This window comes from Janthinobacterium woesei (assembly GCF_051380875.1).
Lineage (GTDB): Bacteria > Pseudomonadota > Gammaproteobacteria > Burkholderiales > Burkholderiaceae_D > Janthinobacterium.
Genome location: NZ_JBNYXW010000001.1, coordinates 171,085 through 227,959, shown reverse-complemented (window position 1 = coordinate 227,959; position 56,875 = coordinate 171,085). Strand labels below are relative to the sequence as shown.

The 56,875-nt window shown below is 61.0% G+C and carries 51 protein-coding genes, 1 tRNA gene and 1 pseudogene; 14 read left to right on the top strand and 39 right to left on the bottom strand.

Going from position 1 to position 56,875, the window contains the following annotated elements; all coding sequences use genetic code 11:
• The first annotated feature begins 104 nt into the window (after positions 1-104).
• From queF to rapZ, 4 genes are all read left to right on the top strand, one after another.
• Complete coding sequence (queF, locus tag ACQ4W6_RS01060; protein ID WP_436565326.1) at positions 105-947, top strand: NADPH-dependent 7-cyano-7-deazaguanine reductase QueF; 843 nt, start codon at positions 105-107, stop codon at positions 945-947.
• 344 nt (positions 948-1,291) lie between these two features.
• Positions 1,292-1,774 (top strand): PTS sugar transporter subunit IIA, encoded by a 483-nt coding sequence (locus ACQ4W6_RS01055; RefSeq protein ID WP_436565325.1) that lies wholly within the window; start codon positions 1,292-1,294, stop codon positions 1,772-1,774.
• A 36-nt stretch (positions 1,775-1,810) separates the two neighbouring features.
• Positions 1,811-2,746 (top strand): HPr(Ser) kinase/phosphatase, encoded by a 936-nt coding sequence (gene hprK, locus ACQ4W6_RS01050; RefSeq protein ID WP_034753337.1) that lies wholly within the window; start codon positions 1,811-1,813, stop codon positions 2,744-2,746.
• A 325-nt stretch (positions 2,747-3,071) separates the two neighbouring features.
• Positions 3,072-3,935 carry an RNase adapter RapZ gene (gene rapZ, locus ACQ4W6_RS01045; protein ID WP_436565324.1) on the top strand — a complete coding sequence of 288 codons (864 nt, stop codon included), beginning with the start codon at positions 3,072-3,074 and terminating at the stop codon, positions 3,933-3,935.
• On the opposite strand, the gene ACQ4W6_RS01040 is transcribed toward rapZ, so the two are convergent.
• The 8 genes from ACQ4W6_RS01040 to ACQ4W6_RS01005 form a co-directional block, all read right to left on the bottom strand.
• The gene (locus ACQ4W6_RS01040; protein ID WP_436565323.1) at positions 3,936-4,133 is read right to left on the bottom strand and encodes a hypothetical protein; all 198 of its coding nucleotides are present in this window, start codon (positions 4,131-4,133) and stop codon (positions 3,936-3,938) included.
• Between the two features lie 141 nt (positions 4,134-4,274).
• Positions 4,275-4,634, bottom strand: coding sequence for a ribosome hibernation-promoting factor, HPF/YfiA family (gene hpf / locus ACQ4W6_RS01035; protein WP_436565322.1), 360 nt, complete (start codon positions 4,632-4,634; stop codon positions 4,275-4,277).
• Between the two features lie 69 nt (positions 4,635-4,703).
• Positions 4,704-6,182 carry an RNA polymerase factor sigma-54 gene (locus ACQ4W6_RS01030; protein WP_436565321.1) on the bottom strand — a complete coding sequence of 493 codons (1,479 nt, stop codon included), beginning with the start codon at positions 6,180-6,182 and terminating at the stop codon, positions 4,704-4,706.
• Positions 6,183-6,186: 4 nt separating this feature from the next.
• A complete protein-coding gene (lptB, locus tag ACQ4W6_RS01025; RefSeq protein WP_436565320.1) occupies positions 6,187-6,942 on the bottom strand; it encodes an LPS export ABC transporter ATP-binding protein in 756 nt (251 codons plus the stop codon).
• Positions 6,942-7,535 (bottom strand): lipopolysaccharide transport periplasmic protein LptA, encoded by a 594-nt coding sequence (gene lptA / locus ACQ4W6_RS01020; protein WP_436565319.1) that lies wholly within the window; start codon positions 7,533-7,535, stop codon positions 6,942-6,944. The genes lptB and lptA overlap by 1 nt, the downstream gene beginning before the upstream one ends.
• Before the next feature lie 25 nt (positions 7,536-7,560).
• Positions 7,561-8,172, bottom strand: a complete 612-nt coding sequence (lptC, locus tag ACQ4W6_RS01015; protein WP_436565318.1) for an LPS export ABC transporter periplasmic protein LptC — start codon at positions 8,170-8,172, stop codon at positions 7,561-7,563.
• Positions 8,173-8,215: 43 nt separating this feature from the next.
• Positions 8,216-8,749, bottom strand: a complete 534-nt coding sequence (locus ACQ4W6_RS01010) for a KdsC family phosphatase (RefSeq protein WP_436565317.1) — start codon at positions 8,747-8,749, stop codon at positions 8,216-8,218.
• Positions 8,749-9,783 (bottom strand): KpsF/GutQ family sugar-phosphate isomerase, encoded by a 1,035-nt coding sequence (locus ACQ4W6_RS01005; protein WP_436565316.1) that lies wholly within the window; start codon positions 9,781-9,783, stop codon positions 8,749-8,751. Before ACQ4W6_RS01005 ends, ACQ4W6_RS01010 begins: the two co-directional genes overlap by 1 nt.
• An 84-nt stretch (positions 9,784-9,867) precedes the next feature.
• Here ACQ4W6_RS01005 and ACQ4W6_RS01000 point away from each other — a divergent pair, with 84 nt between their 5' ends.
• On the top strand, positions 9,868-11,847 hold the full coding sequence (locus tag ACQ4W6_RS01000) for a monovalent cation:proton antiporter family protein (RefSeq protein ID WP_436565315.1): 1,980 nt from the start codon (positions 9,868-9,870) through the stop codon (positions 11,845-11,847).
• Here the strand turns inward: ACQ4W6_RS01000 and ACQ4W6_RS00995 are convergent, their stop codons facing one another.
• The 3 genes from ACQ4W6_RS00995 to ACQ4W6_RS00985 form a co-directional block, all read right to left on the bottom strand.
• Positions 11,848-13,044 carry a GGDEF domain-containing protein gene (locus tag ACQ4W6_RS00995; protein WP_436565314.1) on the bottom strand — a complete coding sequence of 399 codons (1,197 nt, stop codon included), beginning with the start codon at positions 13,042-13,044 and terminating at the stop codon, positions 11,848-11,850.
• A gap of 34 nt (positions 13,045-13,078) precedes the next feature.
• A complete protein-coding gene (locus tag ACQ4W6_RS00990) occupies positions 13,079-13,930 on the bottom strand; it encodes an MOSC domain-containing protein (protein ID WP_436565467.1) in 852 nt (283 codons plus the stop codon).
• A 120-nt stretch (positions 13,931-14,050) separates the two neighbouring features.
• On the bottom strand, positions 14,051-15,091 hold the full coding sequence (locus ACQ4W6_RS00985; RefSeq protein WP_436565466.1) for a type II asparaginase: 1,041 nt from the start codon (positions 15,089-15,091) through the stop codon (positions 14,051-14,053).
• Positions 15,092-15,481: 390 nt separating this feature from the next.
• Here ACQ4W6_RS00985 and ACQ4W6_RS00980 point away from each other — a divergent pair, with 390 nt between their 5' ends.
• Positions 15,482-15,919: a DUF2057 domain-containing protein gene (locus tag ACQ4W6_RS00980; protein ID WP_436565313.1), complete on the top strand. Its 438-nt coding sequence runs from the start codon at positions 15,482-15,484 to the stop codon at positions 15,917-15,919.
• 77 nt (positions 15,920-15,996) lie between these two features.
• On the opposite strand, the gene ychF is transcribed toward ACQ4W6_RS00980, so the two are convergent.
• The 3 genes from ychF to ACQ4W6_RS00965 form a co-directional block, all read right to left on the bottom strand.
• On the bottom strand, positions 15,997-17,088 hold the full coding sequence (gene ychF, locus ACQ4W6_RS00975) for a redox-regulated ATPase YchF (protein ID WP_436565312.1): 1,092 nt from the start codon (positions 17,086-17,088) through the stop codon (positions 15,997-15,999).
• 153 nt (positions 17,089-17,241) lie between these two features.
• Positions 17,242-17,475, bottom strand: a complete 234-nt coding sequence (locus ACQ4W6_RS00970) for a helix-turn-helix domain-containing protein (protein WP_436565311.1) — start codon at positions 17,473-17,475, stop codon at positions 17,242-17,244.
• Positions 17,475-18,050 carry a hypothetical protein gene (locus ACQ4W6_RS00965; protein ID WP_436565310.1) on the bottom strand — a complete coding sequence of 192 codons (576 nt, stop codon included), beginning with the start codon at positions 18,048-18,050 and terminating at the stop codon, positions 17,475-17,477. The genes ACQ4W6_RS00970 and ACQ4W6_RS00965 overlap by 1 nt, the downstream gene beginning before the upstream one ends.
• Positions 18,051-18,166: 116 nt before the next feature.
• Between ACQ4W6_RS00965 and ACQ4W6_RS00960 the strand changes: the two genes are divergently transcribed.
• On the top strand, positions 18,167-19,264 hold the full coding sequence (locus ACQ4W6_RS00960; protein WP_436565309.1) for a serine hydrolase domain-containing protein: 1,098 nt from the start codon (positions 18,167-18,169) through the stop codon (positions 19,262-19,264).
• 2 nt (positions 19,265-19,266) lie between these two features.
• Here the strand turns inward: ACQ4W6_RS00960 and pth are convergent, their stop codons facing one another.
• From pth to ACQ4W6_RS00925, 7 genes are all read right to left on the bottom strand, one after another.
• Positions 19,267-19,851, bottom strand: coding sequence for an aminoacyl-tRNA hydrolase (gene pth / locus ACQ4W6_RS00955; protein ID WP_436565308.1), 585 nt, complete (start codon positions 19,849-19,851; stop codon positions 19,267-19,269).
• A 115-nt stretch (positions 19,852-19,966) separates the two neighbouring features.
• Positions 19,967-20,575 (bottom strand): 50S ribosomal protein L25/general stress protein Ctc, encoded by a 609-nt coding sequence (locus tag ACQ4W6_RS00950; protein ID WP_436565307.1) that lies wholly within the window; start codon positions 20,573-20,575, stop codon positions 19,967-19,969.
• Between the two features lie 166 nt (positions 20,576-20,741).
• Entirely contained in the window at positions 20,742-21,692 is a 951-nt protein-coding gene (locus ACQ4W6_RS00945) for a ribose-phosphate pyrophosphokinase (protein WP_436565306.1), read from the bottom strand.
• A 151-nt stretch (positions 21,693-21,843) separates the two neighbouring features.
• A tRNA-Gln gene (locus tag ACQ4W6_RS00940) sits at positions 21,844-21,920 on the bottom strand.
• Between the two features lie 87 nt (positions 21,921-22,007).
• On the bottom strand, positions 22,008-22,892 hold the full coding sequence (gene ispE / locus ACQ4W6_RS00935) for a 4-(cytidine 5'-diphospho)-2-C-methyl-D-erythritol kinase (RefSeq protein ID WP_436565305.1): 885 nt from the start codon (positions 22,890-22,892) through the stop codon (positions 22,008-22,010).
• The gene (locus ACQ4W6_RS00930) at positions 22,889-23,527 is read right to left on the bottom strand and encodes an outer membrane lipoprotein LolB (protein ID WP_436565304.1); all 639 of its coding nucleotides are present in this window, start codon (positions 23,525-23,527) and stop codon (positions 22,889-22,891) included. Before ACQ4W6_RS00930 ends, ispE begins: the two co-directional genes overlap by 4 nt.
• 60 nt (positions 23,528-23,587) lie before the next feature.
• Positions 23,588-25,357: a tetratricopeptide repeat protein gene (locus ACQ4W6_RS00925; RefSeq protein ID WP_436565303.1), complete on the bottom strand. Its 1,770-nt coding sequence runs from the start codon at positions 25,355-25,357 to the stop codon at positions 23,588-23,590.
• A 167-nt stretch (positions 25,358-25,524) separates the two neighbouring features.
• Between ACQ4W6_RS00925 and mutM the strand changes: the two genes are divergently transcribed.
• Genes mutM through mutY form a run of 3 tightly spaced genes read left to right on the top strand, consistent with a single transcriptional unit; the run spans position 25,525 to position 29,527 of the window.
• On the top strand, positions 25,525-26,361 hold the full coding sequence (mutM, locus tag ACQ4W6_RS00920; protein ID WP_436565302.1) for a bifunctional DNA-formamidopyrimidine glycosylase/DNA-(apurinic or apyrimidinic site) lyase: 837 nt from the start codon (positions 25,525-25,527) through the stop codon (positions 26,359-26,361).
• Positions 26,362-26,395: 34 nt separating this feature from the next.
• Complete coding sequence (locus tag ACQ4W6_RS00915) at positions 26,396-28,297, top strand: dynamin family protein (protein WP_436565301.1); 1,902 nt, start codon at positions 26,396-26,398, stop codon at positions 28,295-28,297.
• Positions 28,298-28,351: 54 nt separating this feature from the next.
• Positions 28,352-29,527 carry an A/G-specific adenine glycosylase gene (mutY, locus tag ACQ4W6_RS00910; protein WP_436565300.1) on the top strand — a complete coding sequence of 392 codons (1,176 nt, stop codon included), beginning with the start codon at positions 28,352-28,354 and terminating at the stop codon, positions 29,525-29,527.
• A 16-nt stretch (positions 29,528-29,543) separates the two neighbouring features.
• Here mutY and ACQ4W6_RS00905 read toward each other — a convergent pair whose 3' ends face one another.
• The 7 genes and pseudogenes from ACQ4W6_RS00905 to pilM all read right to left on the bottom strand — a co-directional run bounded on the left by ACQ4W6_RS00905 (position 29,544) and on the right by pilM (position 38,351).
• Positions 29,544-30,695: a deoxyguanosinetriphosphate triphosphohydrolase gene (locus ACQ4W6_RS00905; protein ID WP_436565299.1), complete on the bottom strand. Its 1,152-nt coding sequence runs from the start codon at positions 30,693-30,695 to the stop codon at positions 29,544-29,546.
• Complete coding sequence (gene aroKB, locus ACQ4W6_RS00900) at positions 30,696-32,315, bottom strand: bifunctional shikimate kinase/3-dehydroquinate synthase AroKB (RefSeq protein ID WP_436565298.1); 1,620 nt, start codon at positions 32,313-32,315, stop codon at positions 30,696-30,698.
• Between the two features lie 39 nt (positions 32,316-32,354).
• Positions 32,355-34,589, bottom strand: coding sequence for an Ig-like domain-containing protein (locus tag ACQ4W6_RS00895; protein WP_436565297.1), 2,235 nt, complete (start codon positions 34,587-34,589; stop codon positions 32,355-32,357).
• A 55-nt stretch (positions 34,590-34,644) separates the two neighbouring features.
• Positions 34,645-35,970, bottom strand: a pseudogene (locus ACQ4W6_RS00890) (type IV pilus secretin PilQ); the annotation flags it as partial.
• A gap of 92 nt (positions 35,971-36,062) precedes the next feature.
• Positions 36,063-37,121, bottom strand: a complete 1,059-nt coding sequence (locus tag ACQ4W6_RS00885) for a pilus assembly protein PilP (protein WP_436565296.1) — start codon at positions 37,119-37,121, stop codon at positions 36,063-36,065.
• 25 nt (positions 37,122-37,146) lie between these two features.
• Positions 37,147-37,644 (bottom strand): PilN domain-containing protein, encoded by a 498-nt coding sequence (locus ACQ4W6_RS00880; RefSeq protein ID WP_436565295.1) that lies wholly within the window; start codon positions 37,642-37,644, stop codon positions 37,147-37,149.
• A 65-nt stretch (positions 37,645-37,709) separates the two neighbouring features.
• Positions 37,710-38,351: a pilus assembly protein PilM gene (gene pilM, locus ACQ4W6_RS00875; RefSeq protein WP_436565294.1), complete on the bottom strand. Its 642-nt coding sequence runs from the start codon at positions 38,349-38,351 to the stop codon at positions 37,710-37,712.
• A 290-nt stretch (positions 38,352-38,641) separates the two neighbouring features.
• Here pilM and ACQ4W6_RS00870 point away from each other — a divergent pair, with 290 nt between their 5' ends.
• Positions 38,642-40,987 (top strand): penicillin-binding protein 1A, encoded by a 2,346-nt coding sequence (locus ACQ4W6_RS00870; RefSeq protein ID WP_436565293.1) that lies wholly within the window; start codon positions 38,642-38,644, stop codon positions 40,985-40,987.
• A gap of 66 nt (positions 40,988-41,053) precedes the next feature.
• Here the strand turns inward: ACQ4W6_RS00870 and cyaY are convergent, their stop codons facing one another.
• Positions 41,054-41,383, bottom strand: a complete 330-nt coding sequence (cyaY, locus tag ACQ4W6_RS00865; protein WP_436565292.1) for an iron donor protein CyaY — start codon at positions 41,381-41,383, stop codon at positions 41,054-41,056.
• Between the two features lie 40 nt (positions 41,384-41,423).
• Between cyaY and lptM the strand changes: the two genes are divergently transcribed.
• Positions 41,424-41,606 carry an LPS translocon maturation chaperone LptM gene (gene lptM / locus ACQ4W6_RS00860; protein WP_436565291.1) on the top strand — a complete coding sequence of 61 codons (183 nt, stop codon included), beginning with the start codon at positions 41,424-41,426 and terminating at the stop codon, positions 41,604-41,606.
• Here lptM and msrQ read toward each other — a convergent pair.
• The 5 genes from msrQ to ACQ4W6_RS00835 form a co-directional block, all read right to left on the bottom strand.
• A complete protein-coding gene (gene msrQ / locus ACQ4W6_RS00855; RefSeq protein ID WP_436565290.1) occupies positions 41,603-42,256 on the bottom strand; it encodes a protein-methionine-sulfoxide reductase heme-binding subunit MsrQ in 654 nt (217 codons plus the stop codon). The two genes, lptM and msrQ, sit on opposite strands and share 4 nt — an antisense overlap.
• A 9-nt stretch (positions 42,257-42,265) precedes the next feature.
• Positions 42,266-43,243, bottom strand: a complete 978-nt coding sequence (gene msrP / locus ACQ4W6_RS00850) for a protein-methionine-sulfoxide reductase catalytic subunit MsrP (protein WP_436565289.1) — start codon at positions 43,241-43,243, stop codon at positions 42,266-42,268.
• An 85-nt stretch (positions 43,244-43,328) separates the two neighbouring features.
• Positions 43,329-44,480, bottom strand: a complete 1,152-nt coding sequence (gene ccsB, locus ACQ4W6_RS00845) for a c-type cytochrome biogenesis protein CcsB (protein ID WP_436565465.1) — start codon at positions 44,478-44,480, stop codon at positions 43,329-43,331.
• A gap of 59 nt (positions 44,481-44,539) precedes the next feature.
• Positions 44,540-46,648, bottom strand: coding sequence for a cytochrome c biogenesis protein ResB (locus ACQ4W6_RS00840; protein WP_436565288.1), 2,109 nt, complete (start codon positions 46,646-46,648; stop codon positions 44,540-44,542).
• 181 nt (positions 46,649-46,829) lie between these two features.
• Positions 46,830-47,519 carry a c-type cytochrome gene (locus ACQ4W6_RS00835; RefSeq protein WP_436565287.1) on the bottom strand — a complete coding sequence of 230 codons (690 nt, stop codon included), beginning with the start codon at positions 47,517-47,519 and terminating at the stop codon, positions 46,830-46,832.
• 186 nt (positions 47,520-47,705) lie between these two features.
• Here ACQ4W6_RS00835 and yihA point away from each other — a divergent pair, with 186 nt between their 5' ends.
• The gene (yihA, locus tag ACQ4W6_RS00830; protein ID WP_436565286.1) at positions 47,706-48,455 is read left to right on the top strand and encodes a ribosome biogenesis GTP-binding protein YihA/YsxC; all 750 of its coding nucleotides are present in this window, start codon (positions 47,706-47,708) and stop codon (positions 48,453-48,455) included.
• A gap of 79 nt (positions 48,456-48,534) precedes the next feature.
• Here yihA and ACQ4W6_RS00825 read toward each other — a convergent pair whose 3' ends face one another.
• From ACQ4W6_RS00825 to ACQ4W6_RS00805, 5 genes are all read right to left on the bottom strand, one after another.
• The gene (locus ACQ4W6_RS00825) at positions 48,535-49,443 is read right to left on the bottom strand and encodes a hypothetical protein (protein WP_436565285.1); all 909 of its coding nucleotides are present in this window, start codon (positions 49,441-49,443) and stop codon (positions 48,535-48,537) included.
• 250 nt (positions 49,444-49,693) lie between these two features.
• Positions 49,694-52,804 carry an efflux RND transporter permease subunit gene (locus ACQ4W6_RS00820; RefSeq protein ID WP_436565284.1) on the bottom strand — a complete coding sequence of 1,037 codons (3,111 nt, stop codon included), beginning with the start codon at positions 52,802-52,804 and terminating at the stop codon, positions 49,694-49,696.
• Entirely contained in the window at positions 52,801-53,967 is a 1,167-nt protein-coding gene (locus ACQ4W6_RS00815; protein ID WP_436565283.1) for an efflux RND transporter periplasmic adaptor subunit, read from the bottom strand. Before ACQ4W6_RS00815 ends, ACQ4W6_RS00820 begins: the two co-directional genes overlap by 4 nt.
• An 87-nt stretch (positions 53,968-54,054) precedes the next feature.
• Positions 54,055-55,413, bottom strand: coding sequence for an ATP-binding protein (locus ACQ4W6_RS00810; protein WP_436565282.1), 1,359 nt, complete (start codon positions 55,411-55,413; stop codon positions 54,055-54,057).
• Complete coding sequence (locus ACQ4W6_RS00805; protein ID WP_436565281.1) at positions 55,410-56,138, bottom strand: response regulator; 729 nt, start codon at positions 56,136-56,138, stop codon at positions 55,410-55,412. Before ACQ4W6_RS00805 ends, ACQ4W6_RS00810 begins: the two co-directional genes overlap by 4 nt.
• 188 nt (positions 56,139-56,326) lie before the next feature.
• Between ACQ4W6_RS00805 and ACQ4W6_RS00800 the strand changes: the two genes are divergently transcribed.
• Positions 56,327-56,860 (top strand): Spy/CpxP family protein refolding chaperone, encoded by a 534-nt coding sequence (locus tag ACQ4W6_RS00800; protein ID WP_436565280.1) that lies wholly within the window; start codon positions 56,327-56,329, stop codon positions 56,858-56,860.
• The last annotated feature ends 15 nt before the right edge of the window (positions 56,861-56,875 follow it).

Here is a 56,875-nt window from a genome sequence, read left to right as displayed (position 1 = left end):
ATACGCTCCATTGGGCCGTATTCCCCCTCAGGGTCTGACCCCGGCACTCGCCGTTGGGTGAAATTAAGCTACCATGCGTGCTTGACTGAATTTACGCCACGACCATGACCACCACCAACGACCTTGCCGAACTATCCCCCCTGGGCAAAAGCTCCGCCTACCGCACCGATTACGCGCCGGAGCTGCTGTTTCCCATTCCGCGCCAGGGCAAGCGCGACGAACTGGAACTGCACGGTACACTGCCGTTCTTTGGCCTCGACATCTGGAATGCCTACGAACTGTCATGGCTGAACCAGCGCGGCAAGCCGCAAGTGGCGATCGCAAAGGTCAGTGCCCCGGCCGACTCGCCCAACATCATCGAATCGAAATCGTTCAAGCTGTACCTGAACTCGTTCAACCAGACCAGGCTGGACAGCCCGGAAGCACTGTTGACCTTGCTCAAACAGGATTTATCCAACGGCTTTGGTGCCCCCGTGCAAGTGGAACTGACCTTGCAGGAAGACTTTGGCAAGCTGAAAATGGGCGAGTTCGACGGCGTGCTGCTTGACCGCCTGGACCTGGAAATCACGCAATACACGCCTTCGCCACTGTTGCTCAAAGCGGCCCTGGACGAAGCGCCGGTGGCAGAAAAACTGGTGTCGCACCTGCTCAAATCGAATTGCCTGGTCACGGGCCAGCCTGACTGGGGTAGCGTGCAGATCACCTACGCAGGACCGCAAATCGACCAGGAAAGCCTGCTGCGCTACCTGATCGGTTTCCGTGAGCACAATGAATTCCACGAGCAATGCGTTGAGCGTATCTTTGTCGATATCTTGCGCCAGTGCAAGCCGCAAAAGCTGTCCGTGTATGCGCGCTACACGCGCCGCGGCGGCCTCGACATCAATCCCTGGCGCAGCAACTACAGCAGCGGAGCGATGCCGGGCAATCTGCGCAACGCGCGCCAATAAGGCGCGTCAGCAACATCGGCGGTGTGGCAAAACGATGTCAACAGGAATGTTGACTGTGTTTTAAAACAACATTACAAACGCAGGCAGGGTAGGTAAAAAACACTGAAAAGTCGGAAAATTGGCATTCAGCGACGCAAAAACCGGCCTACCCTGCATTTTTAACGCAGAAATAGCTAGAATGCTTCAACGTTATTTTTTTGTTAAAATGAGACGCCGCCATGCCGTAGCATCCACTGCGCCCGCAGCGGGCGTATTCTGTTGAGAATTGGCGTTACAGGCCGCGGAAACAGGCCTATAATTCGGCTCGCAAGCCCTCTGCGCATTGCACCATTTCATTGAGTGTCATGACTAATCTTAGCAAAATACTATCCCTCGAAAACGTCCTCCTGGACCTGGAAGTCTCCAGCAAAAAGCGCGCTTTCGAGCAAGCCGGCCTGATCTTCGAAAACAACTACGGCATCGCCCGCTCCACCGTCTCGGACAATCTGTTTGCCCGCGAACGCCTGGGCTCGACGGGCCTGGGCCATGGCGTAGCCGTGCCGCACGGCCGCGTCAAGGGCATGAAGACGCTGAAAGCGCCGCTGGGCGCCTTCGTGCGCCTGGCCGAGCCAATTCCTTTCGAGTCGCCGGACGGCAAGCCCGTCAATCTGCTGTTTTTCCTGCTGATTCCCGATCATGTCACCCAGCAACACCTGGAAATCCTGTCGGAAATTGCCGAAATGTTTTCCGACGATGCCTTCCGCACGGCGCTGACCACCGATCCGGATCCGAAATCCGTGCATGCACGCATTGTCAATTGGCAACCCAGTCTGCAAGCGACGGGTTAAACTTCAGATATTGATCCACTCCTGAAGAAGACTGCCATGTTGCAAACGCCGCTGACGATACAACGCCTGTACGACGATAATCGTGAAAGTCTGCAACTGGGCTGGTTCGCCGGTTTTCCCGGCGGCGAACGCCTGATCTCGGGCGATGTCTCGTCGGCCGCCGACCAGGTGGGCCACTTGAACCTGATCCATCCGGGCCGCATCCAGGTGTTCGGCCACCAGGAAATCAATTATTACCAGCGCCTGAAGGTCAACACGCGCACCCACGTGATTGGTGAGCTGATCGCCGGCGGTCCGCCCGCGCTGATCATCGCGCAAGGCCTAGAAACGCCGCCCGACATCCTCGCCATCTGCGACGAACAAAACATTCCCCTGTTCTCGACCCCGCTGCCGGCCGCGCAGGTGATCGACTTCCTGCGCGTCTACCTGTCGAAAAAGTTGGCGCAGCGCATCATCATGCATGGCGTCTTCATGGACGTGCTTGGCGTGGGCGTTCTGATCACGGGCGACTCGGGCCTGGGTAAGAGCGAACTGGGGCTGGAATTGATCTCGCGCAGCCACGGTCTGGTGGCCGACGACGCCGTCGAATTCTCGCGCATTGCGCCCAACATGATCGAAGGGCGCTGCCCGCCCCTGCTGCAAAACCTGCTCGAAGTGCGGGGCCTGGGTTTGCTCGACATCAAGGCCATCTTTGGCGAAACGGCCGTGCGCCGCAAGATGCGTTTGAAGCTCATCGTGCACCTGGTGCGCCGCAATGCGCTGGAAGAAGAAGTTGAGCGCCTGCCCTTCCTGTTCCCCACGGAAGACGTGCTGGGCTTGCCCGTGCGCAAGGTCGTCATCCCCGTCGCCGCCGGCCGCAACATCGCCGTACTGCTGGAAGCGGCCGTACGCAACACCATCTTGCAACTGCGCGGCATCGATACCTTGCAGGAGTTTATGGAACGGCAACGTTTGGCGATGAGCGGTGACTAGCGTTGCAAGGAGTTCGCCCTTGCAAGGGCGAACCGTTGCGCAGGCACGAAGCAATGCTTCGTGAATCCCCTGCTACACCAACGATTAGCAATGAGCGGGGACTAGTCTGCAATGGAGTCCTCGCTTGCAAGCGAGGACCGTTGCGCAGGTGGAGAGCCATGCTCTCCGAAGTCCCTGCTACACCAACGACTCGCCATGAGTGGCGACTAGTTACTGGCGCCAATATCATAATTTTTCATAACCAACACTACAGCCTCAATTGCAATAATCTGTAAAGATAATTGCCGCAGGGGCAGAACGTCGATCTTTATTGTATGATCGGCGTATGCATATCGTCCTTATTACCGGAATATCCGGCTCCGGCAAATCCGTCGCGCTCAATGTGCTGGAAGATGCCGGCTACTATTGTGTCGACAACCTGCCGCCAGCCTTGCTGCCCAGCCTAGTGCAAACCTTGCTCGACGAAGGCACGCCACAGCTAGCCGTGGCCGTCGATGCGCGCAGCGCCGAATCGCTGGCCAGCCTGCCACACAACGTGGCCCTGCTGCGCGACCAGGGGCATGACGTGAAAGTCATGTTCCTCACAGCCACCACGCATTCGCTGGTGGCGCGTTTCTCGGAAACGCGGCGCAGCCATCCCCTGTCGCACGAATTGCGGCCAAACCAGAATCCGGCCAGCCGCCGCACCCTGATCGAGTGCATTTCGGAAGAGCGCGAGCGCCTGTCGACCATCGAACAGCTGGGCCATGTGATCGATACGTCGGAACTGAGCGCCAACAAGCTGCGTGGCTGGATCAAGGAAATCATCGCCACCGAGCGCGCGCCGCTGACCCTGTTCTTCGAATCGTTCGCCTTCAAGCTGGGCGTGCCGCTCGACGCCGATTTCGTCTTCGATGTGCGGGCCTTGCCAAATCCGTATTACGACCTGGCCCTGCGGCCACTCGACGGGCGCGACGCTCCCGTGATCGCCTTTCTCGACTCACAGCCCAGTGCACTGGAACTGCTAGCCGACATCCGCGCCTTCATCGAAAAATGGTTGCCATCGTTCAAGTCCGACAACCGCAGCTACCTGACGGTGGCCCTGGGCTGCACGGGCGGCCAGCATCGCTCGGTGTACATGGCGGAACGGCTGGCGCAGTATTTCGGCGCGAACGAAAGAGTCGTCCTTCGCCACCGCGAACGCTCCTGATTAATCGAGGTGGCGCACCAGGGTGCATTCCATGCGCAGGCAATCAGCCAGGCCCAGATGCGCACCCCGCTGCAGCAATTCCAGGGTCACCGACATCATCAGCGGCGAGCGTAGGCGCATGGCCGCCACGGAACCGGCGCCGGCGCCGAAGTGGCGGTCCAGCGCCACGCGCGCCATCTCCAGCGACAGGCAATTCAAGGCTTTCGGAGGCAGGAAAGAAGTGAGAGTGACAACATACTAGCGCCTTCGCCGCCCAGATTGCGTTCCGCAGGGCGCAAAAAAGGGCGCAGTATGTATGCGCCCTTAGTTGATCACAACTGGTTGGAAGCGGCAGGCCGTTTACACGGCGGCGACTTCGTCTTCCGAGTTGTCTGGCAGATGCTTGATCGCCTCTTTACCGTGCCCTTGCACTTTGCTTTTGTACTTCATCACTTGCCGGTCCAGCTTGTCGATCAGGGTATCGATCGCGGCGTACAGGTCTTGCGACAGGCTTTCCACGTACACAGTTTTACCACTAAGGCGCAGGTTGACTTCAGCCTTTTGGCGTTTCTCTTTCTCTTTGAGGTTGTCGACGGTCAGAATCACGGCAATATCGATGACTTGATCGAAATGACGTTTCACGCGTTCCAGTTTCGTTTGTACGTATTCACGGATGGCTGGTGTCACTTCAAGATGATGTCCGCTGATGGTGAGATTCATACACACTCCTAAAGATGATCGGGTTCGTGCGGTATCCATCGTATCCGGCCCGCAGAGGAACCGAAAAAACTACAAGCACTTACGCAGACTCACTGGCGGAATTTTCAACGCTTCCCGGTATTTGGCAACAGTCCGTCGCGCAATCACCATGCCTTGTTCTCCCAGCATGTCCGCAATCTTACTGTCGGATAAAGGATTTTTAGGGTCTTCTGCTCCTGTCAGTTGCACGATCAATGCCCGTATCGCCGTCGATGACGCCTCGCCCCCCGCTTCGGTCGCGACGTGGCTACCAAAGAAATATTTCAACTCAAACATGCCATGCGGGGTCAGCATGTACTTTTGGGTTGTTACCCGCGAGATAGTACTCTCGTGTAAACCCAGTGTATCAGCTATTTCACGGAGCACAAGGGGACGCATGGCAACGGCGCCATGCGAGAAAAAATTCTTTTGTCGTTCTACTATCGCCTGCGCCACGCGCAAGATCGTGTCGAAGCGCTGGCGCATGTTCTTGATCAGCCACTTGGCTTCCTGCAACTGTGCACCCATGGCAATTTCGCCCTTGCCCTGCTTCAACAAATTGGCATACATGGCATTCACGCGCAGGCGCGGCATGACGTCGTTGTTCAGGGTCACCTGCCAGCCATTGCGGGCGCGCTTGACGACGACGTCGGGTACCACGTAATCGGACACGTCCGAGGCGAACACGGCGCCCGGATGCGGATTGCACAGGCGAATGACCGTCTGCGCCTCGCGCAAGTCTTCATCGTCGCAATCGAGGGCTTTTTTCAGCTTGTTGAAATCGCGCTGGGCAAACCAGGCCAGGTGCTTTTCCACGATGACGAGGGCCATGCGCCGCGTCACCATGGCGATGTGCGGAAAACGCTTGATTTGCAGCGCCAGGCATTCGGATGCATTGCGCGCGCCCACGCCGGACGGATCGAAACTTTGCAGCAGGGACAGCGCCGTGCGCAGCTCGTCGACGTCGATTTCCAGCTCTTCGGGCAGGCGCGCCAGGATGTCGTCAAGCGACTCTTCCAGGTAGCCATTGTCGTCGAGCGCGTCGATGATCAGCTCGACCAGCGCGCGGTCGCGCAATTCCAGCACCGTCACGCGCATCTGCTCCATCAAGTGCTCGCGCAGGGTGCAGTGGTGGGCTTCGAGTTGCGGGCGGGAATCTTCGTCGTCGGGCGCCTTGCCGCGGCTCGCTTCGCTCCAGTCGTTGTCGCCGCCCTCCATGGCAGCCGGACTATCGCCCGCCTCGCCGTCAAACGGTTCCGCTTCGGCCGCTGCGGCAGGCGCTTCCTGGCCGGGCGGTAATGGCGGCGCTTCCGCTGGCGCGGCCGTGGAACTCAAGGCGCCATCGGACAGCAGGCGCAGCGAGCGGTCGAGCGGATCGTCGAGGCGTTCGAGCAGGGGATTGTCCGTCAACAGTTGCTCAAGCTCCTGATGCAATTCTAGGGTAGATAATTGCAACAGGCGTATCGATTGCTGCAACTGCGGCGTCAGTGCCAGGTGCTGCGAAGTGCGCAGCTGCAATGATTGTTTCATTGGCTCACATGCGGAAGTGTTCGCCCAGATAGACCCGGCGTACCGACTCGTTCGCGATGATGTCGTCGGGGCGTCCCGACGCCAGCACCGAGCCCTGGTTGATGATGTAGGCACGGTCGCAAATACCCAGCGTCTCGCGTACATTATGATCGGTGATGAGCACGCCGATATTGCGCTCCTTCAAGAAACGCACGATACGCTGGATTTCGATCACGGCGATCGGGTCGACACCGGCGAATGGTTCGTCGAGCAGCACGAAACGCGGGTCGGTGGCCAGCGCGCGGGCGATTTCCACACGGCGGCGCTCGCCACCGGACAGCGACAGTGCCTGGTTCTCGCGCAGCTTTTCAATCTGCAGGTCGGCAAGCAGCTTGTCCAGACGCTCCTCGATCTCGGCCTTCGTCAAAAGGCGGCCTTCGAAGGTCTGGATTTCCAGCACGGCGCGGATATTGTCTTCCACCGTCAGCTTGCGGAACACGGACGCTTCCTGCGGCAGGTAGGACAGGCCCATCTGCGCGCGGCGGTGGATCGGCAGGCGGGAAATATCCACGCCGCTGATATCGATGGTGCCGCCATCGGACGGCACCAGGCCAACGATCATGTAGAACGAGGTGGTCTTGCCGGCGCCGTTCGGTCCCAGCAAGCCCACCACTTCGCCGCATTCGACTTGCAGCGAGACATCATGTACGACTTGCCGCTTGCCATAGGTTTTCTGCAGCCCGCGAACGATCAGGGTGCTGCCGCAACGTGTATTGTCCATTATTTCTTTCCTGGCGCGGGCGCCGCAGGCGCTTTCTCCGCTGCGGGTGCCTTGGGCTTCGGCTGGATCACCATGCGCACGCTGCCGGCGCCCGGGGTGCTGGTGCCGCTGTCCGAATTTTCCATCTTGAACACTTCATTGCGGCTGTCATACGAAATGAAGGCGCCATTGGCCACATCGGTCACTTTCGTGCCTTCCAGGCGCGTCAGCTTGGCCTTGGAAAACAATTTGACCACTTCCGTCTTGTTGTCGTACTCCACGCGCTCCGCTTCGCCCTCGACCCACAGGTCGCCGGCGCCGTCGCGCTTCTGGCGGAACGTGGCCAGCTTGCCGGGATCGGCCCAGAAGGTGATGAACTGGTAGCCCTGCGGATCTTCCGTGATCAGGGCCCGGCCCGCCTTCATGGTCAGCGTGCCCTTGACCAGCACCACGTCGCCCGTCAGGGTCTTCGTCTGCTTGATGTCGTCGACCAGGCCGCTACGCGCCGTGACGACAGCTTCCTTCTCGGAATCGGCCTTCTCGGCATGCGCCGTGCCCATCACGCCCAGCGAGCAAACGGTCGAGAATAGGGTCAACAGCAAGATGTTCTTCATAGTATGGTTTCCTTGTTTCATTCTGTCATTTTGCCGCTGCGGCCGGGCGCGTTTTCGGCGGCAGGACGATGCGCAGCGCATTCTGTACTTCCACCACGCCGGTGGCGTTATTGGCCTTCATGCCCACACCGTTGATGCGCGAGGCACCCGTCAAGATATCGACGGGCACATCCGTTTCCATGCGCTCTTCGTCCGGAAACACCGTCAGTGCTTCCGTTTTCAAGGTCAGGCTCTGTGACTTGGGACTGGCCACGCGGTCGATCACGACCTTGCGGTGCAGTTGCAGCCGGGTATTGCCCTGGTCGATATGCGCCAGTTCCGCATTCATGTTCAGCGGCGGCATGCCGGGCGTCAGCTTGCGCACGAAAGGCTGGTCGATATCGGATGAATCGTCAGCCGGGTAATGCGTGAGCTTGGTCCCCGAGACGATATAGCTGGGCTTACCCGTCAAATCCATGCGCACCAGGCTGAAATTGGTGATGAAATAATCGGGTTCGTCCAGATTCTTGCTGGCATTGATATTCTGGTTATTCTTGTTCATCACTTCGAGCAGCCAAAAGCTGCCCAGCGCGACGACGATAGCGCCCAGCACGGTAAAAATGATGCGCCAGCGATGGGCGCCTCCTGGCTTTTGCATAGTGCGACACTCTTTCAAATAGCCTGGCGGCAAGGCTCGCGCCTCACTCCAGGAACGGCGCCATGACGCGCGCATAGTTGTCCTGTGCGCGCAGCAGGAATTCACAAATCTCGCGCACCGCGCCGCGGCCACCGCCGGCCTGCGTCACATGGTGCGCAAGGCCCTGCACTTCCGCACGCCCGCCCGGCACGCTGACGGCAAAGCCGACGCGGCGCAAGATGGGCGCATCGATGACATCGTCGCCGATATAGCCGCATTGTTCTTCCGTCAAGCCCGTCAGCGCCAGCAATTCACGGAACGGCGTCAGCTTGTCGTGGCCGCCCTGATGCACATGGGTAATGCCCAGGTCTTGCGCGCGGCGCGCCGTAATGGCCGAGCGGCGCGCGCTGATGATAGCCGTTTGTACGCCCGATTCCTGCAGCAGCTTGATGCCCAGGCCATCATACACATTAAACGTTTTCATCATCTCGCCGTCGGGGCCGAAATGCAGGCTGCCGTCGGTGAGCACGCCGTCGACATCAAAAATCATCAGTTTGACCCTGGCGGCGCGCGCCAGGTTGTCCGCGATACTGTCCATCAGATTACCTTTGCTTGCGTCAGATCATGGATATGCAGGGCGCCGACCAGCTTGCCGTCGGCGTCGACCACCAGCATCTGGTTGATGCGGTACTGCTCCATTACAGCCACGGCGTCGACAGCCAGGCGCTCGGGCGCGATGCTGTGCGGATGCGCATGCATGACGTCGCGGATCGCCACCTTCGTGAAATCCTGCACACGCTCGAACATGCGGCGCAAGTCGCCATCGGTAAACACGCCCACGGGGCGGTTGTCGGCATCAACCACGGCCGTCATGCCCATGCCCTTGCGGGTCATTTCTTCGAGTGCCTGCAGCAAGCTTGCCTCCACGGCAACTTTCGGCACCTGCTCGCCGCTGCGCATGACGTCATGCACATGCGTCAGCAGGCGGCGGCCCAGGGCGCCGCCTGGATGCGAGCGGGCAAAATCTTCTTCCTTGAAGCCGCGCAAGTCGAGCAGGGCCACGGCAATCGCGTCACCCAGCGCCAGCGTAACGGTGGTGCTGGCTGTCGGCGCCAGGTTCAGCGGGCAGGCTTCTTTCTCAACGGAAATATCGAGATGCACATCGGCCAACTGGGCCAGGCTGGAGTTTGGTTTCCCCGTCATGGCGATCAGCACGCCGCCCATGCGCTTGACGACGGGCATGATGGCCATCAATTCCGACGATTCGCCGGAATACGATATGGCAATAAAAGCATCGTCCGAAGTGACCATGCCCAAGTCGCCATGGGCCGCTTCGGCCGGATGCACGAACAGGGCCGGCGTGCCGGTGGACGCCAGGGTGGCGGCAATCTTGCGCGCGATATGGCCGGACTTGCCCATGCCGGAGACCACGACTCGTCCCTTGCATTGCAGCAACATCGCCACGGCGCGGCCGACGCTGTCGTCCGTGGCCAGGCGCGCATGCAGCGCAACGATGGCGTCGGACTCGATCTGCAAGGTGGTACGGGCCAGCGCGACGGCGCGCTCGGTTGTCGCTTGCATGTCAATTCGATCAAAAGCTTTCAGCATTGTTTTTTCATGGGTTACACTCATGCCCAAAGTATAAACGAATTAGGAAAGCAAAAAACTTGCCAGTCGCAACAAACAACGATTTCCACTGAGCTCCCCGGGCAACCCATGTTTTCCTCGCTTGAACTGACCCTGATGTTACTCGGCAGCGCCGTGCTGGGCGTGGTCGCTTTCAGAATGTTGCACTTACCGCCCATGCTGGGCTACCTGGCCGTTGGCATCGTCATCGGCCCACACGCATTGGGCCTAGCGGCAGAAAACGAAGCGAGCCATACGCTGGCCGAATTCGGCGTCGTCTTCCTGATGTTTTCCATCGGGCTTGAATTTTCCCTCCCCAAGTTTCTCGCCATGCGGCGCATCGTCTTCGGCCTTGGCATGGCGCAAGTGGTCACCACCGTCGTCGCCACCGTCGTCTTTGGCTGGTTCGTCGGACGCTACCTGTCCGCGTATCTCCACCTGAGCTGGCAAGCCGCGTTTGCCCTGGGCGGCGCGCTGGCCATGTCGTCGACGGCCATCGTCTCGAAAATGCTCACGGAGCGGCTGGAACTGGAAAGCGAACACGGGCGCAAGATCATCGGCATCCTGCTGTTCCAGGACCTGGCCGTGGTGCCGCTGCTGATCCTGATCCCGGCCCTGACGAAGGATTCCGAGAACCTGGCCATCACCCTGGCCTGGGCCGGCGGCAAGGCCCTGGTCGTGCTGATCTTGCTGCTGTTCATCGGCCAAAAGCTGGTGCGCGGCTGGCTGACCATCGTCGTCAAGCGACGCTCGCAAGAGTTGTTCATGCTCAACCTGCTGTTGATTACCCTGGGCGCGGCCTGGATCACCGAGCGGGCCGGGCTGTCGCTGGCCTTGGGGGCGTTTGTCGCCGGCATGCTCATTTCCGAGACGGAATTCAAGCACCAGGTGGAAGAAGATATCAAGCCGTTCCGCGACGTGCTGCTGGGCCTGTTCTTCATCACTGTCGGCATGCTGCTCAATATTCGCGTGGTGCTCGACAACTGGTGGCTGGTGCTGCTGCTGCTGTGCGGCCCCGTGCTGCTGAAGTTTGCCCTGATCGCGGGACTGGCCCGGCTGTTTGGCTCATCGACGGGCGTATCCCTGCGCACAGGTCTGGCGCTAGCCCAGGCGGGCGAATTCGGCTTCGTGCTGCTGAACCTGGCCGGCGGCATCAAGCTGATGGACCCCTTCGTGGTGCAGGTAGTGCTGGCCGCTATGGTGCTGTCGATGCTGGTGGCGCCTTTCCTCATCGCCAAGTCCGACGCCATCGTCATGAAACTGGCCGCCAATGACTGGATGATGCAATCCTTGGCCCTGACCAGGATCGCCACGCGCACCATGGCCTCGCAAAAACACGTGCTGATTGCCGGCTTTGGCCGCAGCGGACAGAGCCTGGCCACCCTGCTGACGGAAGAAAAAATCGAATACCACGCGCTGGACCTGGACCCGGAACGGGTGCAGGAAGCGCAACTGGCCGGCGCGCATGTCTCGTATGGCGACGCGGGCCGGCGCGAAAGCCTGGTGGCGGCCGGCATTTACCGGGCCAGCGCCGTCGTGATTACCTATGCCAACACGCCGTCGGCCTTGCGTTTGTTGCATTTGGTGAATGAACTGGCGCCCACCCTGCCCGTCATCGTGCGCAGCCATGACGATAGCGACCTCGACCAGCTAAAAAGCGCAGGCGCGGCCGAAGTGGTGCCGGAACTGATGGAAGGCAGCCTGATGCTGGCCTCGCATGCGCTGATCATGATGGGCGTACCCCTGCGCCGCGTGGTGCACCGCGTGCAAGCGGCGCGCGAAGAACGCTATGCCTCGCTGCGCGGCTATTTCCACGGCAGCAGCGACGCGGGCGACGATGCCGAGCTGGAACGCCTGCATTCGGTCACCGTGGGCGGCGGCGCCCAATGCGTGGGCATGCCCTTGAGTACGCTCGACGTGGCCAGCTGCGGCGCAGCCGTGACGGCCATCCGCCGTGGCCGTGGCCGCCTTGAAGTCACACCCGAGACGCAGCTGGCCAGCGGCGACGTGGTCGTGCTGCGCGGCAGCGCCGACGCCGTGGAAAAGGCAGAAACATTGTTACTGAAATAATTATTCGAGCTGTGCTTGCCAGCTGACAACCTTGTTGCGTCCGGCTGCCTTGGCCTGGTACAGGGCTTGGTCGGCATGCGCCACCAGTTGCTGCGCCACCGCTTCGATGGGTAGCAGCGCCGCGTCCGCCGCAAGGCTGGCCACGCCGATCGACACGCTGACCCAGCTTTGCGCGCCGCCCGGCAAGTCAAACATGCTGTCGGCGATGCTGGCGCGGATGCGTTCGGCCACGAAAGTGGCGCTGTCCTGGTCGGCATCGATCAGCAGCACGACGAATTCCTCGCCGCCAAAGCGCCCCAGCGCATCGGAGCAGCGCAATTCCTTGCGGATGCGCAAGGCCACTTCGCGCAGCACTTCATCGCCGCCCTGGTGCCCATGCGTATCATTGACCAGCTTGAAATGGTCGATGTCGATATACATGCATGAAATGCAATAATTCTGGCGCCGCGCGCGGGCGATTTCTTCCAGCAGGCGCCGGTCGATATAGCGCCGGTTGTAGACGCCCGTCAAGGAATCGGTCAAGCCGATGTATTTGAGCATTTCATTGCTGATCACGTTTTCCAGGCAAATGGCGATGATGGAGGCCATGTGCTTGATGAAGTCCGTCCCCAGCGCCGGCGTAAAGCGCATCATGTCGCTGCTGGCCAGGTTCAGGCTGCCAATCAGGCGCTTGTTGCGCAGCAAGGGCACCAGCGCCAAGCTGCGCAGGGGCGCGTCGATCCCGGGAAAGCGCGGGCCATGCACGGCAGCATCGAACTGGCCCAGCAAGGGCATGGGCGGCAAGGCAACCTCGCCTTCGGCCATGGGCGCCGGTGGCGCAAAGCCCAGCTCTGCCACGGCATGCACAAACAGCAATTGCGGAAAGGCACTGAAATCGACGCCCAGTTTCTCCATCACCAGCACGATATCGTCGTCCTCGTCGAGCAGGCTCAGGGTGACGCCGTCGAGGTCGGAAATCACCGGCAAGGTGCGAAAGATGGTGCCGATCAACTCGGGAAAGGTGGACGCGCCGACGATTTCCAGGTCAAACGCTTGGTGGCGGCCCATGATGTCGTGGTTGCGCTCGACCTGCTCCAGCAGGAAGTCCATGCGCGCACGCAAGGCCTGGTTCTCGGCTTCGAGGCTGGCAATGCGCTGGGCCGGCGAAGCGGCATCGCTCCCCGGCTGGCCGGGTTCTGGCGGTATTGCTTGATTCATAGAAACCTTAACCCCTTCTGTGCGGGCACTGCGCTTAAAATGCCAGTTCGAAACCGATTTCCTGACCCACGACAATGCGCTCATCGCCGCCTTCGGTGACGATGGCATTCATGCCGAAGCAGATGGCGCCGTCGAGTTCGGGCTTGGCACGATAGCCTTGCATGACGTCGAGCGGATCCGGCCCCTGCACGCCAGTGGCCTGATCCACCGAGGGAATCGGGCAGCGCGAGCACGGCTTGACAGGTTTTAATGTGGTCGCGCCCAATTGCAGGAAGTCGGCGTAGTCTTCCTCGAAGGCGCCAATGCCGGCGATGACCAGGTTGGGCCGGAATCGGTTCATCGGCAGCGCTTCGCGGCCGGCGGCGTGCAGCTTGTCATTGACGTCGTCGAGCGAGGCGGCGCCGGCGATCAGCACGGGGTAGCCATCGGCAAACATGGTCGAGGCGGCAACGCCATCGGTCCACTTGGTGCTGGTGGCGCGCACCACGTCCGGGTGAAAGCGCACCAGGCGGCATGGCACGCCAATGGCGTTGGAAAACCAGGTGGCCGTGACGGCGTCGCAATCATAGGCGCGCAGCGTGTCGTCCCACACTTGCACCTCTAGCATCGGCGCCAGTTGCGGATGCGGCAAGCCCAGCTCGACTTCCAGGCACAGCATGCCCGGCGCGCGCAGCTCCAGGGTCGTGGCCTTGATGCGCGGCACGATCAGCGCCATGCGCGGGTGCTCGCGCTGGGTCAGGAAGCGGCCCTGCTGGTCTACCACCATCCATTCCCGGTCGAACACATGCTCGCTCATCAGCCCCGAACGCGTCAGGACCGCCTCGCGCAAGTGGATGCCGGCGCAGGATTTAATGGGATACAGAATGATGTCGGACAGGATAGCCATGGGCCGGGGCAGCATTGCAGCTTCTGCCAGGAAATTATTCAGAAGCGAAGTATGGCAGCAAAGCAGGCATGCGTAAATCCGCCAGGTCAGGCACGCAGCCGTGACCTGGCGCAATGTCGATCAATACGTGTAGAAAATGCGCTGGATTTCCTGTGTGCTATTGGTCTTCGTCAAGGCCAGCATCAGCAGGATGCGAGCCTTTTGCGGGTTCAGGGTGTCGGACACGACACTATCGAGTTCATCGTCGTTGGCTTCGCCATTGCGCGCCACGATGCCCTGGCCGACGCGGCTGGCACGCACGATCAGCACGCCCTTCTGGCGCGCTTCCACCAGGGCCGGCTTCATTTGCGCGGCCACGCTGCCGTCGCCCACGCCCGCGTGGATGATGCCCTTGGCGCCAGCGGCAATGAAGGCGTCGATGCCGACGCGGTTCATGTTGGCGTAGCCATAGACAATGTCCACTTGCGGCAAGGCATCGAGCTTGCTGATGTCAAATTCCGATTCCAGGGTGTGCTTGCGCGTCGACTGGCGGTAGAAGAAGGCCTTACTACCCTGGATGTAGCCCAGCATGCCCAGTTCGGGCGACTTGAAAGTGTCTGTCGTCGAGGTGTTCGTTTTTGTGACTTCGCGCGCGGCGTTGATCTGGTCGTTCAAGGCCACCAGCACGCCCTTGCCCACGGCTTCCTTGCTGCCCGCCAACATCACGGCGTTATACAAATTGATCGGGCCGTCAGCAGAAATGGCCGTCGATGGACGCATGGCGCCCACCACCACCACCGGTTTGTGGCTTTTCACCGTCAGGTTCAGGAAATAGGCCGTCTCTTCGATGGTATCGGTGCCGTGCGTCACGACCACGCCATCGACTTTTGGCGAGGCCAGCAGCACGTTGATGCGCTTGGCCAGGGTCAGCCAGTGTTCATTGCCCATGCTTTCGCTGGCGATCTGGAACACTTGCTCGCCTTTTACGTTGGCCACTTTTTTCAGTTCCGGCACGGCGGCGATCAGGCGCTCGACGCCCACGGTGGCCGAGGTGTAGCCGACGGTGGTGGTGCTGTCGGCGCCGCTGCCGGCGATGGTGCCGCCCGTGGCCAGGATCACCACATTCGGCAATTTGACGGCTGCTTGCTGCGCGCGCGCAGGCGAAGTGGCAATAAAGCCCATCAGCACGGTGGCCAGCATCAGCTGTGCACAAGAATGGAATTGACGTGAAAACATGGTGCTCCTGTGAGGTGTACGGTCAAAGATGACAAAGTCGTGTGCAAATTATATGTCATCACCGCCCGGACAAATCCCCAATCCAAGCCTGCCGTGCAAACCTGCGCCCCACCTGTCCGCTACAGTGGCGCCATGTCCACATTCCTGGTTCCTGGTCCCTTGTCTTGCTGATGCCCGGTGCCGGCTCCGGCCAGGGTGAAGGTGAAATCGCTGCCTGCCGGCAAACCCTGTAGCAAATCCCTCCAAGACTGCATAAAACAATTGCATCAAAGCAAAAGTTATAGATAATGGCTAGCCTGGCCGGTGCAGCGCCCGCCGCACGCCAGACCATCGTCCATGATTGCCCGCAAACTACTACCGCTCACCTTGCTCGCCGCGCTGTTGCCGGCCTGCCACAGCATGCCGCCCTACGCCGGACCGCGCGGCCCCGGCACGCCCGCCATCATCGAAGCCTATGTGTCGCCACTGAGTTTTTGCGGCTTGCTCACGCCTGGCGTCTGCCATGCCGATATTTTGCTGATCGACAAAAGCAAACTGACAAAAGACCCACCCGAAATCGCCCTCGACGCTGGCCAGCACCGGCTGGTGGTGCGTTGCCTTAGCAACATGACCCTGGCCACGGGCGGCAACGAAACCTCGATCCACACGTTCCGCATGGATTTCCGGCCAGGCGCACGCTACCGCTTCGACGCCAAGGTCATCGACAACCACTGCCAGCTGGCCATCGCCGACAAGAGCAGCGGCCAACGTAGCGAAGCGGTGGAAACGTACTGAGAATGGAAGTGGCTTGGCCAGCGGACATGAAAAAACCCGCCGAAGCGGGTTTTTTCATGTAGCAGCAGCGCCCGGGTTCAGACGTTGAACAGGAAATTCAGCACGTCGCCATCCTTGACGATGTATTCCTTGCCCTCGGCGCGCATCTTGCCCGCTTCCTTGGTGCCCGCTTCGCCCTTGTAGGCGATGAAGTCATCATAGGCAATGGTTTGCGCGCGGATGAAGCCGCGTTCGAAGTCGGTGTGGATCACGCCAGCCGCTTGCGGTGCCGTGGCACCCACGGGGACGGTCCAGGCGCGCACTTCTTTCACGCCAGCCGTGAAGTAGGTTTGCAGGCCCAGCAGTTTGTAGGCGGCGCGGATCAGACGGTCCAGGCCTGGCTCTTGCATGCCCATGTCGGCCAGGAAGGCGCCCTTGTCGGCGTCGTCCAGGTCGGCGATTTCCGCTTCCAGCGCGGCGCAGATGGCAACGATAGGCGCGTTTTGCGACTGCGCATACGCGGTCAGCTGGTCCAGCAGCGGGTTATTGGTGAAGCCCGTGTCCGACACGTTGGCCACGAACATGGCCGGCTTGGCCGTGATCAGGCACAAAGGCTTGATCAATTCCATTTCGTCGGCGTCCAGGCCCATGGCGCGCACTGGCTTGGCGTCGTTCAGGTAAGGCATCATGCGTTCCATGATGGCCAGCAGCTTGGCTGCATCCTTGTCGCCCGAGCGGGCTTTCTTGTTTTCGCGGTGGATGGCTTTTTCCACGGTACCCATGTCGGCCAGCGCCAGTTCGGTCTGAATGACTTCGATATCGTCGAGCGGGTTGATTTTGCCAGCCACGTGGATCACATTGTCATCTTCGAAGCAGCGCACGACGTTGACGATGGCGTCCGTTTCGCGGATGTGCGACAGGAACTGGTTGCCCAGGCCCTCGCCCTTCGATGCACCAGCCACCAGGCCGGCGATGTCAACGAATTCCACGATGGCGTTGACCATGCGTTCCGGCTTGACGATGGCGGCCAGCGCATCCATGCGTGGATCCGGCACTTCGACGACGCCGACGTTCGGCTCGATGGTGCAGAACGGATAGTTTTCAGCCGGGATGCCGGCTTTCGTCAGTGCATTGAACAGGGTGGACTTGCCGACGTTCGGCAAGCCGACGATACCGCATTGGAGACTCATGGAAAACCTTTAAATAATCAATTTTGCCGGCAAGCGGCTGGTGCAAAAACGGCCTGTACAGGCGTTTTCTGGATAATCTTGCTGTATTAAATCTGGTAAGGATCAATTGTACCTCTATGCACCCGACTCTTCAAAAAAACCGGGTGGCTACGGCTACGGCGCGCCGTCTTCCTCGGCGGCTTGCGAGGGATCAAATTCCAGGATGTCGCCGGGCTGGCATTCGAGCATCTCGCAGATTTTCGACAAGGTATCGAAACGCACACCGCGCACCTTGCCCGATTTCAAGAGGGACAAATTCTGTTCCGTGATGCCGATAAAGGCGGCCAGCTCCTTGGATTTCACTTTTTTCCTGGCCAATACCAGGTCGAGCCGTACGACGATTCCCATCAGATAAACCCGCTGTTTTCATCGGCCAGGCGCTGGCCTTCATGGACAATTTGCGCCAGCGCAAAGAAAACCGTGCACAGCAGCAAGGTCCACAGGTCGCCGCCCGTGATATCGAGGACCAGGCGCAACTGGCTCGTCCCGTCTTCCAGCAAGCCGAACAGCATGCCACGCACGCTCGGCTCGAACAGGGTCAAGAGCGTCCCCAGCAGCAAGCCGCCGGCGAAACGACGAAAGTGCCGCGCCACCGTCACCGTAAAAAATACGCCCAGCTCGAACTGGCGCAAGACCAGGGCCAGTTGCCGCACAGCGTCGCCCAGCACCAGCAAGGCCGGCAAGGCCAGCGCCAGGCCCAGTCCTCGCTGCCACCAGGGCATGGCCGCCAGCGAAGCGAATGGCTGGCCCTGCAACTGCAATGCCAGTTCATACATGCCACTGCCGCCCAGGCTTCCGTGTGCGGCCGGCGCAGGCGCGAGCCAGCCCAGTACGGTCAACAGCAGGTACAACACGAAGAAGCCCGTCACGCCATAGCGCACGCGTCGGCTCAGTGCGGCAGGCCCGGCATTGTTATTTTTCATTTAAAAGTATACGAAAGCCTAAAGTGTCGTTAGAATAAATTATCGTAAAACAATAATTAAATCATGTTTTGCGAACATTTTAGCATATTCCTCTTACGAAATTAACTGGAGACACCATGAAAACCTTGCTTGCCACACTCGCTTGCAGCGCCACCCTCCTGCTGGGCAGCACAGCCCGCGCCGATGACCTCAATGCCATGCTGCAGCAGGCGCTGGCCGACAAGAGCGTGCCGGCCATGGCGATTCTCGTCATCCGCGACGGCAAGGTCCATGCGCAGGCGCAGGCGGGCGTGCGCGCCACTGACGGGCAAGATGCCGTGCGCGCAGACGATGTGTGGAATATCGGTTCCGACGGCAAGGCCATGACCGTCACCCTGATCGCGCGCCTGGTGGAACGGGGCGTGCTGTCGTGGGATGCGCCGCTGTCAAGCATGCTGCCCGCGCTGAGTGAGGGCATGCGCGCCGAGTACCGCGACGTCAATTTGGCTGATTTACTGGCTCACCGCACCGGCTTGCCGGCCAACCCCGATGAAGCGTGGATCAACTCCACCTACACGGATACGCGCGCGCTGCCCCTGCTGCGCCAGGAATACGCGCGGCGCGCGCTGGCTGATGCGCCCGTGGCCACGCCGCGCGGCGAATCGCATTATTCCAACAGCGGCGCCATGATCGCCGCCGCCATTGCCGAGCGCGTCACGGGCAAGACGTATGAAGCACTGATGCAGGCGGAAGTGTTCGGCCCGCTGGGCATGCAGGCCGCTTTCGGCCCCACCGTGCGCGGGCAGAACCTGGGCCACAAGGAAGGCAAGCCGATTGCCGGCTTGATGGCAAGCAACCCGTTGATGATGGCGCCCGATGGCGAAATCCACCTGAGCATGGGCGACTGGGCCAAGTTTGCGCTGGATCAACTGCAAGGTGAACAGGGCAAGGGGAAACTGCTCAAGCAGGAAACGTATGTTTTCCTGCACACGGCGCAGGGCGACACGAATGCGGCGCTGGGCTGGGGCGTAATGCACTTCCCGCCGCAGGCACCGCAGCGCGTACTGACGCACCTGGGCTCGAACGGCTACTGGCACGCGCTGATCGCGCTGGCGCCCGGCAGCGGCGACGGCTTGCTGATCGCCGCCAACGCGGGCGAAGGCAGCAGCGCCCAGGCGAGCCAGCAGCAAATGGCGAAAACCATCATGACCAGCTTCGGCAAGGCGGGCAAATAGGTTTAAGCCGTATGCAGTTTCATGGTGGCCGCTTCAAACTTGCCTTCGACGATCAGCGGCATCACTTGCAAGGATTTTTCAATCGCTTGCTCGATCAGCTCCTGGTCTTCGCGGCGCGGGCGGTGCAGCACGAAATCGGCCACCTGCTGCTGCAGGCTCAGGGTGCGCGGATGGCCGATACCCAGGCGCAAGCGCCAGTAATCCTGCGTGCCCAGCGCGGCCGTGATGTCTTTCAAGCCATTGTGGCCGCCGGCCGAGCCGCCCTTCTTCAGGCGCGCGATGCCCGGCATCAGGTCGAGCTCATCGTGCACCACCAGCACTTCGTCGGCAGCAATCTTGAAAAAGCGCGCCAGCGCGCCCACGGACTGGCCCGAGCGGTTCATGAATGTCAGCGGTTCGAGCAGCCAGACTTCATTGCCAGCTATCGACGTTTTCGCCAGCATGGCGTTGTAGCGCGAATCGCGCTGCAAACGTGCGCCAGGCACGCTGTTGGCGAGATTGTCCACCAGCCAGAAGCCGGCATTGTGGCGCGTTTGTGCGTATTCGGGCCCCGGGTTGCCGAGGCCGACGATCAGGCGTATGGGCATGGCTGTGTCTGTAATAAAAGTAGGTATTATCGGTGAAAACAGGCAGAAAAAAACCCGTCCGGAGCGAACCGAACGGGCTTTTCCTTGCAACTACCGCATGACTGCGGCGGCAAAATTACTTCTTGTCAGCAGCAACTTCAACAGCAGCGGCTTCAGCAGCAACGTGGCCAGCCGGTACCGAAGCGGTAGCGATGGTCAGGTTGGCGCCGTGGGTGACAGCGGTCACGCCAGCTGGCAACACCAGATCGCCGACGTGCAGCGAGTGACCAACGTCGATGTTCGACAGGTCAACGTTGATGAATTCTGGCAGTTGGCCTGGCAGGCACGATACTTCGATTTCGTTGGCAACGTGGTTGATGGTCGCGCCGTGCAGTTTGACTGCTGGGGAAACGTCAGCGTTCGTGAAGTGCAGAGCAACTTTCACGTGGATAGCTTGGCTAGCGTCAACGCGTTGGAAGTCAGCGTGCAGAACCAGTTGTTTGTATGCGTGGACTTGGAAGTCGCGCAACAGAACTTGCTGGGAAACGCCGTCGATTTCCAGGTCCAGGATGGACGAGTGGAAAACTTCTTTTTTCAGCGCGTGGTACAGGGCGTTATGATCCAGCGAGATCATGACTGGGGCGTCAGCGCCGCCGTAAACGATACCAGGGGTTTGGCCGGAAATGCGCAGGCGGCGGCTCGCTCCGGAACCTTGCAATTCGCGTTTAAATGCGATAACTTTCATGTGAAACTCCAAGAAGAACAAGGCTTGCGCCTTGTGTTATGAAGACTCCCGCGACCAGGAATCTTCGAAAATGGGCGCATCTGCGCCCCGAAAACTAAAACACTACGGCGCAACAGGCAAAAAGCCGGTCGCGCCGCAGGCATTACGTCTGTTGTTACTACGCTATTTAATCAATAAAGAGCGAAATAACCGAATCACCCTTGATGATCCGCTTGAACGTCTCGGCCAGCAAAGGCGCGCACGTCAATTGACGGATCTTGCCGCAGGCCAGGGCCGCTTCGGACAGGGGAATCGTGTCGGTGACGACCAGTTCATCCAGTGGCGAGGCCGAAATACGCTCGATCGCCGGGCCGGACAGTACCGCGTGCGTGCAATACGCCACAACTTTTTTCGCGCCGCGCTCTTTGAGCACTTCAGCAGCTTTGGTCAGCGTGCCTGCGGTATCGACCATGTCATCCATGATCACGCAGTTGCGGCCTTCGACTTCGCCGATGATGTTCATCACTTCGGACACGTTCGCTTTTGGACGGCGCTTGTCGATGATGGCCAGGTCGCAGCCCAGGCGTTTTGCCAGGGCGCGCGCACGTACCACACCGCCGACGTCGGGCGACACCACCAGCAGATCCTGGTAGTTTTTCTTTTGCAAGTCACCCAGCAAAATTGGCGAAGCGTAGATGTTGTCGACTGGGATATCGAAGAAACCTTGAATTTGGTCAGCGTGCAGATCCATGATCAGGACGCGCTCGACACCGGCTTTTTCCAGCATGTTCGCCACCACCTTGGCCGAAATCGCCACACGCGCGGAGCGTGGACGACGGTCTTGACGGGCATAGCCGAAATAAGGAATGGCGGCGGTGATGCGGCCAGCAGAAGCACGTTTCAGTGCATCGACCATCAGGATGATTTCCATCAAGCTGTCATTGGTCGGAGCACAGGTGGATTGCAAAACAAAAACATCCTTGCCGCGAACGTTTTCGTTAATCTCGACCATTACTTCGCCGTCGGAGAATTTCGAAACGTTTGCTTTACCGAGAGGGATGCCGAGGTTTTTTGCGACCCCCTCTGCTAACGCTGGATTCGCGTTGCCGGTAAAAACCATCAGGTTTTCGTAAGCCATGGGAGTCCCAAGAGATAATATAGAAGTCTTGAAAAGCACTAACCGGGCATAGGCCCGGTCAGTCATTGTTTAGAATATGCCGCGTGGCGGCATATCTGCTTTTTCCCGTACTGGACGCTAACTTCGCATCGACAGACTACGGTGAAATGGGTGGCAGGGGAGGAAGGATTCGAACCTTCGCATGCTGGAATCAAAATCCAGTGCCTTAACCAGCTTGGCGACTCCCCTACGCAACTGACTGCTTGCCGTCATGTTGGCCAGTATTATACCGGCTATTTGACGCTAAGCAAAATCTTTTTTTCTACTTACCAGCACTTACAACGCCGTGAGCATCGGGTGGCGATTGAGCGCTTTTGCTTTCCAGGCGACCCAGACCAGTGGCACATTGCTGAGCACCGCATCTGCTTCCTCCCTACTTTCAAACGCACTGAATACACAAGCACCGGATCCAGTCATCCTGGCCTCACCGTAAGCATTCAGCCATTCTACCGCATCTGCTACCGGCTTGAAAAGGCTGCATGCCACTTGCTGCAAATCATTCTTACCGAACCCGCCCGCATTGTTTCCTTCTGCGAGGTGCCTGGAAAAGTCCGCTATTGTGACGGGTTCAGTATTCCTCGTCAAGCCTTCCGCGCAAAAAATTGCAGCGGTGGGCACTTGCACGCCTGGCTCGATCACCACATACCAGCATTCTGGCGTGGCGACGGGCTGCAAGGCTTCGCCCACGCCTTCGGCAAACGCATTCTCGCCAAAGATGAAAAACGGGATGTCGGCGCCCAGCGGCAAGCCCAGCGCCATCAACTCTTCGCGCGTCAAACCCGCCTGCCACAGGCGGTTCAGCGCCATCAGCGCCGTGGCTGCATCAGACGACCCGCCACCGAGGCCACCGCCCATGGGCAACACCTTGTCGATGGCGATGTCGACGCCGCACGGCAAGGCACCCGTGCGGCGCAGCACTTCTGCCTGCAGCAATCTGGCGGCGCGGATGATCAGGTCCTGCTCTTCCGGCACGCCGGCCAGCGCCGTCACGCGGCGAATGACCGTATCCTCGCGCAGCGCGAAGTGCAAGGTGTCGCCATGGTCCAGCAATTGAAACACCGTTTGCAGCAGATGGTAGCCGTCGGCGCGGCGGCCGTTGACGTGCAAAAAAAGGTTCAGCTTGGCCGGTGCCGGGCAGTTGTTCAGAGTCGTCAGTGTCATGGTGCGGGTACGGATGGGGCGGGATCGAGCACGATGCGCAGCGACACGGCATCGGCCTGTGCGCTGGTATTGCGTTCGGCATCGATACGCCGCGGTTGGGGCAAGGCGCCCGGCGTATTCTCGGATGCATCTTGCCACGACACATAGCGCAAGCGCCAGCCGTCTTTTGTCGTCACGCTGTCGTTGGCTGGCGAGGCAACAAAGCGCTTGCCATCGGCACCCATGGCATAGCCCTGCAGCCAGTCGCGCAAGCCCGAAACGGGCAAGGGCCAGCCCAGCATCTGCGCGCTCAGGGCATCGATGTCAGGCGCGCTGCGCGGCGCCTTGCCACTCTGCTCAAGCACCGCTTCCTGCGGCGTGACGGCGATGGTGGCCAGGGTGCTGCCGACCGGCGAATACAGGGTCACATCCGTACGCTGGGCCGTCTGCTGCCAGTTGAAATTGACGGTGGCCGATTCGGGCTTATCACCCTTCTGATACACCACGTTCAAACGGCCCGTCAGCTCCACCTGTTCGCGGTAGGGCGCCACGCCCTGGCTTGATGGCACGCCGCCGGACGAAAATGGGGACGTCAGGGTTGAGCAGGCCGAAAGAGCCAGGCACAGGACAGTCAAAGGAAAAAGATGTTTTGGCATGGGCACAAGGAAAAACCAGCGCCATGGCGCCGGTTTGGTTGGTTTAGTTAATCAATTCAATCACAAACTGACATTCAGGCGCGCCAGGGTGCTTTTCAGCGCGTCGTTTTTCGGGTCCTTGCCTTGCGCCTCGCGCCACAGCTTTTGCGCTTCGTCCTTCTCGCCCTTCTGCCACAGCACTTCGCCCAGGTGGACGGCAATTTCTGGGTCACTGCGTACGGCGTAGGCGCGGCGCAGCGCTGCTTCCGCAGCGGGCAAATTGCCCATGCGGAACTGCACCCAGCCCATGCTGTCCATGATGAACGGGTCGCCAGGCGCCATCTGCAGCGCCTTCTCGATCAGGGCGTAGGCTTCCTGCAGGCGGATGCCGCGTTCAGCTAGCGAATAACCAAGAGCGTTATACGCGTGCTGGTTATCGGGCGCCAGCGCCATCACGCGGCGCAGGCTGCTCTCCATCAAATCGAGTTTATCCAGGCGTTCGGCCAGCAAGGCGTAGTCGTACAGCAGTTCCGGGTTATCGGGGAAACGCAGCAAGGCATTTTCCAGCACCGTGTAGGCGCTTTGCACATAGCCGGCATCGCGCAGGAATTGCGCGTCGACCAGCAGCACCTGCGCCTGCTTTGCCTGATCGTCCGTTTCGATTTCCGTCAGCGCCTTGCGCGCCGCATCGAGATTGCCGCCACGGGCGATCAATTGGGCGCGGCGCAAACGCGCGTCGAAATAACCGTTTGATGCGCTGTTGTCGACCTTGTCCAGCCATGCTATGGCGCCGGCCGTATCGCCACGCGTCTCGGCAATCTGCGACAAAATCATCAGGGCCTTGAACGGATCACGCGCATCGCCAGGCGTTTTTTCCAGCGCGGCCAGGAAGCGCTTGAAGTACTGCTCGGCGCCCTTGGTGTCTTCCAGCTGCAGCGCCACGATGCCCAGTGCATACAGGCCGCCCACGTTATCGGGCTGGCTTTTCAGCAGCAGCAGGAATTGATCACGCGCCGGCTCCAGCTGCTTTTGCTCGACCAGCAGGCGCGCATACGCGCCGCGCACTTCGACCGCATCTGGATTCTTTTCCAGGAAGGCCGCCAGCACCTTGCCTGCCGCCTCGGTTTCGCCCGTCACCTGCGCCAGGGTCAGCGCGGCCAGTTCGGAGTTCGGCTTGATCGCCAGCGCCTTGTTTGCTTCGCCGATGGCGCGGTCACGTTCACCGATCGACAAGGCGCCCTGCGCCAGCACCAGGTGCGCCTCAAACATGTCCAGGTAAGGCTGCACCAGGCGCGTCAGCATGGCGTATGCATACAGCTTGTCATTCGAACGCGCGAGGATCTGCTGCATCTGGAACAGGGCCACGCCGCGCGCACCCGGTGGCGCATTGGCCAGGCGTTCGGCGAAAATCGGTTCGGCTTCCTCGATCTTGTCCGTCAGGACGACGAAACCGAGAAAAAACTGCGTCGCCTCGTCGGATTCGGGCGCCAAGTCGCGCCACAGGCGGATGGCCGCCAGCGCCTCGCCACCCTGCTTGGCTGCCAGCGCCATTTCGGACGCGCGGCGCGCCAGGCGCGGGTCGCGCGTCTGCTGCGCCGCCATCATCATGGTCACGTATGGCCCCTGCCACTGGCCGCTCTTGAATTCCATCTCAGCGCGGGTCAGCTTGTACAGCAGGTCGCTGCTCAAATCGACATTGGGCAAGCCGTCAGACGTGGACGCGGCGACCGGCTCCTGCGGCGCGGCCGCAGAGGGACTGGCTCCGGCATCGGCAGGGACAACAGGCGTCTGCGCCATGGCATGCGTGGCCATCAGGGCGGACAAGGTTACAATGGCGAAAGCGTTTTTCAAAGGCTGATCCTGGCTAAACGGCAAAGTTTAATTCTACGCCCAACCCGTCCATCGCGTACTTCACGTATGTAACGAAATATATACGCCGTGCTGGCGTGGTGCGCCCGGAGCAGCCATTCACCTGCAATCCGCCTGTTTTTTAGCCGTTTTTCATACCTTCGAGCCCTATGCCAGAATTGCCAGAAGTCGAAGTCACACGGCGCGGTGTCGCGCCCCATCTCGAAGGCCGCGCCGTGCGCTCCGTCGTGCTGCGTCGCGCCGGCCTGCGCTGGCCCTTCCCCCCTGCCCTGGGCGAACAGCTGTCCGGGCAAACCATCGGCCTGACGGGGCGGCGCGGCAAATACCTGCTGATCCACTTCCGCCACGGCACCCTGATCATCCACCTGGGCATGTCGGGCCACCTGCGCGTGCTGCCGCCGGGGACGGAAGCGCAAAAGCACGACCATTTCGACCTGGTCGTGGAAGACGCGAACGGCGGTAGCCAAGTGCTGCGCATGACGGACCCGCGCCGCTTCGGCGCCGTGCTGTGGCACGACGAGGCCGACGGCCCGCTCGACAGCCACGTGCTGCTGCGCGGCCTGGGCACGGAACCGCTGGAAGGCGGCTTCACGGGCCAGCTGCTGTTCGAGAAAACGCGCAACAAGGGCAGCAGCATCAAGCAGGTGCTGATGGCGGGCAATATCGTCGTCGGCGTGGGCAATATCTATTGTTCAGAAAGTTTGTTTCGCGCGGGGATCAATCCGAAGACGCCGGCCAGGCGCATCGGCCTAGCCCGCTATGAGAAACTGGCGCAGGCGATCCGCGACGTGCTGGCCGAAGCCATCGTGCAAGGCGGCAGCACCTTGCGCGACTTCATCGGCGTAAACGGCCAGTCCGGCTACTTCCAGCAATCGTACTTCGTTTATAACCGGACGGACAAGCCATGCCGCGTATGCGGCGCGCCGATCCGGCAAATCGTGCAGGGACAGCGTTCCACGTTTTACTGCGCGCATTGCCAGAAATAACTGTCAAAAGTAAGTCACTCGCAAAGGGAGCCAGATGGTCAGGGACTTGGAACAATACAGCGCATGGCGCCAGGACGTGCTGGCCGCCTTGCAGGCTTACCGGCAGGCCGCCAGCGTGGCGGGGCTGGTCGACGGCGCTTCTGCGCTGCGCCTGGGCCGCTGCGTGTCCCGCCTGCTAGACGACCGCCTGTCCGTGGCCTTCGTGGCGGAATTCTCGCGCGGCAAATCGGAGCTGATCAACGCCATCTTCTTTGCCGACTACGGCCAGCGCATCCTGCCCTCGGGCGCGGGCCGCACCACCATGTGTCCCACCGAACTGCTGTACGACGCCAACTGGCAACCGTCAATCCGTTTGCTGCCCATCGAGACGCGCGCGCAGAACCTGTCGACCAGCGACTACCGCGACATGCCTGCCGCCTGGACCGTCCTGCCGCTCAATATCGATGCGGGCGGCGACATGCAGGAAGCCATCCGCCAGGTGAGCCTGACGAAGAAAGTCAGCATCGAGGAAGCGGCGCGCTACGGCCTGTACGACGTCGATGATGCCGACGCGCCCTCGATGCTCGACGAGGACGGCCAGGTGGAAATCTCCATGTGGCGCCACGCCATCATCAACTTCCCCCATCCGTTGCTGAAACAAGGCCTGGTCATCCTCGACACGCCGGGCCTGAACGCCATCGGCACGGAACCGGAACTGACGCTGAACCTGATTCCGAATGCGCACGCGGTGCTGTTCATCCTGGCGGCCGATACGGGCGTCACGCGCAGCGACATCGAAGTATGGCGCAACCATATTGGCGCCGGCACGGGGCGCCTGGTCGTGCTCAACAAGATCGACAGCATGTGGGACGAATTGCGCGGCGATGCCGAGGTGGCGCAGGCTATCGAACGCCAACAGGCCAGTGTGGCGCACTTGCTGACCCTCGATTCCAGCCAGGTGTTTCCCGTCTCGGCGCAAAAGGCCCTGGTGGGCAAGATCAACCGCGACGCGGCGCTGCTGGAAAAGAGCCGCCTGCAAGCGCTGGAAACGGCCCTGTTCGAAGAGCTGATCCCCGCGCGCAAGGACATCATCCGGCGCCAGCTGGCCTTCGACCTGGACGCCATCATGGCCGCACAGCAGGTGCAGGCGGCGGCACGCGCGCGCGGCATCGCCGAGCAGTTGCATGAGCTGCACAGCCTGCGCGGCAAGAACCAGAGCGTGATCGCGCACATGATGCGGCGCATCGATATCGAGAAAAAGGAATTCGACGGCAGCCTGTTCAAGCTGCAGGCCACGCGCGCCGTGTTTACAAGACTGTCGACGGAGCTGTACACGAGCCTGGGCATGGACATCGTGCGCGACGATATCGATGCCGTGCGCGCAGCCATGCAGCGCAGCCGCTTTTTTACAGGGCTGCGCGAAGCCATGCGCCAGTATTTCGAACGCATCGCCCATAACCTGGACCGCTCGGAAGGCAAGACGGCCGAGATCACGGAAATGATGAACGTGATGTACCGTAAATTCGCCTCGGAGCATGGCCTGTCGCTGGCCTTGCCGATGCCGTTTTCGCTGGCCCGTTATCGTCAGGAGATCGCCGATATCGAAGCCGTTTATCATAAACAGTTCGGCACGGCGACCCTGCTCACCACCAGCCGCGTCGTGCTGATGGAAAAATTCTTCGATACCATCGCCTCGCGCGTGCGCCGCAGCTTCTCGGCCGCCAACGACGACGCCAGCGCCTGGTTGAAAGTCATCATGGCGCCGCTCGAAGCGCAGATCGCCGAATACAAGGAGCAGCTGAAACTACGCTTGGCATCGATCCAGCGCATCCACGACGCGACGGGCAGCCTGGAACAGAAAATCGCCGGCTTTGAAGCGAGCCTGGCGGCGCTGGAGCGCGACAAGGCGCAACTGGCGCAGCTGGCCGCCACCTTGCGCGCGGCCAGCGCAAGCTGATGAACACGCACAAGAACACGCACAAACACGCACTACAAAACACTGGAACCCTGCATGAAACGTCTGCTGCATCCGCTAGCGCCCACACGGGGCGCGGCACCACTTGAAAATTATATCGATCCCAGTTTTTCCAGCACCGTCATCGCCTGGCAAAAGCAGCATGGCCGCCATGCGCTGCCGTGGCAAAACACGCGCGACGCCTATCTGATCTGGCTGTCCGAGATCATGCTGCAGCAAACGCAGGTGACCGCCGTGCTGGCCTACTACGCGCGCTTCCTGGAACGCTTCCCCACCTTGCGCGATCTGGCTTGCGCGCCGGTGGAAGACGTGATGGCGCAGTGGAGCGGCCTTGGCTACTACACGCGGGCGCGCAACCTGCACAAGTGCGCGCAGCGCGTGGTGGCCGAATACGATGGCGTCTTCCCCAGCGACCCGCTACTGCTGGCCGACCTGCCCGGCATCGGCCGCTCGACGGCGGCCGCCATTTCCGCGTTTTCCAGCGGCACCCGCGCGGCCATCATGGACGGCAACGTCAAGCGCGTGTTCGCACGCACGTTCGGCATCGACGCCTATCCCGGCGAAAAGCGGGTCGAAGAAGCCATGTGGCGCCGCGCCGAAGCGCTACTGCCCGCAGCGGGAATAGATTCGGGCATCGAAGCCTACACGCAGGGCTTGATGGACTTCGGCGCCACCCTGTGCACGCGCAGCAGCCCCGATTGCCAGCGCTGCCCCTTGCAACCGCGCTGCGTGGCTTATGCCACCGATCGCGTCAAGGATCTACCCGTGCGCAAGCCGAAGAAGGCCAGTCCGGAAAAACACGCGGTGATGCTGGTCATCATCGACGACGGCCAGGTACTGCTCGAGCAGCGTCCCGGCTCCGGTATTTGGGGCGGCTTGCTGTCGCTGCCGGAACTCGATGGCCATGTGCTGGCCGGCCCGGACTATCCGCGCGCCATCGGGCAAGATGCGCTGGCGCGCGCCGTGGCGCCGTTCGGCGGGATTGAAACGCAGGAGCAATTGCTGCCCATCGTGCATGTCTTCACGCACTACAAGCTGCACATCGTCCCCTGCCGCATCACTCTGGCGCGGCGCCTCGCACTGGCAGGCGAGGCCACGCACGTCTGGTATGACGGAGCAAAGATCTTTGACGCGCCGCTGCCGGCGCCCATCAAGAAGCTGCTGCTGGAGCTGTTCGGCGATGCGCGTGCAGCGCAGCGCAGCATGTTCTAGTGCGCCCGGGTGCCGCCTACAGCTCGTCGAGCGAATACAGGCGGCGGTGCTCGCGGATCGCGTAGCGGTCCGTCATGCCGGCGATATAGTCTGCGATCTTGCGCGCCTGTCTGCTCACGTCATCACCGTTGATTTGATAATCGGGCGGCAGCAAAGCCGGTTCGGCCATGAAGCTGCCGTACAGTTCGCGCACGATGCGGCTGGCCTTCACTCGCATGCGGTTGACCTGGTAGTGGCGGTACAGATTGGCGCGCAGGAAGCGTTTCAAGTCCGTCGCATCACGGCGCATGGCGTCCGAAAAACGGATCAGCGGCGCGCTGGCACGTACTTCGTTGATGTCGCGCGGCGCGGTGTCCGCAATCAACTGGTTCGAGGTGATGATCAGGTCGTCGGCCAGTGCCGTGATCAGGCGGCGCAGGGTTTCGTAGATGGCGCGCCGGCCTGACAGGCCGGGAAACGCCTGCTGCACATCACGCCACAGGCGGCCAAAGAATTCCACCTCTTCCAGCTGCGCGATGGTGATCAAGCCCGAACGCAGGCCATCGTCGATATCGTGGCTGTTGTAGGCGATTTCGTCGGCCAGGTTGGTCAGTTGCGCTTCCAGGCTCGGCTGCGTGCGGTCGATGAAGCGCTGGGCGACGGGGCCCAGTTCGCGCGCGTGCGCCAGCGAGCAGTGTTTCAGGATGCCTTCGCGCGTCTCGAACATCAGGTTCAAGCCGTCAAAGGCGCCGTAATGTTCTTCCAGCGTGTCGACCACGCGCAGGCTTTGCAGGTTATGCTCGAAGCCGCCATGCTCCTTCATGCATTCATTGAGCACGTCCTGGCCCACGTGGCCGAACGGCGTGTGGCCGAGGTCATGCGCCAGTGCGATCGCTTCCACCAAATCTTCATTCAGGCGCAGGTTGCGCGCCATGGAGCGGCCTACTTGCGCCACTTCCAGGCTGTGCGTCAGGCGCGTGCGGAAAAGATCGCCTTCGTGGTTGAGGAAAACCTGCGTCTTGTATTCGAGGCGGCGGAAGGCCGAAGAATGGATGATGCGGTCGCGGTCGCGCTGGAACTGGCTGCGCGAGGCGTGCGGCGCCTCGGCAAAGCGACGTCCCTGCCCCTGTGCCGAATGCGCTGCATAAGGGGCTAGAAAGCTCTGGGCGAGGGCGTCTTCCGGCAGCATTTACGCCACTCCGGCGGCCAGCGTGGCCAGCACCAGTTCGTGCGGCGCGGACGTGATGCAGGGGCTGCCCAGTGGTTTCAAGAGGATGAACTTGATGGCGCCGCCCTCGTTCTTCTTGTCCACTTCCATCAGTTCGAGCCAGCGCGCCACGCCCAGGTCCGGCGCCTTGACGGGCAGGCCCGCGGCGGCGACCAGATTGCGCACACGCTCCACGGCTGCCTGGTCGATGTAGCCCATGCGGCAGGACAGGTCGGCTGCCATCACCATGCCGCAGCCGACGGCTTCGCCGTGCAGCCAGTGGCCATAGCCCAGGCCCGCCTCGATGGCGTGGCCGAACGTGTGGCCGAAGTTCAGGATGGCGCGCAAACCACCTTCGCGTTCATCCTGGCGCACCACGTCGGCCTTGATTTCGCACGAGCGGGCGATGGCGTACGCCAGGGCGCCCTTGTCGCGCGCCATCAGCTTGGCCATGTTTGCCTCGATCCAGTCGAAGAAGGCCGCATCGATAATGGCGCCATGCTTGATCACTTCGGCCAGGCCGGCCGACAGCTCGCGCGCCGGCAGAGTTTCCAGGGTCGACGTGTCGGCGATCACGGCGCGCGGCTGGTAGAAGGCGCCGATCATGTTCTTGCCCAGCGGGTGGTTGATGCCCGTCTTGCCGCCGACGGACGAATCGACCTGCGCCAGCAAGGTGGTGGGCACCTGCACGAAGCCGATGCCGCGCATGTAGCTGGCCGCCGCGTAGCCGGTCAGGTCGCCGATCACGCCGCCTCCCAGCGCCACCAGGGTGGTCTTGCGGTCGCATTTATTGGCCAGCAGCGCGTCGAAAATCTGCATCAGGCTGGCCCAGTTTTTATATTCTTCGCCGTCCGGCAGGACGATGCTGATCACTTCGCGGCCATCGCTGGCCAGCGCCGCCTGCAAGCGGCCCAGGTACAGCGGGGCGACGGTGGTATTGGTGACGATGGCTACCTTGTGGCCGCTGACATGGCGCAGCAGCGCATCGGCGTCGGCCAGCAGGCCAGGACCGATGGCGATCGGATAACTGCGTTCGTCGAGGTCTACGCTCAACAACATTTTGGATTGTTCGTTCATCGAAGGCTCTGCATGAATGACGCAGTTGGGCGAAGCCTCGCATTCGAGGCTGGCCAGCTGCATCAGGATGGTCTGAACCATCGATTGTACGTTAGGACGGCCCGTGTCGATCACAATGTCGGCCACGTCCATGTAATGGGGCTCGCGCTGCGCCGTCAATTCTTCCAGCTTCTTGCGCGGGTCTGCCGTCTGCAGCAGGGGGCGGTTCTTGTCATGGCTGGTGCGCGCCAGTATGTTGCTGACGCTGGCGCGCAAGTACACCACCGTGCCCCGCTCCTTCAGGTAAGCGCGGCTTTCTGCATTCATCACCGCGCCGCCGCCGGTGGCCATGACGATGCCTTCCTGGGCGCTCAGGTCGCGGATGACCTCGGCCTCGCGCCGGCGAAAGCTGGCCTCGCCCTCGATTTCAAAGATCCACGGGATGGTCGCTCCCGTGCGCGCCTCGATTTCGTGGTCGGAATCGACAAAGCGCAAGCCCAGCTTGCGGGCCAGGATGCGCCCGATCGTGGTCTTGCCTGCACCCATGAGGCCTACTAAAAACAGATTTTGCATTTGCTGCGACAGTTATTTTGGATTACTACAAACATTCGCCTGCCCATACGGACTATTCACGCCTGGTGGAGACACATCCTGACGGTTAAAGTCCGAGAACAGTCCCGGAAGCAAAGTGTAACCGACATAAGTTGCCTCCGTCCCGGAACTATTGCCACGAATCGTCAATTCGACGTCCAGCCAGTTGGCCCTGTCGCGCGGATAAGTGAGCGTCACGGTGGTGGTGCCGGTGCTGTCGGTCTTGCCCCCGGTGGACAGATTGAGCGGAATGCCAGGATCGAGGTAGCCGTTGGCATTTTCATCTTCGCCAGGGTCGAGCATGCCGTCACGGTCCTGGTCCTCATTCTTGCATTCCACGTGCTGCGCCACGACCCAGCTTAATGCCGCCGTGGAAAACTGCAGATAACCCTTGTAATAATACCGGGGCCAGGCAGCGGCCGTGATGATCACATCAGGAACCGGATTGCCCGCAGCGTCCGTCACAAACACAGTATAGGTCTTGCGATAGGTGCTGCTGTCCGTTTCATCGAGCGCATTGCCGCTGCCGGCACTGATGAACAGCGATTTCTTCGTTACCGTCAGCTTGGCCGTGGCGCTGCTGTTCGATGCGCCCTGCAATTGAGCCTGGACGATCACGCCATCGACTCCGGTGCTGGCCTGGCCAGCGATATAACTGACCGTGGCCATGCCGTCGCCATCGGTATTCACCACCGACGGCGAGCTCAGCGAACCACCGCTGGCATCGCTCTGGATGGTAAAGCCGACCTGGGCATTCTTGACGAGGTTGTTTTGCGCCGTGCCGTCGCGCACGATGGCGCGCAGGGCGCTGCGCTGGGAGGTGCTGCCTGCCGTATTGGCACCGATCACGGCAGGGTCGGCCTGCAAGGTGACGGTTGCCTGTGGCGTCAGCGGGGCGACGAACTCCACGTCGGCCTGCACCAACACACCCGTGCCCTCGTTCCTGGCTGTCAGCGAAGTCTTCCCCGCGCCGGCAGCCTGCACATAGGCAATGGCATTGCCGCCAACGAGCGCCAGCGGCGCCAGCAAAGGCGTGGCGCAGGCGGCATCCTGGTAAATCGCGCCGCGCGAGGTACTGAAACGTACATTGCCCGCTTGCGGCGTGCCGGCCACATCGCTGTGCACGGTAATCGCGTAGCAGGTCTGGGTTGCCAGTATCGTCAACGCCACATTGGCGCCGGTGACGGCGTTGATCGTGAAGTTGGCCGCATTGATCGCCACTGGCATTACCACGCTGTCGCCCTGGCCCTTGATGGTGATCGTATCGCTGGTGCCAGACTGGGCGTTGTAGCTCAATACCAGTTGACCATTATTGTCCGTCAACGCCGGGCTGGCGCCGCCGCCCTTTACCGTCAGCGCATTGAGCTGTGCGCTGAAGGTGACCGGTTTGCCCGCCAGCGCATTGCCGCTGGAATCGACCAGTTTGACCACCATGTCGGTACTCGTTTTCAGGTTGATCGACGAAAAGGCATTGATGGCCAGTTTCGTGCCGCTGACACTGATATCGGTACTGGCCGTTTGCGCACCGGCACTGGCGCTGACCTTGATCGTGCGCAGGCTGGCGTCGCCCCCCGTATTGAGGCTGACGATGGCCTGCCCTTGCGCATTGGTGCTGACCACCGTCGCGTCCAGCGCACCCGAATCGGCCCTGAAGGTGACGTTGGCATTTGGCACAATCGCATTATTGGCATCCTTGACAAACGCGATGACATTGACCGCAGTACCGCCCGACGATGCCAGCGTGCCACCGGAGGAAGTCAGCAGCAGAGCAGCGATACTGGACGTGACTGGCACCACCTTGACCACGACCGGGGCGGATTCGATACCGCCGCTACTGGCCTTGATCGTGATGTCGCGCAGCGTCGCATCACCTTTCACGCTGAGCTTTTCAATCACTGTGCCGTTGGCATCCGTGATGCGCGTCGTATTGCTGATCGTGCCCGAACTGGCCGTAAAGGCGACCGTCTGCCCGCTCATGGCATTGTTACTTGCATTTTTTATAATTGCCGTCAACGTGACTTCGGTGCCATCTTCGCCCGAGGCGACGATGGCAGCGGCGCTAGCCACGAGCGAGACGCTGGCAACGCCACTGTTCGTACCGCCAGAATTCCCGAGGGTGGGGTCGCCGCCACCGCCGCCACACGCTGCCAGCAAGGTACCCAGCGCCAGCAATACCAGCCAATTCGATACCCTACCCCAATAAGTGTTGCTCGGGGATACATTCCGCATAGTTGCCATCAGTCCGCTTTCGTCTGTATTGTTACTTAAACGCAAAGACGAAACATTAACGTGTTGCAGGCCGATCTGCCACTATTTTCGGTGTAATGAACACCATCAGTTCGGTTTTTTCTTGACTCCGGCCCGTACTGCGGAAAAAAATCCCCAGCAAAGGGATGTCGCCAAGAATCGGCACTTTGCTGTCCGTACCCCGCTCGGACTGTTGATAAATGCCACCGAGGACCACCGTGCCGCCGTCTTCCACCATCACTTGCGTGCGCACATGCTTGGTGTCGATGGCGAAGCCGGAACGCGTTTCCTGGCCCACGCTATCCTTGTTGACGTCCACTTCCAGCACCACATTGCCGTCCGGCGTGATCTGCGGCGTGACTTCCAGGCGCAGGTTCGCCTTGCGAAACGTGATCGACGTGGCGCCACTGCTGGTGGCCACCTGGTATGGCAATTCGATGCCCTGCTCGATCAGCGCCTGCACCTTGTCGGCCGTCACCACACGCGGGCTGGAAATGATCTTGCCCCGCCCATCGGCCTCCAGCGCGGACAGTTCCAGGTTCAAAAAGCGGTTCGCTGCCGCCGAAAACAGGCTCAGGGCGAAACTGGCCGGCTGCAAGCCATTGATGCTGGCGGCCGGCAAGTTGACGAATTGCGTATTCGGCACGAAGACACCGGCCCCTGCCACCGTCTGCCCCGTCGCCTCGCCCACGCCTTCATAGCTGCCGCCGATGGCCGCGCGGCGTCCGCTGCCGCCCAGCGAAAAACCAGGCAACTGGCCCGCTGCCTGCCGCAGGTCGGAAAAACCCAGGCGCGCGCCCAGGTTGCGGCTGAAACTGTCGTTCGCCTCGACAATGCGCGCCTCGATCATGACTTGTCGTGTGGCAATGTCCGTCTTGGCGATCAGCAAACGGATCTGTTCCAGGCGCGCCGGCACATCGGTGATGAACAGCTGGTTGGTGCGCGGCTCGATCAGCACGCTGCCGCGACGCGACAGCAAGCGGCTGCGCCCTTCGCCTGCGTCGAGGCCGAACACCGTGCGAAATGCCTCGGCCTTCTGATAATTGAGCTGGAAGATGGCCGATTGCAGCGGTTCGAGTTCCGCGATCTGCGCGCGCTGCTCCAATTCCAGCTTTTCGCGCGCCAGCATTTCCTCGCGCGGCGCGATCCACAGCACGTTGCCATTGCGCCGCATGTCCAGGCCCTTCGCTTGCAGCACGGCATCGAGTGCCTGGTCCCACGGCAAGTCGCGCAAACGCATGGTCAGATTGCCCGCCACGCTGTCGCTGGCGATGATGTTTTGCCCCGATGCGTCGGCCAATATGTGCAGCGCCGCGCGCACGCCCACGTTCTGGAAATCGACGGAGATTTTCTCGCCTGCATACAGGCGCGGCGCCGTCACCAGCACCACGGCATCCTGGGCAATGCCGTTCGCATGCAGGCACAGCAGCGTAGCTGCGAGCATCCGGCGCGGCCTCATGGCGCCGCCTCGGGCAAGCTGGCCTTGGCTGCGGCACCGGCGCTCCCCGCCACCTGCAAGCCCAGGCTGCCGCGCCGCTCACGCCAGGGACCGTCCGCCTCGCGCAGCAGTTCACGATACTGCACGGCCTGCTCGCTGATCGCTGTCACCACGCCGTGGTCTTGCCCCAGATGCTGGCCCACCTCGACCCGGTACACGCGCTGCCCCGCCAGCAGCAGCGCGCTCAGGCGGCCGGCGTGGCGCACGCTGCCCACCATGCTCAAGGCCGGCAGTGCTACGCTTTCCAGCGCTGCACGGGGACGGCGCAGGTCCGGGCCCGCCACGCCGCCGCGCGCCGCCTGCTGTGCCTGCTGTGCCTGCTGTGCCTGCAAGGGTGCGGCAAAGGGATCGGGCAAGGCGGTGCCCGCGTAAGGAAGCGGTATGAAATCAGGCAGCACTCGCCAGGCCAACGGTGCCTGCTGGATTGGCAGCGGCGGTACGCGGGCCAGCGCCGCCCGTTCCTGCGCGTCGGGCAAGCGATAGGCGTGCAGCACGGCATCGAGGGTCAGCATGCCATCCTTGCCGCCAGTCAACGCCAATTCGTGCACGGTGACGATGCGCCGCAGCCGTGCCAGGTCCGCCATCAGCTCGCCCATGGCGTGATAGGCACCGCGCAGCTGGACGGCAATGGGCAGCGCCACATAATATGCCTGCGGCTGGGGCAGGCCGGGCTTGAACAGGGTGAATTGCACGCCGCGCGACTGGCCTGCCGCATTGATATCGGACAATAGCGCCGCCATTTGCTGGCTGTTTGGCAGTTGCCATTCCAGCCTGGCCAACTCGGCGCCTGCCCGGCGCTGCTGTTCGCGCCAGCCAGGCAATCGCCCTGCCCGGGCCTGGGCTTGCAGATAGGTGGTGCGCAAACGCGCTTCCTCTCCTTGCGCGGCCTGCACGGCGGCAAGCAGCCCATGGAGCCATGCCAGGTGCAGCAGCGCAGCCACCAGCGCAGCGGTCAGGGCGGCACTGGCGAGGCGGGCCGGCAACGGCCACAGCGATGCTTTTTTCAGGCGCAACATGATCAGCCACCTCCTGTGTCTACGCTTACGCAGCCGATGCCGCCGAACCTGGCCATGCCAGCCGTATCGTCCATTCCACCGCACCGTCTGCCACGCCGCGCACTTCCAGCAATTCCGGCCTCGACCATGGCGCCGCATCGGCCAGCGCCAGCAGCAGTGCCGCGACCTTGTCCTGCGATACAGCATGCCCTTGCAAGCGCACCATCGCCGCTTCCTGGCGCACGCTGTGCAAGACCACGCCGGCTGGCATTGCCCGCGCCAGGGCTTCTAACATGCGTACCCAGGCATTGCGCTGTTCTTGCAGGCCAGCAATAGCCTGCTGGCGCGCCAGCAGTGCCGCCGTCTCGCCGTGCACCCGTTTGCCAGTGGCAAGGGCGACGTCCACCTGCTGCATGGCACTGCGCCAGCCATCCTGGCGCCGGGCGTAGGCGTCGAGCCGGGCCTGCAGCCAGGCTGCCGCGCCCAGCGCCAGCAGCAATCCCAGCAGTGCTCCGCCTGCCAGCTGCCACAGCAGTAGCTGCACACGCCGTCGCCGCGCTGCCTGCCGATATGGCAAAAGGTTGATGCGCAGGGCTGCCACCAGGGCCTTCATCGGGCGAACCGGTGCAAGGCCAGCCCCCAAGCCAGCTGATAGGCTGCGCCGTCAGCGGGCAAGGTTTGCCAGCCGCCTTGCGCGATGGCCGCCTGCAAGGCCAGCGCCTCGCTATCCATGACGACGGCAATCAAACCCGCCGCCTTGGCCGCATCGAGACGGCGCTGCACGCTGGCGCGCCGCGCCGCCACCAGCAGCACGTCGATCTCCGGGCCTGCCTTGCCAGCGAGCGGCGGCGCCGGGCCGAGCGTAAGAAAATCCAGGCTGGCGTCTTCCAGCGCAAAGGGCATGTATTGCGCCGCCTCCAGCTCCACCAGGATTTCCAGCTGCTCCTCCGGCAATCCGGCCGGCAGGCGGATCGTGTGCGTGATCAGGGCAGTGGCAGGCATGGCCAGCGCCACCCGGATACAGCCGCTGCCACTATTGCTGCAGGCCAGGCGCAGGGCCACGGCCAAGCCCTGCAGATCCTCGATATTGTCTTCAAGCATGATTCCCGGCGCCAGCACCGCGGCGCCGCAATGCCGGCAAGACAATTGTCCCCGCCGGCGTACCAGTTCGACCACACGCACGGCATCTTGCCCTATGTCAACGCCGAGCAAGCCCCTGCCAGGAAGACTGCGAATGGATAGGTTTTTCATGGAGAAATATCACCGTGGGATGGCCGCTGCCATGCAAAATCCTAGTCTCGGCAGTGCTGGCTTGTAAATGGATTTCCCGCCTGTGTCTGCGGCGCGTGGCCACTATCTGGCCAGGCCATGATCTGGCGCAGACTAATTGTTACCAAATCCTGGTTGCCAGCGGACCAATACGCGCTTATATAGAGTAGCGACAACAGGCACGGTCCCCCAGGCAAGCGTCCAGGCGCGCTGCGGCCCCGGCAAGCTCGCTTATAATTGAGCGGCATAATTAATTGAAAGACATAACACGCATGACATCTTCATCATCTGCCGGCAACGCTGGCTCGAAACCGCCCAAGAAGGGCAGCAAACCCAAACGCTTCCTGCTGATGGCCCTGGCATCGTTCCTGGGCCTGGGCGTCGTCGGCGTGCTGCTGGTGGTCTTCGGCCTGGCCATGGCGTATCCGAACCTGCCGGCGCTCGATACCCTGACCGATTACAAGCCGAAAATGCCGCTGCGGGTGTTCACCTCCGACAATGTGCTGATCGGTGAATTCGGTGAAGAGCGGCGCAACATGGTGCACATCAAGGATATCCCCGATGTCATGAAGAAGGCCGTGCTGGCCATCGAGGATGACCGCTTCTATGAACACGGCGGCGTCGATTACCTGGGCATTGCCCGCGCGGCCCTGCACAACCTGACGGGCGGTGCCAAGCAAGGTGCATCGACCATCACGCAGCAGGTGGCGCGCAACTTTTTCCTGTCCAGCGAGCAAACCCTGAAACGCAAGGCGTATGAAGTCTTGCTGGCATGGAAGATCGAGAAAAATCTCAGCAAGGACCAGATCCTGGAAGTGTATATGAACCAGATTTATCTGGGACAGCGCGCCTACGGTTTCGCCTCGGCCGCGCAAATCTACTTCGGCAAGAACATCCGCGACCTGAGCGTGGCCGAAGCGGCCATGCTGGCCGGCTTGCCGAAAGCGCCATCAGCCTACAACCCCGTCGTCAACCCGAAGCGCGCGCGCGTGCGCCAGCAATACATCCTGCAGCGCATGGCGCAGCTGGGCTACATCACGCCGGCGCAATATGAAGAAGCGAAAAATGAAGAGCTGAAAGTGAAAACCGACAGCAGCGCCTTTGGCGTGCACGCGGAATACGTGTCGGAAATGGCGCGCCAGCTGGTCTACGAGCAATTCAAGGAAGATACCTACACGCGTGGCCTGAACGTCTACACCACCATCACCAAGGCGGACCAGGACGCTGCCTACCTGGCCTTGCGCAAAGGTGTGATGGATTACGAGAAACGCCACGGCTACCGCGGCCCGGAAGCGTATATCGAGATTCCGAAAACCAAGGCCGAAGCGGACGACGCGATCGAGACAGAACTGGCCGACCACCCGGACAGCGACGACATCATCGCCGCCATGGTGCTGCAGGCGTCGCCAAAGTCCTTGCAGGCCGTCACCTCGGCGGGCGAGGAAATCACGATTACCGGACCGGCGCTGACCTTTGGCGCGGCCTGGCTGTCGGAAAAAGCGGCGCCGAACCGCCGCATCAAGCGTGGCGCCGTTATCCGCGTCATGCAGGAAGGCGGCAACTGGGTCTTGACGCAGATGCCGGAAGTGCAGTCGGCCTTCGTTTCGGCCAGCACCACCGACGGCGCCATCCGCGCCATGGTGGGCGGCTTCGATTACAACCGCAACAAGTTCAACCACGTCACGCAGGCCTGGCGCCAGCCCGGTTCGGCCTTCAAGCCGTTCATCTATTCCGCCTCGCTGGAACGGGGCCTGTCGCCAGCGACCATCATCAACGATGCGCCGATCTCGTTCGACGCGGGCCAGACGGGCGGCCAGGCGTGGGAACCGAAGAACTACGACAGCAAGTACGATGGGCCGATGACCATGCGCAAGGGCTTGATGAAATCGAAAAACATGATTTCCATCCGCATCCTGCACAAAATCGGCGCCAAGTATGGCCAGGAATACGCGACGCGCTTCGGCTTTGACGCGGACAAGAATCCACCGTACCTGACCCTGGCCCTGGGCGCCGGCAACGTCACGCCGCTGCAGATGGCGGGCGCGTATGCCGTGTTCGCCAACGGCGGCTACAAGATCAACCCTTACCTGATCGCCAAGGTGACCGATAGCGATGGCAATATCTTGTCGCAAGCCAAGCCAGACCTGGCGGGCGAGGAAGCCAACCGCGTCATCGACGAGCGCAATGCCTTCATGATGAACAGCATGCTCAACGACGTGGTGCGCTTCGGCACGGCGAACAAGGCCATGGCATTGAAGCGCCCTGACCTGGCCGGCAAGACGGGTACCACCAACGATTCCATCGATGCGTGGTTCGCCGGCTACCAGGCCAAGCTGGTGGGCATCGCCTGGATCGGCTACGACCAGCCGCGCAACCTGGGCAACAAGGAAACGGGCGGCGGCCTGGCCTTGCCAATCTGGGTCAACTACATGGCGAAAGCCCTGAAAAGCATCCCTGTCGAAGAACGCGCCGTACCGGAAGGCTTGATTCGCGTCGGCGACGAGTATTACTACGCGGAAAACCCACCGGGCACGGGCGTGGGCAGCCTGGAAGGCGCGGCGCGCGGCACGCCGGATGAAGAAAAAGCCAAGGAAGCCGTCAAGAACGAATTGTTCTAAGCGGCAACAATGCAAAAAGGGCAGACTGCACAGTCTGCCCTTTTTTATTGCGCGCGACGCAAAGAATTATTTCAGCACGACGGCTGCACCCGACTGCTCGCTGGCCATGGTGGACAGGGCCGCAAACAGTTCGGAACCGTCGCGCGTGTTGATCCACTCGTCGCCCACGCGTTTGTAATGGAAACCGCCGGAACGGGCCGCCACCCACATTTCGCGCATGGGGGCCTGACTGTTGACGATGATTTTCGTGCCGTTATCGATGAACTCGATCTCCAGCACATTGCCGCTGCGGCTGCATTCGACGTCGAGCACGTCCGCATCGTTCAGCCGGTCCAGCGCCGCCTCGATGCCGGTCAGGGTGGCTTCGGCCAGGGCCAGGAATTCCGATTCGCTCATGCTACACTCCAAAGATCTTAATCAAACCGTGATTCTAATCGTGAAGTCATCCAAAGCGTTTTATATCGGCATTGCCATTGTGGTCTCTAGCGTCCTGGCTGGCTGCGGCCAGCCCGGCCCCCTGTACCTGCCCAAGCCGCCGGCGGCCAAAGGCGCGCCGGCAAAAGGGCCGATCGAACCGGCGCCCGTGCCGCCGCCACCCGTGATCGTGCCGCTGACCTAAACAGAGCGTACTGGGGTGGCGGCAGCGGCCGCCCTAGCGCTTTTTAAGCGCTTGCTCCAAGCATAATACACGCGTATTAACAGCAGTAACGCGACGATGATACCAAACAGCGTCGGTTGCGCGAAATTATGCTTGCCTGCCTTCATCCACCAGAAGTGCAGGATGCCCAGCGGCGCGATCACGTAGATCAGCCGGTGCAGCCACTGCCAGCGCTTGCCGCCCAGGCGCTTGAGCATGCCATTCGTGCTCGTCACGGCCAGCGGGATCAGCAAGACAAAGGTGATAAAACCCACGGTGATGAACGGCCGCTTGAGCACATCCTTCCACATTTCCTGCACGTCAAAGAAATGATCAAACCACAGGAAGGTGGTGAAGTGCAGTGCCGCGTAGAAAAACGCAAACAGGCCCAGCATGCGCCGCAGCTTGATCAGCCAGTTCCACTGCGTGATGCGCCGCAAGGGCGTAACAGTCAGGCTGATGCAGAGAAAATACAGGGTCCAGTCGCCCGTGCCGCGCGTGATGAATTCCAGCGGCTCCACCAGTTGCCCCGTGTAAGTCAGCCAGACCATGCGCGCAAAAGGAATCAGCGCCAGCAGGAAAATCAGGCTTTTCAGCAGCGACAGCTGTCTGGGCGTAGGGTTGATGGCCATGCTGCTTCCTTAAAAGAATTTCTTCAGATCCATGCCCGCATACAGCGAGGCGACATCGTTATAGCCGTTGTACATCAGCGTCTTGCGCTTGCGCGTGAGGAAACCATCTTCGCCGATGCGCCGCTCGCTGGCCTGCGACCAGCGCGGATGGTCCACGTTCGGGTTCACGTTGGAATAAAAACCGTATTCGGACGGCGCCGCCAGGTTCCAGGCCGTGCGCGGCTGTTCCTTGACGAAACGAATCTTGACGATGGACTTGGCCGACTTGAAACCATATTTCCACGGCAATACCATGCGCACGGGCGCGCCATTCTGGTTCGGCAAGGTTTCGCCATACATGCCCAGGGTCAACAAGGTCAGCGGGTGATTCGCCTCGTCGATGCGCAAGCCTTCCACATATGGCCACTGCAGCACGCGGCTGCCCAGGCCCGGCATCTGCTTCTTGTCGGCCAGGGTGACGAATTCCACATACTTGGCATTGCCCGTCGGCTCGACCTTCTTGATAATTTCCGAGAAGGAATAACCAATCCACGGAATGACCATCGACCAGCCTTCCACGCAGCGCAGGCGGTAGACGCGCTCTTCCAGTGGCGCCAGTTTCAGCAGCGCATCGAGGTCCAGCGTCATCGGTTTCTTGACCTCGCCTTCGATGCTGACCGTCCAGGGGCGCGTGCGCAGGGTATTCGCGTTTTGCGCGGGATCGCTCTTGTCCGTGCCGAACTCGTAGAAATTATTGTAGGTGGTGGCGTCTTTGTAGGCCGTCTGCTTTTCCAGCGCCGAGTAGGCGGGATTGAGCTTGGCGGCCAGCTTGGGATTGGTGCCTTGTGCGAACGCCTCGCGGTTGGCCATTTCCAGCAGCGCCGCGCTGGAAATCGAGCCCAGCGCGACTTGCTTGATGAAACTGCGGCGCGATTCAAACACGGCACGCGGTGTGATTTCGGAAGAATACGGCAACTCAATGCCGTTGGGACTGCGCTTGATCAACATGGCGGCTCCAGGAAAAGGTGATTATTTGTACCTTACACGAGTTTTCCCAGGCCGTTCATGACGCTTCTGTCATGCAAATAATCCGTTACAACTTACCGTAGGAATGCAGGCCCGAGAGGAACATATTCACGCCCAGAAAGGCAAACGTCGTCACCAGCAAGCCCACCAGCGCCCACCACGAGGCGACACGGCCGCGCAAGCCCGTCATCAGGCGCATGTGCAGCCAGGCCGCGTAGTTGAGCCAGACGATCAGCGCCCACGTTTCTTTCGGATCCCACGACCAGTAGCCGCCCCATGCTTCGGCCGCCCACAGGGCGCCCAGGATGGTCGCTACCGTGAAGAAAGCGAAACCGACGGAAATGGCCTTGTACATCACATCGTCGAGCACTTCCAGCGGCGGCAGGCGATCGACCAGGTAACCGCTCGATTTCAGCAGATAGGCCGCAGCAACCATGGCCGACAGCGCAAACGTGCCGTAGCCGATGAAGTTGGCCGGCACGTGGATCTTCATCCACCAGCTTTGCAGGGCTGGCACCAGCGGCTGGATGTCGGCCGCGTCGCGCGTGACCGTGTACCACATCAGGAAGACCACGGCCGCCGTAATGACCAGCATGACGAAGGCACCCAGCTGGCGCGTGGCGTAATGCTGCTCGTAATACAGGTAAAACATGGCCGTGATCAGGGAGAACAGGATGAATACTTCATACAGGTTCGACACAGGGATATGGCCCACATCGGCGCCGATCAGGTAAGACTCGTACCAGCGCACCAGCATGCCCGTCAGACCCAGCACCACGCCGGCCCAGCACAGCAGGGAGCCGACGGATGAGCCGAATTCCGAGCGGGCGACCAGGCCGATCCAGTAGAACAAGGTCGACAGCACGAACAGCGTGCCCATCCACAGGATGGCGGACTGGCTCGACAAGATGTACTTCAGGAAAAATTTCTGATTTGCCATGTCCAGGTGGCCGCCATACAGCGCGATGGCAAACAGCGACAGCACGGCCGCCACGGGGATCAGCCAGCGCACGGGCTTCCAGTACCAGCCCAGCCACGCAAACGTGGGCGCCGACGCCAGCAGGATGGCCTTTTCATAGATATCCATGAATGCGCCAAAGCGCACCAGGCCGAACAGGGAGGCGGCCAGCAAGCCGGCGCCGTACAGCCAGTCGACCAGGCTCAAGCTCTTGAAAAACCCCGGTTCCTGCGTATATATTTGTTTGTTTGCCAATTCCATCATTTTCTCCATTCCCGGCCACGGCTTTGCGCGCCAAACTTAGCCAAACTCAGCGCAGCTTACGCCGATTGCGGCAACTTTGCCTTCAAAGTCTCAAATTCTTTTTCAAAATCGAGCGTCTTGCGCTGCGTGCTCATGGCCATCAGGGCGTTGCTGCTGCCCTTGGCATCGTCTGCGCCATCCTTGATCCACACCCACAGGCGGCGCTCACGGATATAGAACATGGAAAACACGCCGATCACGAGGAACAAACAGCCCAGGTACACCACGCTCTTGCCCGGCGAACGCGTCACCTGCAGCACGGAGGCCTTGATTTCCGAAAAGTCGTCGAGTTGCAGATACACGGGCGCGCCATAGAAGAAGCTGTCGGACAGCGCATTCGTGGCCAACTGCAGGAAGCGGCCATGCTTGTCATCGGCCTCGATGGGCTTCAAGCCATCTTTCGCGCGCGCGGCCTGCCACAAGTCCCACAGGCTGCCATTGAGGATTTTCATGAAGATATCGGCCGCTTTTTCTTGCTCGGCGGCAGGAATTTTCTCCAGGAAACGCGAAATGGCCAGGAAACCGCCCTCTTGCCCATTGCCGGCAAAGATGCCCAGGCTCTTCGCGGCCGATTCCTGCAACTGGCTGCGCAAGGCTGCGGCATCGGCCTGCGGCATGGCCCGCGCCGCATAGCGCGCGGCGGCCTGCTGGCGCAGTTCCGGGTCTTGCAGCGCGGCACGCAAGCGCATCCATTCGGTCACGCCGTAATTGTCATCGGCGGGAATGCGCAGATAGCTGAAGGGATCGCTGGGGTTGATGCGCATGCCGGCCAGGAACACGGTGCTGCCGTCGACGGTCACGGGCTGCATGTAATTCTGGTACTCGCGTGCCTGGCCCGTCTTGTCGCGCAATTTGTATTGCACCGAAGGGCCGACGTTCTTGAGATCCTTGTTATTGGCATTCTTCGCCGCCGAACCCAGGCGTTTGTCCAGGCCCACGGAGAATTTCTCATTGAAACTTTCCGCCTTGCTGACGGCGCGCACATCCTTGCCTGCGCTGAGGTTTTCCACGTTAAACGGGCGGAAACCCGACCATTCCACCGTATAGGAATTGCCATCGCTGCGGTCCAGCGGCGTGCTGCCGCCCACTTCACCGCCGATATCGAAGCGTTTCGTCGTCTTGCCCGTCATGGGGAAACCAGTCAACTTGAGCTTGCTGCCGCCATCCTCAAAGCTGGACTGGTACAGGGCCAGGCCCTTGTACAGCAGTGGCTGGTTGACCTTGATTGTTGCAGGGAAACTTTTCCCCGTTTCATGATCGGTGACGACCACGTCGCTGGCAAACAGCTTGGGCATGCCCGTGCTATAGAAATCGATGTGAAATTTCTTCAGCATGATGGTGATCGGCAGATCCTGGATCAGCACGCCATCGGCTTGCGGGATGATGGCCGTGTTGCTCGACGAGCCTTCCGGGATCATGGTATTGCCACGGAAGGTGGGATTCGACAGGCTCAGGCGGTGCTGGGCAGGAATCTCGGCGATCACGCCGCTGCCGGAAAACGGCGTCTTGCCAAAGAACCATTGTTGTACGCGTATCGGCATTTCCGAGTCGAGCAAGCCGCCCACGCAAATGATGACGATGGCGCTGTGGGCAAAGATATAACCCCATTTATTCACGGCGCCCCGCTTGGCGGCCACCAGGGTGGCGTTGTCTTTCTCGACCACCTTGGCCTGGTAGCCAGCGTCTTTCAGGCGCATCACCATCTGCTGGGCCAGCACGGCGCGCGGCAGCGGCGCCTGCCATTCCGCCTTGTGGTGGAAGTTGCGCAAGGATTGCTCGCGCACATTGTCGCGCCAGCTGCGCATGTCCTTGAGCATCTTCGGCGCATTGCGCACGATGCATAGCGACGTCGAGGCGACCAGGAAACCCATGATCACCAGGAACCACCAGGCTGAATACAAGGAATACAGGCTCAGCTTGTCGAACACGGAGAACCAGAATGGACCGAACTGATTCACATAGTTGGGCATGGGCTCGTTTTGCTTGAGCACCGTGCCGATGATGGAAGCGATGGCAATCAGCGTCAGCAGGCTAATGGCAAAACGCATCGACGAGACCAGCTCGACGAATTCAGCCAGGCTGCGGCGCTGGGTCTTTAACTCGATTCCGGTCGTGCCTGTGCTCATACGTTGATACCCATACTGGATTTACAATCTTGAAATTTGGTAAAGAGCGAATAAAATTCGTCCGCGCAAGGCGGCAGCATACTCCTGTTTGGCCCATGCCATAAAAAAGGGCAGCCCGTCGAGACGGCCGCCCTCTTCATCCACGTTGCTGTGCGTGGCAATTTACTGCCTTCATGAAAATTTATTTCAGGCCGGCGATGTAATCGGCAACGGCGGCAATTTCGTCATCCGACAGGCGGGCGGCGATGGTGTGCATTTCAGCACTATTTTTGCGGGCGTCAGGCTTGGTGCTGCGGAACTGGTTCAGCTGGGCCACCGTGTAGTCCTGGTGCTGGCCGGCAATGCGCGGATACTGGACGGGAATGCCATTGCCCGTCGCGCCATGACAGCTGGCGCAGGCGGCAACGTGCTTGGCGGCAATACCACCGCGGTAGATTTTCTTGCCCAGGTCGATCGTGTCCTTGTTCTTCGCGGCACCCGGCTTGGCGACCTGCGCGCCCAGGTAGGCGGCGATATCCTTCTTGTCGGCATCGCTGAGCATCTTCGCATACGTCGTCATGACGGGCTGGCTGCGCTGCGGGGTGGTGAAATCGACCAGTTGCTTGTAGATATAGCTGGCATGCTGGCCAGCCAGGCTCGGGTTGACCGCAATGGTCGAGTTACCGGCGGCGCCATGGCAAGAGACGCAGGCTGGCAAGCCGCGCGCTGCATCGCCATCGGCGTACAGGGTGGCGCCCTTGGCGGCATCGGCCTTGACCGCGACCGCTGGTGCGGCGGCTGCTTTCGGTGCTTCGACTGCGGAAGCTGTTGCCGATACGGCCAGCAAAGCGAGCAGCATGGAGTGGACAAACGGTGAAAACGCACGATTCATTCAGGCACCCTGAGACAGTGAGAAATTAGTGGTGGACATTGCCGCGCCCTGGGCATTTTTGCTTTATTTTCAGGGCCGCAAGCCGCATCGCTGCTACGCCAGCAACAATAAACAACCCCTTATTGTACAATAGCTTCTTGGCGTTATCGCTCCCTTATCGCTCCCTTTTGTTGCTTTACTATCCTCATGTCAAAACTCTGGCAAGCCCGCTTCTTTACGACCGTCAACCAACTGCGTGACCTGCCCGATACCACGGTGCCGGAAATCGCTTTTGCCGGCCGCTCCAATGCCGGTAAATCGACCGCCATCAACATCTTGTGTAATCAGAAAGGCTTGGCGTTCGCCTCCAAGACACCTGGCCGTACCCAGCACATCAACTACTTCTCCATCGGCGGCGCCCACGTGGCGCAGCACCGCAAGGATGCCACCATCGTCGAAGAGATCGAATGCCTGCTGGTCGACTTGCCGGGCTACGGCTACGCGGAAGTGTCGGGCTCGGCGAAATTGCACTGGCAGCGCCTGCTGGGCGACTACGTGCAGCGCCGCGAACAGTTGGCTGGTTTGGTCCTGATCATGGATTCGCGCCGCCCGTTCACCGACCTGGACATTCAAATGCTGGAATGGTTCGCCCCGACGGGTAAACCAATCCACTGCATCCTGACGAAAGTCGATAAGCTCAACCGCAATGAATCGGTCAACGCACTGCGCCAGGCGAAAGCCAAGCTCGACAGCTACGTGGATGAAGACGGCATCGGTTTCCCGTTCACCGTGCAGTTGTTCTCGGCGCTGAAGCGCGTCGGCATCGACGAAGCCAATGACAAGATCATGGAACTGGCTGGCATCAGCGAAGATGGCGCGGCGCAGATGGTCGACCTGATCGAAATGGAAGACGACGTCGAACCGGCACCGGGAAGCGAAGCGGACAAACCGGCTTGATACATATCAACGCCGCTTGAAAAAAGGCTGCCCGTTCACACGGTGCAGCCTTTTTTATTGCTTTGACCCGTCCTGGCGCCTAGCGCCGTCCCGGCCCTGGGCGTTTCTCGGAAAAGAATTCCTGGCGCAAGAAGGCCATCAGCTCGGCCGTGTCTTCGACGCGGGCGCTGAGGTTGACATTGCGTCCCAGGCGCCGCGATTCCCATACGAAATCGCCGGGTTTTTCGGCACGGATCAGCTGGATCATCTTCTTGACGATGGCCGTTTCAATGTCGGGTTCACTACCCAGATCCACTCTTTCCTGCTTCAGCCAGTTACGCTTGAAGTTGCCATTCCAGCCCTTGAACTTGACTTCGGCGCTGAACGAGGTCTGGTTGACGATGGAAAACACGCCACCCGAATCTTCGCGGTCGCTGCCGGAATTACGGCCTTGCGCGCCGGCGATATTTGCCTTGGCCACGCGCATGGCGCGGTCGTTTTCGCTTTCCTCGGCCGCTGGCGTGGGGTTCTGCGCTTCGCGCTGCTTGCGGCGCTGGTCGATCATCGAACTCATGTCTTCGGCCGGCGGCGGCGGCAATGGCACTTTCGATACCAGCGGCGGCGTAAACGTTTCCAGTTTCGGCTTGTCGCGCGGCACGTCTTTCGTTACCACGCGCTTGCTCGGCGCCGGCGGCGGTTTCACCTTGGCAACTTTCGTATCCTTCGGCTTCGGCGTGGGTTTCGGCTGCGGTTTCGGTTGCGGCTTGTCCTTCAGCGGCGCGATGTAGACCATCGCGCTTTCCTTCTTCGGCGGCGGAATCTTTTCGATCTTGTCGCTACGCAACAGAACATAGGCAGCCAGCAAGACGTGCAGCAAGACGGACACGCCCAGCGCAACCTTGCGCATGGTGCTGGTCTTGGACCCGTAGGCCGGTGGTGGCTGGATCACTTGCCCGCAGGTAGGGCAATAACCGGTATCGGCAGCGATCGGATGGGTCGTGTCATGCAAAATGAATCGTGCTTTCTGTGTAGCGACAAAAGTAATCTTACAGGGCAGCCATAGTGCCAGAGTCCCTTGCTTTTGGGAACACTTCCCCGGCCTTTCCAACCCGAAGCGTACAGGATAGCGACATTCCTTGCAGCAGTACCCAGAGTACCCGAGCCTTCTCTTGACGGTTGTTACCGTATGTATCACGGCCCATACAAAACCGGCGCCGCATTCACAGTGGAACGGGGCGCCGGTCGGGGCAGTGCAAGCGTCAGGCCTTGTTGTCGAGGGCCAGCAATTGCTCGTCCGTCAACGGCCCCGTGCCGCTGTATTTGTCCAGGAACAAATAGATGACGGGCGTGATAAACAGGGTAATCACCTGCGAGAATATCAATCCGCCCACCACGGCCAGGCCCAGCGGCTGGCGCAGTTCGGCGCCCGCGCCCAGCCCCAGGGCGATCGGCAAGGCGCCCATCAAGGCCGCCGCCGAGGTCATCATGATGGGGCGGAAACGCAGGATGCACGCCTGGCGGATGGCCTCGGCTGGCGCCAGGCCTTCATTGCGCTGCGCATGCAGGGCGAAGTCGATCATCATGATGGCGTTTTTCTTGACGATGCCGATCAGCATCAGGATACCGATGATGGCGATCATGGTCAGGTCCATGCCGAACAGGCGCAGGGTCAACAGCGCCCCTACCGCTGCTGACGGCAAACCGGCCAAAATGGTCAGCGGGTGGATGTAGCTTTCATACAAGACGCCCAACAGCACATAGATCACGGCCAGCGCAGCGATGATGAGGATGATCTGGCTCGATTGCGAGCTCTGGAACACGGCTGCGTCGCCGCCGTAGCGGGTGATGATGGAGGCCGGCAAGCTCATGTCCTTGGCCATCACATCGATCTTGCCCGTAGCGATGCCCAGCGGCACGTCCGGCGCCAGGTTGAAAGCGATCGTCACGGCTTGCAACTGTCCCTGGTGATTCACGGAGGTAGGGCCAATCGTACGTTCCACGTGAGCAATACTTGATAATTTGATCAGCTCGCCCGACTTGCTGCGCACGGATACGCGCGTCAGCGCATCATCGTACTGGCGGTCTGGCGTGGCCGCTTCCAGGATCACGTAATAGCTGGCCGCCGAGGAATAAATGGTCGACACTTGCCGCTCGCCAAAGGAGCTGTACAGGGCCGTGCGGATATCGGACATCTGCACGCCCAGCAGATTGGCCTTGTCGCGGTCGATTCTCAAAGACGCCTGCAAGCCCTTGATCTGCGAATCGCTGGTGACGTCGCGGAAGGCGGGATCGGTACGCATGCCTGCAATAAACTTTTCCGCCCAGTCATTCAAGGCATCGGGACTGACGCTTTGCAAGGTGTACTGGTACCGGCTCTTGCTCTGGCGTCCGCCCAGCTGCAAGTTTTGCACGGGACGGAAATACACGGCCATGCCGGGCACGGCACTGGTGGCCCGGCGCAGGTTTTCCAGCACCACCGGCATTTTCGGGCGCTCGCTGCGCGGTTTCAAGACCATGAACATGCGGCCCGTATTGCCGCCGCCGACAAACGAGGTCACGTCCTGCACGCTGGGGTCGGCCTTGAGCACGGCCGCCACACGGGTTTGCAGCTTTTGCAGCGCTTCTGACGAGATGTCTTCCGACGCTTCCGTATTCACCTGGATCTGGCCCAGGTCTTCCTCGGGGAAGAAACCTTTCGGTATCGTGGCGTACAGCACCACCGTCAGCGCAAAGGTACACACGGCAACGAAGAGCACCACATTGCGGTGCGCCAGGGCCTTGTCGAGCAGATGCACATAGCCATTGCGCAATGTCGTAAAACCCGCTTCGAAATGGCGGCCGATAAAGGTTTTTTCGCCATGCGTGGGGTCGCTGTCGTCGTGCTCGCGCGAATCGGCTGGCAGGAAGCGGCTGGCCAGCATCGGCACCAGGGTTAGCGAGACGATGGCCGACACCAGAATCGACAGCGAGACGACGACGGCAAATTCGTGGAACAGCAAGCCGATCACGCCCGGCATGAAGAAGATGGGGATGAACACGGCCACCAGCGAAACGGAAATCGAGATGATGGTAAAACCCATTTCCTTGGCGCCCACCAGGGCCGCCTGGATAGGTTTCTTGCCCATCTCGATATGGCGCACGATGTTTTCCAGCACGACGATAGCATCGTCGACCACCAGGCCCACGGCCAGCGTAATGCCCAGCAAGGAGATGTTGTCGAGGCTGTAGCCGAGCCAGTACAGCAGGGCCAGCGCACCAAGCAGGGAAATGGGCATGGTGACGGCAGGAATGAAAGTGGCGGCCGCACGGTGCAGGAACAGGAAGATCACCAGCACCACCAGGATAACCGTCAGGGCCAGTGTCAGGTTGACGTCGTGAATGGCTTCGCGGATCGAGACGGAACGGTCATTGACCAGGCTGATCTGGATGGAGGCCGGCAATTGTTCCTTGAAACCCGGCAACAGTTTGCGCACGGCATCGACCACTTGCACGGTATTGGCGTCCGGTTGGCGCTGCACCAGCAGAGTGATCGAGCGCTCGCCATTGAAACTGCCGGCCGTCTTGGTCGATTGGAAACTGTCTTCCACCTCGGCCACTTCTTTCAGGCGCACGGGCTGGCCGTTGCGCGTGGCAACGATCAGTTCGGCAAAATCGGCCGCCTTCATCATCTGCGGGTTGCCCTGGATGGTCAGCGTCTGGCTGGGACCATCGAGAATGCCCAGCGGCGAATTGGTGTTCGAGGCGCGCAGGGCCGTGGCCAGCTCGTCCATGGTCAGGTTGCGCGCGTTCATCAGGTCGGCGCGGGCACGCACGCGCACGGCGAAGCGTTTCTGGCCGTTCACGCTGACCTGGGCCACGCCAGGCAGGGTCGACAGGCTCGGCGCGATCAGGTTTTCCGCGTAATCATTGAGATCGGACAAGTTCAGCGATGGCGACGTCATCTGGATGAACAGGACCGGCGCGTCGGCAGGATTGACCTTGCGGTAGGACGGCAAGTCCGTCATTTCCGTCGGCAACTGGCGCTGTGCGCGCAGCAAGGCTGCCTGCACGTCGACGGCAGCCTCGTTGACATTGATGCTGGCGTCAAATTCCAGGGTCAGCGAAGTATTGCCCAGCGTACTCGTGGAGGTGATCAGGCTCAGGCCGGCGATGGTGGAAAACTGCTTTTCCAACGGCAGGGCCACGGATGACGCCATCGTTTCGGGACTGGCGCCGGCCAGGTCGGCGCTGACGTTGATGACAGGCGTGTTGTAGCTCGGCAAGGCGGCCACGGGAATATGGCCATATGCCAGCACGCCGGCCAGGATGATGCTCAAGGACAGCAGCACCACCATGACGGGGCGCCGGATGCTCAGTTCGGACAGATTCATGCTGGCTTACCCTGCGGTGCGGCAACGCCATCGGCGGCCTTGTGTTTTTCCGCCAGGCGCACCTTGCCGCCCGGACGCAGGTTCTGCTTGCCATCGACGATGACTTGCTCATCGCCCTGCAAGCCCGTGACGACAGCGTTCGCTCCAAACGCATACACGCGGGCAATCTTGCGCACCTTGGCCGTGTTGTCCGCTTCCATCGAGTACACGAAAATACCGGTGGTATTGGTGATGATGGCGTTTTGCGGTATCACCAGCGCATCCTTGAGGGTGCGCACGGTCAGCTGTGTATTCACGTATTGTCCCGGCCACAGGTCGGTGCCGGCATTATTGAAGCGCGCCTTGATCTTGATCACGCCTGTGGCGGGATCGACGGCATTGTCGATGAAACTCAGTTTGCCGTCGAGCTGCTTGCCACCCGCATCGGCCAGCAGCGCCGTGACGGACACCTCGCCCGCCTTTTGCGCCGCCAGCAAGCCCGACAGGCTGCTTTCCGGCAAGGTGAACGCCACGTCGATCGGATCGAGCTGGGTGATGCTGGTCAGGGACGTGGCCGGCTGCACCAGGCTGCCGGCGTAGACATTGATGGCCCCCACGCGGCCACTTTGCGGCGCGCGCAGGATGGTGTAGCTGGAATCGACCTGGGCCGCACGCAAGGCGGCCTGGTCGGCCGACAGCAAGGCGCGTGCCGCGTCGAGCTGGCTTTGCAGGGTGTCGACGGCGCCCTGGGCGATGAAGTTCTTGCTCAGCAAATCCAGGCTGCGCTTGAGCTGGCGCTCAAGATCGGCCACCGAAGCGCGGTCGCGCAACACTTGTGCCTGCGCCTTGTCGACATTCGCATGCTCGCTGCGCGCATCCAGGCTGAACATCAGCTCGCCCTGCCTGACAAACTGGCCTTCACGGATATGCACCTTGGTAATCGTGCTCGTCGTCTGTGGATGCAGGTCGACGCTGCTGATCGGCATCACGCTGCCATTGGCTTGCAGCAGCATCGGCACGTCCTGGCGCACGGGACGGATCACGCTGACCGTGGTCGCTGCTTGCGCCCCGCCCTTGCCCCCCTTGCCGCCGGCGCTATCCGTGGACTGATGATTAAAATACCAGATGCCGCCACCGATACACAGGGCCGCACCCACCAGAATTGCCAGGCTAGTCTTTTTCATTGTTCTGTCACGCTGTTGCAGCGCAAGGCTGCAGGTTGAATGTAGTTGCCGGAGGGCATAAAGCGCAATATTGTCGCATGGAAACGTTCACTTTCCTGCGTAATACTCTGGCGCGATGAGAGTGACTTCCAGTCCACCATCGACGTGATTGGCCAGCAAGACCGTGGCGCCATGCTGTTCGGCGATATTGCGCGCGATGGTCAGACCGAGGCCGGTGCCGCCCGACTCGCGCGAACGCGAAGTCTCGATGCGGTAGAACGGCTCGAATACTTTCGCCAGTTGATCTGGCGCAATGCCGGGCCCGCCATCGCGGATACGAATGCGCGCCGCGCCAGCGATACGCTCGACGCTCACGTGCGCGTACTGGCCATATTTGACGGCATTGTCGATCAAATTTACCAGGCAGCGCCGCATGGCGATGGGGCGGGCCATCAAGGCCATGCCGGCATGGCCAGTCAACGTCACTTTCTGGCCGGCATCGGCGGCGTCGGAGCACACGCTGTCGAGCAGGGAGTCGAGATCGAGCGCCTGCATCGCTTCCGAGCTGTCCATCGAGCGGGCCAGGTCCAGTCCTTCCTTGACCATGCTTTGCATAGCCGACAAGTCGCCCACCAGGCGCTCATACAATTCCGTATCGGCCACTTTTTCCAGGCGCAGGCGCAGACGCGTCAGCGGCGTCTGCAAATCGTGCGTAATGGCCGCCAGCATCTGTGTTCGCTGGGAAATATGCTGGCGGATGCGCGCCTGCATGGCGTTGAAGGCGGCACTGGCCTGACGGATCTCGCTGGCGCCCGACAGGGCCAGGGGCGGATGGTTGATGTCGTTGCCCAGGTCTTTCGCCGCCTGCGCCAGCTGCTTCAGCGGACGCATGGTCATGCGCGTCACCAGGTAGGCGAGGATGGCGATGCTGATCAGGAACGGCAGCAAGGTGACCCAGTCATTGTGTTCATTGAACGCAGGCTGCTGGCGCGGCGGCAAGACCATCAGGCGCAGCACATGACCGTCCTGCATGCGCACGTCGAGGTTTTCGCAGGTGCCACCCCAGGGTTTGGGGCCGAACAACCCCGGCGACTGGCGTGGCTGGATGCAGGCGGCAGGACGCTCGGCCAGCGCGGTGACCTTGAAGCCTACACCCAGCTTGGCTTGCAGTGCGGTGGAAAAATCCGTCATCGCGCCATGCACAGGTTCCGTCTGCGGACGCAGTTCCAGGCGCACGCTGCCCTTGTTGGCCACCTTCAGGTAGGCGGCACGCGATGCCAGCGGCACCACGTCGGCCGCCATCACCAGTTGCTCGGCCCGCTCGACGGCATGGTAATCGCGATATTGCTCAAGGGCACGCTGGCGTTCGCCCACGGCCAGCCACTGCGTCAAGGCGGCCGAGGCTACCACGCCGAACAGCAACACCATGAAGACGCGCCCCGTCATGGAGCCAAAGAAGGCCCTCACGCGTGCGGCTCCACATTGACTTGGCCAGCCAGCACATAACCGCCGTTGCGCACGGTCTTGATGATTTGCGGCAAGCGGGCATCTTCTCCCAGCTTTTGCCGCAGGCGGCTGATCTGGATGTCGATCGAGCGGTCGAACGGATCGGCATCGCGGCCCTGCGTCAGGTTCAGCAGCTGGTCACGGTTGAGCACGCGGTTCGGATGTTCGAGGAACACGCGCAGCAAGCGGAACTCGGCACCCGACAGCATGATCACCAGGCCGGTGGGATTGAGCAGGTGGCGCGCCGTCAAATCCAGCGTCCAGCCAGAGAAGCGGATTTGCTGCGCCTTGTCAGTCGGCACATTCGACGGCATGGCATGGCTGCGGCGCAGCACACTGCGTATGCGCGCCAGCAACTCGCGCGGCTCGAACGGTTTCGGCAGATAATCATCGGCGCCCATTTCCAGGCCCAGAATGCGATCCAGCGGTTCATTGCGCGCCGTCAACATGATCACCGGCACCGTCGATTGGGCGCGCAGCTTGCGGCACAGGGTCAGGCCGTCGTCGCCAGGCAAGTTCAAATCGAGCACGATCAGGTCGGGCCGCGTCTCATCGAGGACTTTCCACATGGCAGTACCATCTGCCGCGCCCAAGGTGCGGTAGGCGTTCGTTTCCAGGTAATCCGCCAGCAAGCTGCGGATATCGCGGTCATCGTCGACGATGAGGATTGTAGAAGAGGGTTCCATGGTACGAATTATCCCCACTTCGCCATGCCTTGCACAGCGCATTTGTATCGTCTTGTATATAGAGGACCCAAAGAAACATATAGATACAAACTGTCTGGCAGCGGACACTTCGGGGAAACATGGGGCGTCCAACATAGATTCCATGTGCAGCAACATGTACACCCCTCATCACTTATAAAGGAATCAAGATGAACGCCTCAATGAAAACCTTGCGCATGAATATGATCATCGCCATGAGCGTGCTCAGCATGGGAGCGGCATCGCTGACCGTCCACGCCCAGGAAGCGGCCGCCAGCGCGCCAGCTGCCAGCGCCAAGATGCAACACGATGGCCAGCGCGGCCAGCACCACGGTGGCAATCGCGCCGAAGGCATGGCCAAGCACCAGGCCCGTTTGCATGACAAGCTGAAGCTGACGGCCGCGCAGGAACCGGCCTGGGCCACTTTCACGGCGGCAAACGCGCAAAAAAAACCGATGGACGACTGGAAAGCCAAGCGCGAAGCGTTTGCCAAACTGTCGGCCCCGGAACGCATGGAGCAATGGATCGCCATGTCGAAGGAACGCATCGCCAGCCAGGAAAGCCGTCTGGCCTCGCTGAAAACCTTCTATGCCGTGCTGACGCCGGCGCAAAAGAAAGTATTTGATGACAGCGTGCCCAGCGGCAAACATGGCGGCCACCGCGGTGGACACCACGGCATGCAGCACCAGCCCAAAGCCGGCTAAGTTCGCTTAGCGGAG

Excerpts from the sequence above, each read along its gene's own strand:
- queF (WP_436565326.1), top strand. The coding sequence starts at position 105 with ATGACCACCACCAACGACCTTGCCGAACTATCCCCCCTGGGCAAAAGC.
- ACQ4W6_RS01055 (WP_436565325.1), top strand. The coding sequence starts at position 1,292 with ATGACTAATCTTAGCAAAATACTATCCCTCGAAAACGTCCTCCTGGAC.
- hprK (WP_034753337.1), top strand. The coding sequence starts at position 1,811 with ATGTTGCAAACGCCGCTGACGATACAACGCCTGTACGACGATAATCGT.
- rapZ (WP_436565324.1), top strand. The coding sequence starts at position 3,072 with ATGCATATCGTCCTTATTACCGGAATATCCGGCTCCGGCAAATCCGTC.
- hpf (WP_436565322.1), bottom strand. The coding sequence starts at position 4,634 with ATGAATCTCACCATCAGCGGACATCATCTTGAAGTGACACCAGCCATC.
- ACQ4W6_RS01030 (WP_436565321.1), bottom strand. The coding sequence starts at position 6,182 with ATGAAACAATCATTGCAGCTGCGCACTTCGCAGCACCTGGCACTGACG.
- lptB (WP_436565320.1), bottom strand. The coding sequence starts at position 6,942 with ATGGACAATACACGTTGCGGCAGCACCCTGATCGTTCGCGGGCTGCAG.
- lptA (WP_436565319.1), bottom strand. The coding sequence starts at position 7,535 with ATGAAGAACATCTTGCTGTTGACCCTATTCTCGACCGTTTGCTCGCTG.
- lptC (WP_436565318.1), bottom strand. The coding sequence starts at position 8,172 with ATGCAAAAGCCAGGAGGCGCCCATCGCTGGCGCATCATTTTTACCGTG.
- ACQ4W6_RS01010 (WP_436565317.1), bottom strand. The coding sequence starts at position 8,749 with ATGGACAGTATCGCGGACAACCTGGCGCGCGCCGCCAGGGTCAAACTG.
- ACQ4W6_RS01005 (WP_436565316.1), bottom strand. The coding sequence starts at position 9,783 with ATGAGTGTAACCCATGAAAAAACAATGCTGAAAGCTTTTGATCGAATT.
- ACQ4W6_RS01000 (WP_436565315.1), top strand. The coding sequence starts at position 9,868 with ATGTTTTCCTCGCTTGAACTGACCCTGATGTTACTCGGCAGCGCCGTG.
- ACQ4W6_RS00995 (WP_436565314.1), bottom strand. The coding sequence starts at position 13,044 with ATGAATCAAGCAATACCGCCAGAACCCGGCCAGCCGGGGAGCGATGCC.
- ACQ4W6_RS00990 (WP_436565467.1), bottom strand. The coding sequence starts at position 13,930 with ATGGCTATCCTGTCCGACATCATTCTGTATCCCATTAAATCCTGCGCC.
- ACQ4W6_RS00985 (WP_436565466.1), bottom strand. The coding sequence starts at position 15,091 with ATGGGCTTTATTGCCACTTCGCCTGCGCGCGCGCAGCAAGCAGCCGTC.
- ACQ4W6_RS00980 (WP_436565313.1), top strand. The coding sequence starts at position 15,482 with ATGATTGCCCGCAAACTACTACCGCTCACCTTGCTCGCCGCGCTGTTG.
- ychF (WP_436565312.1), bottom strand. The coding sequence starts at position 17,088 with ATGAGTCTCCAATGCGGTATCGTCGGCTTGCCGAACGTCGGCAAGTCC.
- ACQ4W6_RS00970 (WP_436565311.1), bottom strand. The coding sequence starts at position 17,475 with ATGGGAATCGTCGTACGGCTCGACCTGGTATTGGCCAGGAAAAAAGTG.
- ACQ4W6_RS00965 (WP_436565310.1), bottom strand. The coding sequence starts at position 18,050 with ATGAAAAATAACAATGCCGGGCCTGCCGCACTGAGCCGACGCGTGCGC.
- ACQ4W6_RS00960 (WP_436565309.1), top strand. The coding sequence starts at position 18,167 with ATGAAAACCTTGCTTGCCACACTCGCTTGCAGCGCCACCCTCCTGCTG.
- pth (WP_436565308.1), bottom strand. The coding sequence starts at position 19,851 with ATGCCCATACGCCTGATCGTCGGCCTCGGCAACCCGGGGCCCGAATAC.
- ACQ4W6_RS00950 (WP_436565307.1), bottom strand. The coding sequence starts at position 20,575 with ATGAAAGTTATCGCATTTAAACGCGAATTGCAAGGTTCCGGAGCGAGC.
- ACQ4W6_RS00945 (WP_436565306.1), bottom strand. The coding sequence starts at position 21,692 with ATGGCTTACGAAAACCTGATGGTTTTTACCGGCAACGCGAATCCAGCG.
- ispE (WP_436565305.1), bottom strand. The coding sequence starts at position 22,892 with ATGACACTGACGACTCTGAACAACTGCCCGGCACCGGCCAAGCTGAAC.
- ACQ4W6_RS00930 (WP_436565304.1), bottom strand. The coding sequence starts at position 23,527 with ATGCCAAAACATCTTTTTCCTTTGACTGTCCTGTGCCTGGCTCTTTCG.
- mutM (WP_436565302.1), top strand. The coding sequence starts at position 25,525 with ATGCCAGAATTGCCAGAAGTCGAAGTCACACGGCGCGGTGTCGCGCCC.
- ACQ4W6_RS00915 (WP_436565301.1), top strand. The coding sequence starts at position 26,396 with ATGGTCAGGGACTTGGAACAATACAGCGCATGGCGCCAGGACGTGCTG.
- mutY (WP_436565300.1), top strand. The coding sequence starts at position 28,352 with ATGAAACGTCTGCTGCATCCGCTAGCGCCCACACGGGGCGCGGCACCA.
- ACQ4W6_RS00905 (WP_436565299.1), bottom strand. The coding sequence starts at position 30,695 with ATGCTGCCGGAAGACGCCCTCGCCCAGAGCTTTCTAGCCCCTTATGCA.
- aroKB (WP_436565298.1), bottom strand. The coding sequence starts at position 32,315 with ATGGGTGCAGGCAAGACCACGATCGGGCGCATCCTGGCCCGCAAGCTG.
- ACQ4W6_RS00895 (WP_436565297.1), bottom strand. The coding sequence starts at position 34,589 with ATGCGGAATGTATCCCCGAGCAACACTTATTGGGGTAGGGTATCGAAT.
- ACQ4W6_RS00885 (WP_436565296.1), bottom strand. The coding sequence starts at position 37,121 with ATGTTGCGCCTGAAAAAAGCATCGCTGTGGCCGTTGCCGGCCCGCCTC.
- pilM (WP_436565294.1), bottom strand. The coding sequence starts at position 38,351 with ATGAAAAACCTATCCATTCGCAGTCTTCCTGGCAGGGGCTTGCTCGGC.
- ACQ4W6_RS00870 (WP_436565293.1), top strand. The coding sequence starts at position 38,642 with ATGACATCTTCATCATCTGCCGGCAACGCTGGCTCGAAACCGCCCAAG.
- cyaY (WP_436565292.1), bottom strand. The coding sequence starts at position 41,383 with ATGAGCGAATCGGAATTCCTGGCCCTGGCCGAAGCCACCCTGACCGGC.
- msrQ (WP_436565290.1), bottom strand. The coding sequence starts at position 42,256 with ATGGCCATCAACCCTACGCCCAGACAGCTGTCGCTGCTGAAAAGCCTG.
- msrP (WP_436565289.1), bottom strand. The coding sequence starts at position 43,243 with ATGTTGATCAAGCGCAGTCCCAACGGCATTGAGTTGCCGTATTCTTCC.
- ccsB (WP_436565465.1), bottom strand. The coding sequence starts at position 44,480 with ATGGAATTGGCAAACAAACAAATATATACGCAGGAACCGGGGTTTTTC.
- ACQ4W6_RS00840 (WP_436565288.1), bottom strand. The coding sequence starts at position 46,648 with ATGAGCACAGGCACGACCGGAATCGAGTTAAAGACCCAGCGCCGCAGC.
- ACQ4W6_RS00835 (WP_436565287.1), bottom strand. The coding sequence starts at position 47,519 with ATGAATCGTGCGTTTTCACCGTTTGTCCACTCCATGCTGCTCGCTTTG.
- yihA (WP_436565286.1), top strand. The coding sequence starts at position 47,706 with ATGTCAAAACTCTGGCAAGCCCGCTTCTTTACGACCGTCAACCAACTG.
- ACQ4W6_RS00820 (WP_436565284.1), bottom strand. The coding sequence starts at position 52,804 with ATGAATCTGTCCGAACTGAGCATCCGGCGCCCCGTCATGGTGGTGCTG.
- ACQ4W6_RS00815 (WP_436565283.1), bottom strand. The coding sequence starts at position 53,967 with ATGAAAAAGACTAGCCTGGCAATTCTGGTGGGTGCGGCCCTGTGTATC.
- ACQ4W6_RS00805 (WP_436565281.1), bottom strand. The coding sequence starts at position 56,138 with ATGGAACCCTCTTCTACAATCCTCATCGTCGACGATGACCGCGATATC.
- ACQ4W6_RS00800 (WP_436565280.1), top strand. The coding sequence starts at position 56,327 with ATGAACGCCTCAATGAAAACCTTGCGCATGAATATGATCATCGCCATG.